The sequence below is a fragment of the Rhizobium phaseoli genome (assembly GCF_003985125.1).
Classification (GTDB): domain Bacteria; phylum Pseudomonadota; class Alphaproteobacteria; order Rhizobiales; family Rhizobiaceae; genus Rhizobium; species Rhizobium phaseoli.
Window position 1 is genome coordinate 1 of record NZ_ML133573.1, and the last position, 56863, is coordinate 56863.

At 61.4% G+C, this 56863-nt stretch carries 51 protein-coding genes, 1 tRNA gene and 1 pseudogene (1 of these 53 cut by a window edge); 28 read left to right on the forward strand and 25 right to left on the reverse strand.

All coding sequences use genetic code 11. From position 1 onward, the window contains the following. On the forward strand, positions 1-214 hold a 214-nt coding region (locus EFD56_RS16515; protein ID WP_164736838.1), incomplete at its 5' end, for a transposase domain-containing protein. 66 nt (positions 215-280) lie between these two features. Beyond that, positions 281-795: pseudogene (locus tag EFD56_RS16520) on the forward strand (Crp/Fnr family transcriptional regulator). A gap of 179 nt (positions 796-974) precedes the next feature. On the opposite strand, the gene EFD56_RS16525 reads toward EFD56_RS16520, so the two are convergent. Then, positions 975-2045, reverse strand: coding sequence for a cyclic nucleotide-binding domain-containing protein (locus tag EFD56_RS16525; protein WP_126905828.1), 1071 nt, complete (start codon positions 2043-2045; stop codon positions 975-977). Positions 2046-2557: 512 nt separating this feature from the next. Between EFD56_RS16525 and EFD56_RS33710 the strand changes: the two genes are divergently transcribed. From EFD56_RS33710 to EFD56_RS32655, 3 genes are all read left to right on the forward strand, one after another. Continuing rightward, positions 2558-2785 (forward strand): HNH endonuclease, encoded by a 228-nt coding sequence (locus EFD56_RS33710; RefSeq protein WP_126905829.1) that lies wholly within the window; start codon positions 2558-2560, stop codon positions 2783-2785. A gap of 118 nt (positions 2786-2903) precedes the next feature. Next, the gene (locus tag EFD56_RS16535; RefSeq protein ID WP_126905830.1) at positions 2904-3905 is read left to right on the forward strand and encodes a competence protein CoiA family protein; all 1002 of its coding nucleotides are present in this window, start codon (positions 2904-2906) and stop codon (positions 3903-3905) included. 142 nt (positions 3906-4047) lie between these two features. After that, entirely contained in the window at positions 4048-4209 is a 162-nt protein-coding gene (locus tag EFD56_RS32655; protein ID WP_164736839.1) for a hypothetical protein, read from the forward strand. A gap of 6 nt (positions 4210-4215) precedes the next feature. Here EFD56_RS32655 and EFD56_RS16540 read toward each other — a convergent pair whose 3' ends face one another. From EFD56_RS16540 to xylF, 6 genes are all read right to left on the reverse strand, one after another. Then, positions 4216-6069: an IlvD/Edd family dehydratase gene (locus EFD56_RS16540; RefSeq protein ID WP_126905831.1), complete on the reverse strand. Its 1854-nt coding sequence runs from the start codon at positions 6067-6069 to the stop codon at positions 4216-4218. After that, positions 6069-6890, reverse strand: a complete 822-nt coding sequence (locus tag EFD56_RS16545; RefSeq protein ID WP_126905832.1) for a hypothetical protein — start codon at positions 6888-6890, stop codon at positions 6069-6071. The genes EFD56_RS16540 and EFD56_RS16545 overlap by 1 nt, the downstream gene beginning before the upstream one ends. 350 nt (positions 6891-7240) lie before the next feature. Then, a tRNA-Arg gene (locus EFD56_RS16550) sits at positions 7241-7317 on the reverse strand. Between the two features lie 210 nt (positions 7318-7527). After that, the gene (locus EFD56_RS16555; RefSeq protein WP_126905833.1) at positions 7528-8310 is read right to left on the reverse strand and encodes an ATP-binding cassette domain-containing protein; all 783 of its coding nucleotides are present in this window, start codon (positions 8308-8310) and stop codon (positions 7528-7530) included. Positions 8311-8323: 13 nt separating this feature from the next. After that, entirely contained in the window at positions 8324-9637 is a 1314-nt protein-coding gene (locus EFD56_RS16560) for a sugar ABC transporter permease (protein WP_126905834.1), read from the reverse strand. 259 nt (positions 9638-9896) lie between these two features. Further along, positions 9897-10937 (reverse strand): D-xylose ABC transporter substrate-binding protein, encoded by a 1041-nt coding sequence (xylF, locus tag EFD56_RS16565; RefSeq protein ID WP_126905835.1) that lies wholly within the window; start codon positions 10935-10937, stop codon positions 9897-9899. A 228-nt stretch (positions 10938-11165) separates the two neighbouring features. Here xylF and EFD56_RS16570 point away from each other — a divergent pair, with 228 nt between their 5' ends. Beyond that, complete coding sequence (locus tag EFD56_RS16570) at positions 11166-12389, forward strand: ROK family transcriptional regulator (RefSeq protein ID WP_126905836.1); 1224 nt, start codon at positions 11166-11168, stop codon at positions 12387-12389. Positions 12390-13037: 648 nt separating this feature from the next. Here EFD56_RS16570 and iolG read toward each other — a convergent pair. Next, complete coding sequence (iolG, locus tag EFD56_RS16575; RefSeq protein ID WP_126905837.1) at positions 13038-14030, reverse strand: inositol 2-dehydrogenase; 993 nt, start codon at positions 14028-14030, stop codon at positions 13038-13040. Between the two features lie 198 nt (positions 14031-14228). Between iolG and EFD56_RS16580 the strand changes: the two genes are divergently transcribed. Continuing rightward, positions 14229-14513 (forward strand): hypothetical protein, encoded by a 285-nt coding sequence (locus EFD56_RS16580; RefSeq protein WP_037113050.1) that lies wholly within the window; start codon positions 14229-14231, stop codon positions 14511-14513. Here the strand turns inward: EFD56_RS16580 and EFD56_RS16585 are convergent, their stop codons facing one another. Together EFD56_RS16585 and EFD56_RS16590 are read right to left on the reverse strand one after the other, a co-directional pair. After that, positions 14514-14975: a hypothetical protein gene (locus EFD56_RS16585; protein ID WP_004668883.1), complete on the reverse strand. Its 462-nt coding sequence runs from the start codon at positions 14973-14975 to the stop codon at positions 14514-14516. Positions 14976-15124: 149 nt separating this feature from the next. Further along, complete coding sequence (locus EFD56_RS16590; protein ID WP_126905838.1) at positions 15125-16129, reverse strand: LysR family transcriptional regulator; 1005 nt, start codon at positions 16127-16129, stop codon at positions 15125-15127. A 271-nt stretch (positions 16130-16400) separates the two neighbouring features. Here EFD56_RS16590 and chvE point away from each other — a divergent pair, with 271 nt between their 5' ends. The 8 genes from chvE to EFD56_RS16630 all read left to right on the forward strand — a co-directional run bounded on the left by chvE (position 16401) and on the right by EFD56_RS16630 (position 25487). Beyond that, positions 16401-17465: a multiple monosaccharide ABC transporter substrate-binding protein gene (gene chvE, locus EFD56_RS16595; protein ID WP_004668889.1), complete on the forward strand. Its 1065-nt coding sequence runs from the start codon at positions 16401-16403 to the stop codon at positions 17463-17465. A gap of 100 nt (positions 17466-17565) precedes the next feature. Next, positions 17566-19104, forward strand: coding sequence for a multiple monosaccharide ABC transporter ATP-binding protein (gene mmsA / locus EFD56_RS16600; RefSeq protein WP_126905839.1), 1539 nt, complete (start codon positions 17566-17568; stop codon positions 19102-19104). Next, positions 19101-20312, forward strand: coding sequence for a multiple monosaccharide ABC transporter permease (gene mmsB, locus EFD56_RS16605; protein WP_085743028.1), 1212 nt, complete (start codon positions 19101-19103; stop codon positions 20310-20312). Before mmsA ends, mmsB begins: the two co-directional genes overlap by 4 nt. A gap of 116 nt (positions 20313-20428) precedes the next feature. Beyond that, positions 20429-21424, forward strand: coding sequence for an AraD1 family protein (gene araD1 / locus EFD56_RS16610; protein ID WP_126905840.1), 996 nt, complete (start codon positions 20429-20431; stop codon positions 21422-21424). Positions 21425-21492: 68 nt separating this feature from the next. Then, on the forward strand, positions 21493-22926 hold the full coding sequence (locus EFD56_RS16615) for an aldehyde dehydrogenase family protein (RefSeq protein WP_126905841.1): 1434 nt from the start codon (positions 21493-21495) through the stop codon (positions 22924-22926). Positions 22927-22988: 62 nt separating this feature from the next. Continuing rightward, on the forward strand, positions 22989-24728 hold the full coding sequence (gene araD / locus EFD56_RS16620; RefSeq protein ID WP_012484826.1) for an L-arabinonate dehydratase: 1740 nt from the start codon (positions 22989-22991) through the stop codon (positions 24726-24728). Positions 24729-24837: 109 nt separating this feature from the next. Further along, positions 24838-25080 (forward strand): type II toxin-antitoxin system Phd/YefM family antitoxin, encoded by a 243-nt coding sequence (locus EFD56_RS16625; RefSeq protein ID WP_183820006.1) that lies wholly within the window; start codon positions 24838-24840, stop codon positions 25078-25080. Then, a complete protein-coding gene (locus tag EFD56_RS16630) occupies positions 25077-25487 on the forward strand; it encodes a type II toxin-antitoxin system VapC family toxin (RefSeq protein WP_004668900.1) in 411 nt (136 codons plus the stop codon). The genes EFD56_RS16625 and EFD56_RS16630 overlap by 4 nt, the downstream gene beginning before the upstream one ends. 106 nt (positions 25488-25593) lie before the next feature. Here the strand turns inward: EFD56_RS16630 and EFD56_RS16635 are convergent, their stop codons facing one another. Genes EFD56_RS16635 through EFD56_RS16645 form a run of 3 tightly spaced genes read right to left on the reverse strand, consistent with a single transcriptional unit; the run spans position 25594 to position 28781 of the window. Then, a complete protein-coding gene (locus tag EFD56_RS16635; protein WP_126905843.1) occupies positions 25594-26418 on the reverse strand; it encodes a transglutaminase family protein in 825 nt (274 codons plus the stop codon). 12 nt (positions 26419-26430) lie between these two features. Continuing rightward, a complete protein-coding gene (locus EFD56_RS16640) occupies positions 26431-27372 on the reverse strand; it encodes an alpha-E domain-containing protein (RefSeq protein ID WP_012484822.1) in 942 nt (313 codons plus the stop codon). After that, positions 27372-28781, reverse strand: a complete 1410-nt coding sequence (locus EFD56_RS16645) for a circularly permuted type 2 ATP-grasp protein (RefSeq protein WP_049736073.1) — start codon at positions 28779-28781, stop codon at positions 27372-27374. The genes EFD56_RS16640 and EFD56_RS16645 overlap by 1 nt, the downstream gene beginning before the upstream one ends. 472 nt (positions 28782-29253) lie before the next feature. Between EFD56_RS16645 and EFD56_RS16650 the strand changes: the two genes are divergently transcribed. Further along, entirely contained in the window at positions 29254-30156 is a 903-nt protein-coding gene (locus EFD56_RS16650; protein WP_126905844.1) for a DMT family transporter, read from the forward strand. A 55-nt stretch (positions 30157-30211) separates the two neighbouring features. Here the strand turns inward: EFD56_RS16650 and EFD56_RS16655 are convergent, their stop codons facing one another. The 3 genes from EFD56_RS16655 to EFD56_RS16665 form a co-directional block, all read right to left on the reverse strand. Continuing rightward, positions 30212-31888, reverse strand: coding sequence for a DEAD/DEAH box helicase (locus EFD56_RS16655; protein WP_126905894.1), 1677 nt, complete (start codon positions 31886-31888; stop codon positions 30212-30214). 245 nt (positions 31889-32133) lie between these two features. Beyond that, a complete protein-coding gene (locus EFD56_RS16660; protein WP_126905845.1) occupies positions 32134-33249 on the reverse strand; it encodes a DNA alkylation repair protein in 1116 nt (371 codons plus the stop codon). A gap of 72 nt (positions 33250-33321) precedes the next feature. Continuing rightward, positions 33322-33630, reverse strand: a complete 309-nt coding sequence (locus EFD56_RS16665) for a hypothetical protein (protein ID WP_126905846.1) — start codon at positions 33628-33630, stop codon at positions 33322-33324. Between the two features lie 341 nt (positions 33631-33971). Between EFD56_RS16665 and EFD56_RS16670 the strand changes: the two genes are divergently transcribed. Further along, positions 33972-37370: a response regulator gene (locus EFD56_RS16670; RefSeq protein ID WP_126905847.1), complete on the forward strand. Its 3399-nt coding sequence runs from the start codon at positions 33972-33974 to the stop codon at positions 37368-37370. A gap of 31 nt (positions 37371-37401) precedes the next feature. On the opposite strand, the gene argS is transcribed toward EFD56_RS16670, so the two are convergent. Further along, complete coding sequence (argS, locus tag EFD56_RS16675; protein ID WP_126905848.1) at positions 37402-39105, reverse strand: arginine--tRNA ligase; 1704 nt, start codon at positions 39103-39105, stop codon at positions 37402-37404. Positions 39106-39313: 208 nt separating this feature from the next. After that, the gene (mnmC2, locus tag EFD56_RS16680) at positions 39314-40042 is read right to left on the reverse strand and encodes a tRNA (5-methylaminomethyl-2-thiouridine)(34)-methyltransferase MnmC2 (protein WP_126905849.1); all 729 of its coding nucleotides are present in this window, start codon (positions 40040-40042) and stop codon (positions 39314-39316) included. On the opposite strand from mnmC2, the gene EFD56_RS16685 reads away from it, so the two are divergent. The 8 genes from EFD56_RS16685 to EFD56_RS16720 all read left to right on the forward strand — a co-directional run bounded on the left by EFD56_RS16685 (position 40041) and on the right by EFD56_RS16720 (position 45538). Beyond that, entirely contained in the window at positions 40041-41219 is a 1179-nt protein-coding gene (locus EFD56_RS16685) for an NAD(P)/FAD-dependent oxidoreductase (RefSeq protein WP_126905895.1), read from the forward strand. The two genes, mnmC2 and EFD56_RS16685, sit on opposite strands and share 2 nt — an antisense overlap. Before the next feature lie 115 nt (positions 41220-41334). Then, positions 41335-42042, forward strand: a complete 708-nt coding sequence (locus EFD56_RS16690) for a DUF1045 domain-containing protein (protein WP_126905850.1) — start codon at positions 41335-41337, stop codon at positions 42040-42042. A gap of 113 nt (positions 42043-42155) precedes the next feature. Continuing rightward, positions 42156-43079 (forward strand): allantoinase PuuE, encoded by a 924-nt coding sequence (gene puuE / locus EFD56_RS16695; protein ID WP_126905851.1) that lies wholly within the window; start codon positions 42156-42158, stop codon positions 43077-43079. Further along, on the forward strand, positions 43079-43579 hold the full coding sequence (uraD, locus tag EFD56_RS16700; RefSeq protein WP_126905852.1) for a 2-oxo-4-hydroxy-4-carboxy-5-ureidoimidazoline decarboxylase: 501 nt from the start codon (positions 43079-43081) through the stop codon (positions 43577-43579). Before puuE ends, uraD begins: the two co-directional genes overlap by 1 nt. After that, complete coding sequence (locus tag EFD56_RS16705) at positions 43576-43938, forward strand: HepT-like ribonuclease domain-containing protein (RefSeq protein WP_004668664.1); 363 nt, start codon at positions 43576-43578, stop codon at positions 43936-43938. Before uraD ends, EFD56_RS16705 begins: the two co-directional genes overlap by 4 nt. A 5-nt stretch (positions 43939-43943) precedes the next feature. Further along, complete coding sequence (locus EFD56_RS16710; protein ID WP_037141803.1) at positions 43944-44444, forward strand: ureidoglycolate lyase; 501 nt, start codon at positions 43944-43946, stop codon at positions 44442-44444. Further along, on the forward strand, positions 44441-44797 hold the full coding sequence (gene uraH / locus EFD56_RS16715; protein ID WP_037140751.1) for a hydroxyisourate hydrolase: 357 nt from the start codon (positions 44441-44443) through the stop codon (positions 44795-44797). Before EFD56_RS16710 ends, uraH begins: the two co-directional genes overlap by 4 nt. Continuing rightward, on the forward strand, positions 44798-45538 hold the full coding sequence (locus EFD56_RS16720) for a metallophosphoesterase family protein (RefSeq protein WP_037140747.1): 741 nt from the start codon (positions 44798-44800) through the stop codon (positions 45536-45538). A 127-nt stretch (positions 45539-45665) separates the two neighbouring features. Here EFD56_RS16720 and EFD56_RS16725 read toward each other — a convergent pair whose 3' ends face one another. The 4 genes from EFD56_RS16725 to EFD56_RS16740 form a co-directional block, all read right to left on the reverse strand. Then, positions 45666-47387, reverse strand: coding sequence for a flotillin family protein (locus EFD56_RS16725; protein ID WP_037140742.1), 1722 nt, complete (start codon positions 47385-47387; stop codon positions 45666-45668). Next, complete coding sequence (locus tag EFD56_RS16730) at positions 47384-48031, reverse strand: OB-fold-containig protein (protein ID WP_037140739.1); 648 nt, start codon at positions 48029-48031, stop codon at positions 47384-47386. The genes EFD56_RS16725 and EFD56_RS16730 overlap by 4 nt, the downstream gene beginning before the upstream one ends. 5 nt (positions 48032-48036) lie before the next feature. Next, the gene (locus EFD56_RS16735) at positions 48037-49176 is read right to left on the reverse strand and encodes a PspA/IM30 family protein (protein ID WP_126905853.1); all 1140 of its coding nucleotides are present in this window, start codon (positions 49174-49176) and stop codon (positions 48037-48039) included. 193 nt (positions 49177-49369) lie between these two features. Continuing rightward, positions 49370-49981 (reverse strand): CDP-alcohol phosphatidyltransferase family protein, encoded by a 612-nt coding sequence (locus EFD56_RS16740; protein ID WP_126905854.1) that lies wholly within the window; start codon positions 49979-49981, stop codon positions 49370-49372. 200 nt (positions 49982-50181) lie between these two features. Between EFD56_RS16740 and EFD56_RS16745 the strand changes: the two genes are divergently transcribed. The 3 genes from EFD56_RS16745 to EFD56_RS16755 are packed head-to-tail and all read left to right on the forward strand — an operon-like array spanning position 50182 to position 53742. After that, positions 50182-51966 (forward strand): bifunctional alpha/beta hydrolase/class I SAM-dependent methyltransferase, encoded by a 1785-nt coding sequence (locus tag EFD56_RS16745; RefSeq protein WP_126905855.1) that lies wholly within the window; start codon positions 50182-50184, stop codon positions 51964-51966. 10 nt (positions 51967-51976) lie between these two features. Then, on the forward strand, positions 51977-53305 hold the full coding sequence (locus EFD56_RS16750) for a phosphatase PAP2/dual specificity phosphatase family protein (RefSeq protein WP_126905856.1): 1329 nt from the start codon (positions 51977-51979) through the stop codon (positions 53303-53305). Further along, entirely contained in the window at positions 53302-53742 is a 441-nt protein-coding gene (locus tag EFD56_RS16755; protein ID WP_126905857.1) for a hypothetical protein, read from the forward strand. Before EFD56_RS16750 ends, EFD56_RS16755 begins: the two co-directional genes overlap by 4 nt. Before the next feature lie 71 nt (positions 53743-53813). Here the strand turns inward: EFD56_RS16755 and EFD56_RS16760 are convergent, their stop codons facing one another. The 3 genes from EFD56_RS16760 to puuD all read right to left on the reverse strand — a co-directional run. Beyond that, positions 53814-54956 (reverse strand): alpha-hydroxy acid oxidase, encoded by a 1143-nt coding sequence (locus EFD56_RS16760; protein ID WP_126905858.1) that lies wholly within the window; start codon positions 54954-54956, stop codon positions 53814-53816. Between the two features lie 148 nt (positions 54957-55104). Continuing rightward, positions 55105-56415 (reverse strand): guanine deaminase, encoded by a 1311-nt coding sequence (gene guaD, locus EFD56_RS16765; RefSeq protein ID WP_126905859.1) that lies wholly within the window; start codon positions 56413-56415, stop codon positions 55105-55107. After that, positions 56412-56863: the 3' portion of a urate hydroxylase PuuD gene (gene puuD / locus EFD56_RS16770; protein WP_126905860.1), read on the reverse strand. Its footprint extends 787 nt past the window's final position; the window shows 452 of its 1239 coding nt (coding positions 788-1239); the start codon falls outside the window, past its right edge; its stop codon occupies positions 56412-56414. The genes guaD and puuD overlap by 4 nt, the downstream gene beginning before the upstream one ends.

Sequence of the window (56863 nt, forward strand, 5' to 3'; positions counted from 1 at the left end):
CAGAAAATCCTGGCTCTTCGCCGGATCAGACCGCGGTGCAGATCGTGCGGCCTTCATGGCCACATTGATTATGACGGCAAAACTCAACGACATCGATCCGCAGGTGTGGCTGGCCGACGTTCTTGCCCGCATCGCTGATACGTCGATTACCAGGCTGGAGCAGTTGCTTCCGTGGAATTGGACGCCGCCGACCGTCAACGCTCAAGCGGCCTGACCTGCGGCCTTCACCGGAGGCTTACGCCTTCCTGATGAGGCATTCACGCTTATTGCCCCTTATTTGATGCGCGTCGATTTACCGGTGGGCACTCCGCTCGTCGAAGCCAACAAACCTATTGAGCATGTTTATTTTATTGAGAGCGGCTTGGCCTCGATGGTGGCCACAAGCGCGGATGGGAAGCCCACCTCATTTTTCTGCGCTACATCCACACTCGGGAGCTGCAACTTGCTCACTCCGCGTTGGCGGCTGCACGATACTACATGCACCAGCGATTAGCCCGCTGGCTGCTGATGTGTCATGATCGCCTTAACGTGGACGACATGCCGCTTACCCACGACTTCCTTGCGTTGATGCTGGGAGTTAGGCGTGCGGGCGTCACGCTTCAATTGCACATCCTCGAAGGTATGCACGCGATCAAGTCAACGAGAGGCAACGTCCGTATTGTGAACCGCGGGATCCTCCTTGAAGTTGCCGGCTCCTCCTACGGCGTCCCGGAGGCAGAATACGAACGGCTGATTGGATCGGAGCTGAGTCAGGAGAGACCACTAAAATTGAGGGAAGCCGGCTGCTCACGCTAATTGCCAACGCACGCCCGCGGGCGGCTATTTGTTGCTGGTGCGCGAGGGGACAGGGGACGGCGTTGGTCTCATCTACACCAATCATTCGCGGCTCTCTGCGAAATCGATCGTTGTCGTCATAGGCAACACAGGGGGAATTGCTGTTCCTTATTTCACTGCCATGCCGGAGAGCCGGAGTGTTATGGCAACCCGGGCGCCCCGCCCCGCCGCTCCAGCGCCGTCTTGCGGATGGTCTCCGCGATCTCCGGACTACTGCTCGACAACATCTGGAAATCCACGGCATAGAGCGACAGCAGCGATACCTCGGTTGCTGCGCTGACCGTCGCTGAGCGGGGATCGCCACTGATCAGCGCCATCTCGCCAAAGAAGTTTCCGGCACCGAGTTCCACTGGATGGTCGGGTGTCGCCACGGTGACCCGCCCCTCGACAATGAAGAACATCTGATCGCCAACCTCGCCTTTGCGGCAGATCACGGAACCTGCGGGGACAATGCGCGGTCGCAACGCCCGAACGATCTCGATCAGTGCCGCGGAACCAAGCTTCTGGAACAGGGGTACGGCAGCGACCAATTGCCAGTTGCGAACGAAGTCTTGGCGGCGAACCTCTTCGTAGAAGCCGGTGGCGAGGATGCCGGCCCAAAGAGCAAAAATACCGATCCCGCTCATCATCACCAATCCGGCCAGAACTCGACCTGCAAGGCTCTGCGGGATCTCGTCACCGTAACCGGTCGTCGACAGCGTCACGACCGCCCACCACATCGCCTGCGGAATGCTGCCGAACTTGTCGGGCTGGACGTCTCGCTCGATGATATAACCGGCCAACGCAGCGCCAAAAAGAACGATGCCGAACACCGATGTCACGCCAAGCAGATTGCGCGATTCATTCGCGACCACCTTTGCCAGCAGCCTGAAGAAGGTCGAGTCGCGCAACGGCTTGAGAAGCCAAATGGCGCAATAGAGGTCTCGATCACGGGACCCAACGAACAAGAATGCACCAGCCGGAACCAGAACCGCGAGCAAATCGATCACGAGGGCCGTCATCCCCCCCGACAAGTGGCTGCGTCGTGAAAGCAATGTGCCGCTCAGTTGGAGAACATAGGCCAGCCAAATTGCCGCAAGTAGCAGCTCTAAGACAAGCCTCTCCTGTCCAGTAAGGCCCTGCGTCGTCAATGCGGCAACGACCAGGAGACCGATTGTAGCGAACAGCGCGTTGAGCGGCGTCGAAATCTTCGAGAAAGGCACTGCCGACATTACATACTCCCCACGCCCGGCATTCGTGGACAATAGATACCTTCGGGCCACACACAAGGGAACGGGGACTGATGCAATGTGTCTTCGCACCAAAGAATTTGGCAGCCGGAATCGCGTTACAATATTTCAAAGGGAATGTGGATCATCCGACAGTGAAAGGCAGCTCGTGACCTTGCTGACTGTGCGACGCCCGCGAAGCCATCTTCAGGATGCATCTCCACGGCGGACTTTCCGAGGACGACCGTCGAAGTGCTCCCTGCCACGGGTCCGCTGCATGCCTAAGGCTTCCCATCAAGCCTCGTTTCCTAGCCAGGCTTACCCCTGCGAAAGTCGCCCGCCGGGAGTATCCACTTAAGGAGAATTGACAGCGGCCCTGATTGCGACTTTGCTAAATCAACCAGGCATTGCAGTGGGGCAATCATCGTTTGAGCAAAATCACGAAGTATAGACACGGTCGCAAGCGGAAAGCATTCGAGATACAGGGTGGGCGATGCGGTATTTGCGAGGCCGGGATGGTTTTTCCTGGATTTCATAACAAGGAGCGCAAACGCAACAGGCTCGCGTCGGTCCCAAACCTGGCCACATGGGATCACATCAAGCCGGCGAGCCAGGGCGGAAATAGTTGCCTCGAAAATCTCCATCTTGTTTGTTTTGCCTGCAATCAGAAGCGTCGGACCAAGAAGGCTAAGTCCACGTGGCTCTCTATCAAAGCTAGGTTGATGCGAGCTTTGGCGACATAGTGGCAAGACTTGCGCATGTATGTTGCAGACGTTGCGGCCGTTGCGGCCGCCGAGCTGATCCACAGTAAAAAACCCGTCATCCTCGATGAAGTTGGAGTGAACAACGTCAAGCGGGCCAATGAAACATCGGTATGCGCGGAAAGAGAATGGCGAGAAAGTCGATATCCTGAATATGACCAGGGGTGGCTCCCATTCGCGTGAGCACTTCATTTGCTTCGGCTGCGGCCGTGATTTGATCGCGGTTCTTGGCACTCGACGCGAGAAACACTTTCGCCACGTGCAAGACAAGGAGGTGGTGTGCTCCCGCGAAACATACCTCCATGCTCTTGCTAAAAGGCAGATAGCCGAAGGATTCTTGGCGGCAGTTCAAACTCGACAACCATACACGCTAAGTCTTCCTGCTGAACGCCATTGCACGCGTTGGAAGGATGAGTTGGGCTATATCTGCCAACAGTCAACGGGATGGCGAGACTTCGATCTCACCGGCTATTTCGACGGCGTCCGGGAAGAAGCCGCAGTAGGCGGATTCGTGGCCGATGTCCTCCTCACGTCAACGAAGAATGACGAGACGCTGCTCGTAGAAGTCGCCGTCACCCACCGTTGCGATGGGACCAAGATCAGTAGCGGACTACGGATCGTGGAGATTTCGATCAGCGACGAGGATCAGCTCGCATTGTTAGCCGCCGGAATCGATGCTCGAGCAAACAATGTCGCAACTTACAACATGAAGCGACAGTTGCCATTGAACGTTGCCTGCTTGCGCAACTGCGGTGCCGAATTGACAGCTTTCTTCGTCTACAAGAGCGGTAAGTCGCGCATCCTGACCGATGCACCCCACCGCATAGTTGCAGCACGGCGGGGCTCGGCAGTAGTTTATAGCCGCGTTGTTCACGAGGTCGCCCATGGGATTGTCCTGCCGTTCCTCGCTACAGACGGCTATCGAAAAGAGGTGCAGCGTGCGCTCGGCGAAGGCATCTCTGTGAAATGTTGCTTCTTGTGCAGGTACGCCGGCCTCGACACATTAGACAAGCCGGTTTTCTGCAAAATTCGGCGAACTGAAGTCGGGGTGAACGAGGCTGTGGATTGTTCCGCTTACCGTCCAGAAATTGAAAGTAGATGACCTGGGCTGCAGCCGCGCGGCCTAGCTGGCTCGCTTTTCGATAGAGTGCTTTGCGATTTGTTGCACGCCCTCTCTTGCTGCCACGGATGGCCATAGTCGTAACAGTGAACAAGGTGGAATTGCCGAATGATCGGAGGCCAGAATGGCGGATGATATTGCTGCGTTCCGCCCACTCGGCTTCCGAGCGATCTTTTCGATGAATTCCTCGGCTAAATCGCCAGCCATAGAACGGCATCGTCATCAGTTATGCCGGCGGTTTTTTGATCTGCCTGCCGCCGAAACCGCGTGGACCAGTTGCGGGTGATGACCGCTACCTTTGGTTGTGGCCTGCGCGCAGAAATGCCATCTGCGCCAGAGGAAAGCTCGATTCGTGGAGAAAGCGCGGGAGGTAGGTGGCAAGAGTCTCTTCCAAACGATACAATTGAGCAGCAGCTTCATCGAAGTCGACCCCATCCAGCTTAAGTTCGCTCCGGATCGCCCTCGACACCAACGTAAAAGTGTCGTCCGACATCCGGGGTAAAATCGAATAGAGTCCCTCACCGTCGACAAGCGCGCTGCGACCCTTAAGTACGGCCTCCATTCGCTTCTTATTGCCTACGCTACGTTCGGCGACGCGCAGCCTTAGCAACACGGACGTGACACGCGCTATCGCGGCTTCACCAAGCGCCCCGACATCGTCGAGTAGATCCGCATGCCGCATGTACGCCTTCGCAAGAAATTCGAGAGACTGGATGCCGCTTTTCACCTCCAATAGGCTTTGAAGGACCTCAACGGATTGGCGGGAATTCTCCAGCCCCGACGATGAGCGGCCTAGAGTTCGCGCGACCGCCGCCAGTTCCCCATAGAGACGAGCCAATACGAACTGGCCTTCATAGGTGATGGAGTCCGACCAGCGAGCGAGTTGATGCGTCGCCTCTGCCAGAACACGTTCAGCATCTTCGTATCGTTTGATTTGTTGCAACTGTGTTGCCAAGCGACGGCTGACGTTCGCGAACATCAGCCGATAGGACGGCGCGTCCTGCAATCTAATAGCATTTTGAAGTTCACGTGTCGCATCCTCGAATGCTCGAATGGCGCTTTCGGCATTGCCCTCGGCGCTGTAGAGGTTGCCTACGGCGTAGGCGGCGCCACCAATTTCGCTTGCTCGGGACGACGACGTCAGGAATTCCGAGAGCCTTAGCGTAGTGATCTGGGTTTCGAAGCCCAGCAATGCCACGCCGTAATTTCGGGTGCCGGAGGCGAATTGTGAGCATTGACGCAGACCGTCGTTTATACCCTCAATCGTTGAAATCGCGGAAGATATTGTGTCGGAGAACTGATGCTCATTTATTTCTCGCCACATCGCCTCGATCTCCATCGACACGTTCCGAAAGAGACGAAGATGAAGTTCGGCCTGTCTTGTTGGCCGGCCAGAAGTCTTCTGAAGCTTGGCGTAAATTTCCTTCAAATAACGTGGTTGCCGACTGATGAATTTCGAAATGCGCTCGGGGGTTTCACCTGCGAAGATGTTTTCGTTAGAGATTGATGGTCGATGGCGTACGCTCACTTTCGTGAGCCTTCGGCTTTCTAAGTCAGAGTCAATCACGTCCACAACCAGTAGGGAAGCGTCGGCGTCGAGGGTGATTTTATCGCCATCGCGCACGCGCCCGATCATTCCGCCGACATCGGCGCTCAGCGAAAAGTTTGAGACTACCGGTACGCCAGCGTCGAACTTCTCGATCGTCGCGTCGATCAACGCCCAGACATGGAAGCCTCTGTCCTGAAGTATTTCCAACGTCGCAGTTATGTTTCGCAGTGATGGGCGCCACCCCGCCCCGTCGTCGGACAGCCTTAGAATTGCAACAAAATCGAATGCTAGCTCTCCATCTAAAAAGGCCTCCTGCAGGGCGATCTCGTCGGCGAAGACGACTGCTGTGCTGGTCATACGTTCAACTCGTCCGGTGGGCATAAACGCCACGGCAGGGCCGAGATTGCCATCAACTGACCTTAGTGTTTCCGAACCTGGAACGACGCCTCTCTCGAGAACTCTTGCTTCGATCTGATCCTGCGGCAACGTACCGATGTAGAACGTGGCGGGATCGTAACCGAGCATTTTGGCAAGTTCGGCTAGGTCGTGAGCGTCGGATGTGAAGACCTGCGTAATAGGGTCGAGCCAATGGGCCATCACCCTTCCTCGCTGGCCGTAATCTCGGCGAGGCTAATGATGGCATAATCCTCCGACATCCGAGGGGCGGGGAGACCCTCGTGCTCAAGCCGATTTCGAATGAACGCTTCGGCGGCCAGCATTCTGTCATTGAAGCCGAGGCGTGCCTTCGCGGCGCTGAAGATTCCTTCGTCCTTCAGCACGATGTCGTAAATTTTCATGTCTTCACGCAAACAGGACAATTCCAGCCGAACCGTGGAAGGCAGCTTGCGGCTATCCGGATGCCGAAGGTCTTTGAGCTTCATCAGAGGCATGTCTTTCGCAGACCAAGGTTTTCCCGCTAGAACATCGGCCGTTCCGGGCTTGAAGATCCACCGGTTGTTTCCATCGGCGTCCATGGAGTGGGACGCAATTATTGCTCCGACCTTCTGGGTGGCGGTCATCTCGCTAACTATCTCGGTGTCCCTAGACGCCTTCCCGCTCAGTCCGAGCCGCCCCGATGCTCCGTTCGCTCCACCCGCGATCGACATCTCCGCAGAGACCGCGGCCTTCGATCTAGTCGACGATCGTTGCTTGCGCGTGGCGACCACCGATGGATCGATACGTTCTACAGATGCTCGATCAATCGTCAGCGGTTCCGTCTCCGGGACCATCACCTTGAGCTCCGCACGCCTCAGCTCGATTTTGAAACGAACAGGAGAATTCTCTTCGGCGCCTAGCCGCGCTGTCGAGAAACTCACGTCGGCGTGGAGGGCTACGGCGGCGCGCTTTTCAGTGAATGGAAGGTGCCAGGCGTCTAGGCTTACCAACTCGGAGAAGATCCGGATCCGATTACTGAGCATTCTGCTCCCCGCTGTCATTCGGACCGAAATCCGCAAGTAGTTTCGAGAGCGAAAGCGTTTGCGTCGCAACCCGTTCAGACTTTTCCATCGCCGGGCGCAAAAATCAATATCATAATCGCTTCAGGGTTGAGCCCGTGATCTAGAAGAAGTTCTCAGCCATGGCATCACATACCTTTCTTGCGACGCCAGCCACCATCTCGTCTTTCACGATTATTCAGAATAGCCGCCCGGGTATCCTGAACAGTAAGGCTCATTTCAACCCCGCAGAACCTGCAAGACTTACGCCCTCAGGCGCAAACCTGGGCGGTCTTACTTACAGTTCCCAGCTTTTTTCTGGAGTCGTCGAAAAATGGCGCACCCGACAGGATTCGAACCTGTGACCTTTGGAATCGGAATCCAACACTCTATCCAGCTGAGCTACGGGTGCATGCCTGAGGCGGTTTGAATCGCCTGTCCGATGGGTGGTTCTTAGCCTAGCTTGCGGCCGGCTTCAATCGCGAAATTCTCGGAAATACCGATGCTTGCGGTTTGGCGGGCGTTTTTATTCGTCAGCCTTGGGAATGCCACATAAAAAAACTCCGCCGGCCTTGCGGGCGGCGGAGCTTGGTTGTCAGGGGCAGGGCGCTTTCGGTGCCGGTCAGATCTGCATGGCGCCGGGGCCGGGGATGGCCTTGGGCGGCACCTTGCCGAGGATAATCATGCCGAGCACCTCGTCCTTGGTCACGTCCTCGGTGCGCGCGTGGCCCACCACCTGGCCGTTCTTCATCACCGAGACGCGGTCGGCAAGGTCGAAGACGTCGTGGATGTCGTGGCTGATGAGGAAGATGCCGATGCCTTCCTTCTTCAGCTGCTTGATCAGCTCGCCCACCTGCGCCGTCTCCTGCGGGCCGAGGGCTGCCGTCGGCTCGTCCATGATCAGGATACGGGCATTGAAGAGGATGGCGCGGGCGATCGCCACCGATTGCCGCTGGCCGCCCGAAAGCGCCTTCACCGGCTCCTTGAAGCGCTTGAAGTTGGGGTTGAGCCGCCCCATCACCTGGCGCGCCGAGGCTTCCATCGCCACGTCGTCGAGCGTGCCCCAGCGGGTCTTTAGCTCGCGGCCGAGATAGAGGTTGGCGGCGGCGTCGACATTGTCGGCGACGGCGAGCGTCTGGTAGATCGTCTCGATCCCGTATTTCTTGGCATCGCGCGGATTGCGGATGTCGGCCGGCTCGCCATTGATCAGGATATCGCCCGAGTCGCGCTTGTAGGCGCCGGAGAGGATCTTGATCAGCGTCGACTTGCCGGCGCCGTTGTGGCCGAGAAGGGCGACGACTTCGCCGGGGTAGAGATCCACCGAGGCGTTGTCCACGGCGTGGATGCCGCCGAAGGAGATCGAGATGTTTTTCAGTTCCACGAGGGGAGTGCGGTGATCAGTCATATTTGAGCTCCTCTCACTTGGCACGGGCGCGATAGACGGTGTCGAGCCAGACCGCCACGACGAGGACGGTGCCGACGACGACGCTCTGTAGCGGCGTGTCGACATGGGCGAGAACCATGCCGGATTGCAGCGATTGCATGACCAGCGCACCGAGCATGGCGCCGGCGATCGTGCCGGTGCCGCCCGCCAGCGACGTCCCGCCGATGACGGCAGCGGCGATGGTGTAAAGCTCGTCGAGCGTGCCCTGCGAGTTCGTTGCGGCGTTGAGGCGGGCGGTTGATATCGCGGCTGCGATAGCGGCCAGAATGCCCATCAGCGCGAAGATGCGCACCGTCACCCAGCGGGTCTTGATGCCGGCGAGTTCGGCAGCCTCGGGGTTGCCGCCGATGGCGAAGACATAGCGGCCGAAGCGCAGGCGGGTGGCAATGAAGGTCATGATGATGCCGACGACGATGGCGATCAGCACCGGCACGGCGATGCCGTAGGGAATATCCAGGCCGGTTTCCGGCCAGGGGATATTGTTGGTCTCGGCATATTTCTTGGCGATATTGATCGGCCAGTAATAGCTGTTGGCGATCGAGACGGCGCCGAGGATCAGGAAGCAGCTGAGGATCGCGAGAAAATACTCCGCCCAGATCGGCCGGCGCGGAAAGCCGAAGCGGCGGCGCTGATGGCGCGAGCCGATGATGCTGGCGATGACGAAGAGGCAGGCGGCGATGCCGACGATCCAGCTCCAGGTGGCGCCGATCGAGCCCTCCGCGCCGCCGCCCATGATGCGGAAGGTCTGGTCCATGGGGGCAACCGTCTGGCCGCTGGTGACGAGCCAGGTCGCGCCGCGCCAGACGAGCAGGCCGCCGAGGGTGACGATGAAGGAGGGCACGTTGAGGAAGGCGATGATCATGCCCTGGAAGGTGCCGATCAGCCCGCCGGCGATGATGCCGATCAGCAGCGTGATTACCCAGGTGAAGGGGCTGTCGAAGCCGATATATTCCGGCAGGATCTTCGCCTGCGTGACGCCCATGATCATGCCGCAGAGGCCGAGCACGGAACCGACCGAAAGGTCGATGTTGCGGGTGACGATGATCAGCACCATGCCCGTCGTCATGATCGCGATATCGGTCGTCTGGACCGAAAGGTTCCAGAGATTGCGCGGGGTCAGGAACAGGCCGCCGGTTATGATGTGGAAACCGATCCAGATGATGATGAGCGCGCCGATCATGCCGAGCAGGCGCGTGTCGATCTCGGTCGCACGGAAGAAGCGGGTCACCGGATTGGCTTCCGCCGTTCGCGGCCCGCTTGATGTGGTGGATTTTACCATTTCGGCCATGGGTTTGCCGTTCCCCCATTGTGTTTGGACGGCTGCGCCGGCTTGCCCAAGTTGTGGGCGGCGTCATCGTCCGTTCTTCAACTGACCATTGCGATGCTTCCGGAAAGCGCGGGCGTGGCGTCGCGACACCCTTCCGGCAGGGAATGCAAATCCGCGATGGTGCGGCGAAGCGGAGGAACTGCATCTTTGGAGTTCGCATCCGCATCCGGCGCCGCAACGGTGGTGCGTTGCGGCGCCGGCAGTTCAGTTTCGAGCTTGCTTACTTGCAGGCGGCCACCGTGCCGGCCTTGACGCCCTGGCAGGCTTCAGCCTTGGAAATCCAGCCGGCGTCGATGACGACGTTCAGATTGTCCTTGGTGATTGCCAGCGGCTTCAGGAAGACGGACTGCATTTCCACGCCCTTCGGGCCGCCCTTGAAGGCCTGTGCACCGTCGATCTTGCTCATGTCCTTGCCGCCGGCGAGGTCGAGAGCGATTTCGGCTGCGCGCTTGCCGAGTTCGCGGCTGTCCTTCCAGACGGAAACCGTCTGCGTGCCGAGAGCGATGCGGTTCAAGGCCGCCTTGTCGCCATCCTGGCCGGAAACCGGAACGGAGCCGGCGAGGCCCTGGGCGTCGAGCGCTGCGATCGCGCCGCCGGCCGTGCCGTCGTTGGAGGCGACGACGGCGTCAACCTTGTTGTTGTTGGCGGTCAGGAACTGCTCCATGTTGCGCTGGGCGTTCTCCGGCAGCCAGCCGTCCGTATAGGCTTCGCCGACATTCTTGATCTTGCCGGCGTCGATCGCGGCCTTCAGCACTTCCTGCTGGCCCGAGAACAGGAAATCGGCGTTCGGGTCGGAGGACGAGCCCTTGATAAAGACGTAATTGCCTTCCGGCTTCGCCTTGAAGACGCCCTGAGCCTGCAGGCGGCCGACTTCCTTGTTGTCGAAGGTGATGTAGAAGGCGGCCGGATTTTCGATCAGGCGGTCGTAACCGACGACCGGGATGCCTTCAGCGGCGGCCTTTTCGATGGCCGGACCGATCGCGTCGGAGTCCTGGGCGAGGATGATCAGCGCGTTGGCGCCCTGCGAGATCAACGATTCGACGTCGGTCAGCTGCTTGGCGGCAGAAGACTGCGCGTCAGCGGAAATGTACTTGGCGCCCTTGGCTTCGAGAGCCTTCTTGATGGCGGCTTCGTCCGTCTTCCAGCGCTCTTCCTGGAAATTCGACCAGGAAACGCCGACGACGAGGTCTTTAGCCATGGCAACGGTATGCGCGGAAACGAGGATGGCGGCGCCTGCCATCAATTTCAAAATAGACTTCATAATGTCCTCCCGAGTGAGTTGCGACCGGCCCAGCCCATGCTTCCTCCGGCCACCGCGATAAGCCTGTCGAGGAAAGTTCGGATTATTTTCTCGACAGTCGAGAAATTTGATGTCAGAGATTTTTTCAGCTGTCAACACTGGACTACCGGCTTCCGCCCCTTGCGCAGCGACCGCCGGAGATGCAGTGGAAATCAGGGATAGGGCAAGCAGGAGGAGAGGGCGGCATTCATGCTGACCAAGTCGAGCACGGAGCTGGTCCGGCAGAGAAACAGCGTGCTCGTGCTGTCCGTGCTGCGCCGTCACGGCGCGCTCGCCCATACCGAAATATCCGATTTCACCGGCCTTTCCTCGGCCACCATTTCGGCGATCACGGCGGATCTGGAACGCGCCCAGATCATCGAAAAATCCGAGCAGCAGGCGGCGAGCGGCCGCGGCCGGCCGCGCGTGCTTTTGCGCCAGCGGCGCGATTGCGGCTATCTCATCGTCGTCATCATCTCCTCGGATGCCGTGCAATATTCGCTGGTCGATTATGCCGGCAAGCTGATCGACCGCTTTAGCGAGGAGCGCTCGCATGATCCCTCGGGGGCGGGCCGCTTCATGGAAGGCGTGCGCGCCGGGCTGTCGCGCATTCTCGACCGCTCCCGCATTTCCCAGGAAAAAGTGCTGTTGATCTCGATCAGCAGCAAGGGCCTGGTCGATTCCACCGAGCCGGTGCTCCTCTGGTCGCCGATCTTCGGCAGCGACCGGATCGATTTCGAATCGGCGCTGCGGCCGGACTGGCAGGCCAAGGTCATTCTCGATAACGAGACGCTGCTGGTCGCTGCCGCTCTCGGGGCGCGCGAGGAGGTCGTCAAGGGCGCCGATTTCCGCTCGCTCGCCGCACTTTCGCTCGGCCACAGCATCGGCCTCGGCATCATCCGGCGGGGAGGGCAGACGGGGCAGGAGGTCTCGGCGCCGAATTTCGGCCATATGCTGCACATGGCGGGTGGCGGCCTCTGTCGCTGCGGCACCCGCGGCTGCATCGAGGCCTATGCCGGTTTCTACGCCATCCTGCGCAGCGCCTTCGAAGTGCCGCTCGATACGATCCCCGCCAAATTCGTCCCCGTCGCCGAACTCGACAAGATCGCCGCCAAGGCTCGCCAGGGCCACCGCACCTCCGCCTTCGCTTTCCGCCAGGCGGGCCTGGCGCTCGGCAACGGCCTGTCGCGCATGCTCAGCCTCACCGAACGCATGCCCATCGCCATCACCGGCCCGGGCACCCGCTATTACGACCTGCTGCGCCAGGGCATTGAAGAGGGCCTCGGCCAGTCGCATATCGTGCGCATGGAAGGCATGCCAGAAATCCGCATCGTCCCCGAAGAACCCATCCTCGTCTTCGAAGGCCACCTTAACCGGGCGCTGTCTGTCATCGACCAGGACATAGTGGTCTCGGGCGTTCAGGGCGGGGAGTAGCGCCGAGAACTGCAGCGACGGCTAGGTTTCTGGCGCAACGCAACCCTCACCCTCCGTCATTCCAGGCCTTGAGCCTGGAATCCACGGCCCCCACCCTCCATCCCGCTCAACCTTGAGCCGAGCATCTACACCGCATTCTCAACAACGGGCAAATCGCGTCTCCTCTTGCTCCCTCATGTCTGTGCTCTTTACAGGAATCCCTCGCGTCCTTGGGCGCGGGAGACTGCTTATAAGGCGCATGGGTTCATTCACCGCGCCGACGTGCGGTGGCGGATGTGTTGCCGCCAAACGAGCTGTCGAGGTTTCGGACGGTGGGCGGTGCTTCGGTGCATGTTATCGCGGCCTTTGACTCGGCGCCGGGCGCCTCATCCGCTGCGCCGACGGTAAGTTTGGCGCAAACGCCCCCTCACTCTCCGTCATTCCAGGCCTTGAGCCTGGAATCCACGGCCTCGTCCTCCGCCTTGCAAGGCCTTGAGCCGAGCCAGCGACAATGGGCAGGTCGCATCTCTTCTTGCGGGTCGAGACCCGTGGCTCGATCCCGGTCGTGCCGGCAGGCGGATGAGGGCGGGTCTCGGCACAATCCAAACGCAAAACGGCCGGGCGTCTGCCCGGCCATCTCATGCATGGCTGCCGGTCGGGAGAGGACCGTCAGCCAATCTTGATCAACTTGCCTTCCTTGACCGACTGGACCGCGGCGTCGGCAAGGGCCAGCGCTGCAAGACCATCGGCGCCCGACGGCGAGATCTTCGAGCCCTTCTCGATCGCGGCGATGAAGGCGGCGATCTCGTTGGCGTAGGCTTCGGTGTAGCGGGTCATGAAGAAATCATGCAGCGGCGGGCGGGTGTAGCCATCGCCGTTGGCGACTTCGATCGAGACCGGGCGCTGGTTTTCGGCCGCCGCCATGCCCTTGGCGCCGTGCACTTCAATGCGCTGGTCGTAGCCATAGGTGGCGCGGCGCGAGTTGGAGATGACGGCCTGCTTGCCGGAGGCGGTCTGCAGGATCACGGAGACGCTGTCATAGTCGCCGGCTTCGCCGATCGCCTTGTCGACGAGGACGGCGGCGGTCGCCAGCACCGAGACCGGCTCTTCGCCGAGCAGGAAGCGAGCCATGTCGAAATCGTGGATCGTCATGTCGCGGAAGATGCCGCCCGAGCGCTTGATATAATCGACCGGCGGGGCGCCGGGATCGCGCGAGGTGATCGTCACCATTTCGACATCGCCGATCTTGCCGTCGTCGATCACCTTGCGGACCGCCATGAAATGCGGGTCGAAGCGACGGTTGAAGCCGACCATCAGCTTGGCGCCGGTCTCTTCCACCACCTTGATGCAGGCCTTGACGCGGGCGACGTCGAGATCGATCGGCTTTTCGCAGAAGATCGCCTTGCCGGCGCGGGCGAAACGCTCGATCAGGTCGGCATGGGTGTCCGTCGGCGTGCAGATGACGACGGCGTCGATATCCTTGGCGGCCTCGATCGCCTCGATGGTGCGGACCTCGCAGCCATAGGCCGAAGCGATCGCTTCCGCCGCCTGCGGAAAGGCGTCCGCGACCGCAACCAGACTCGCATTGGCGTCGCCGCTGACGGCCTTGGCGTGAACCTTGCCGATACGGCCGGCGCCGAGAAGACCGAATCTCACTGTCATTTCAACCTCCCTTGAATTCGGAACAAATAAACCGAATTACCAAAAAACTGGAATTTTCATTCCATCTTCTCTGCGTCGCGTCAAGCCCGCGGCTCTTTCACATTTGCAAGATTCGAACTAAAGACAAACGCGACACAGGCCATGGGCCGTGCGACGCATGCCGGGGGCATGCGTGACATATCCGACCGCGGAGCAGGAATGCAACTCATCGATCCGAAACATCCGGCATACCAGCGCCTCTGGGTGCGAATTGCCATCGTTGCCGTCTGCTTCGGCTGGGCCGCGGTCGAGATTGTCGGCGGCGATCCTTTCTGGGCGGTGCTTTCGGCCGCGGCAGGCGCCTATGCCTTCTATATGCTGTTCTGGACCTTCAATCCCCAGCCGGAGGCCGCAGCGCCGGCGGCAGCACCCGACGCCGACGACGAGGAAGAGCCTGCAGCGCCGGCCGCAGAAACGCCTTCGAAGGACGGGCAGGCGAAGTAATCAGCGCAATCGGCGCAGCGCTTCGTCGATCAGGAGATTGGCGAGCATCATCCGCTTCGTCGCGTTGTCGCGGAAGGGCAGGGCGACGCCGTCGGGGTGGTTCAGGCGGGCAAAGGCGCGGCGCTTGTCGCTCAGCGTCATCGGCGTATCGGCCGCCGAGATCGCCAGTTCGGCGGCAACGTCCTCCGGCGTCGTGCGGCTGAGATGATCCGGCATCACCGGGGCGGGCGCAGCGCCCGGCTTTTCCGTAAGGTGCGCGTCGGCATCGAGATCGAGATGGTCGAAATAGGCCTCGCCGACGCGCTGTGCGGCGACCGATACACCCTGCATCACGTCGAAGGCGAGCCCGGTGCCGAGGCCGGAGACGCGGTGGACGGCCGGCGCTCCGGCGTCTTCCCCCGTCTCGTCCTCTGCCTTCAGCCGCTCGAGGACTGATTGAAACACCGACTGTCCGAACAGCATCCCGTTTCCTCAAAAGCCTTCGGCCGTTTTCGAATGACGGAAGTGCTCTATTTTTTTACGCAATTTCCGGACGCAGAAACGCGGCGCATTCTGCGGGAATTGCTCCGGCGCGTATTAAGGCCGACCAATATGGCGCCGGCCTTGCGTGGCTATCGCGCCTGCTTCAGGCTTTCCTCCAGGATGATATCGTAGAGCAGCCTCGCGCTCGGCGGCAGTGCCCGCTCCCTCGCCGCGATCAGGCTGTAGGGCTTGACGTTGATGTCGAAATCGATCGGCAGCACGCGGACGTCGGAGGCCTTGGCGCCCTGGCTGGCCAGTAAATGGGCGACGTCGACGGCGACGGGGGCGATCGCATCGGTCTCGCAGATGATAGCGCAGGTGAGCAGCAGCGAGGAGGTGTTGACGATATTTTCCGGAAGCGGCACGCCTTGCGACAGAAAATAGTCCTCGATCGTCCGGCGCAGGAGCGTGCCCGGCGGCTGGAACACCCAGTCGTAATCCCTGACGTCTGCAAGGCTGCTCACCTTCTGCTTTAACAGCGGATGGCTCTTGCGCACGATCAGGCATGCCCGCTCGATGCCGATCTCCGTCACCTCGAACAGGCGCGGGTTGAGGTCATCGGGGATGCGGCCGATAATGAAGTCGTGGCGGGCGGCGAGCAGTTCACGGGCGAGCACGTTGCTGGTCTCCACCTGGATGTTGATCTCGATGCCGGGATAGGCCTTGCGCACCTTGTTGATCGCCGGCACGACGAGGCTCATGGCCGGCGCCGTTACCGCGCCGATAAAGACCGAGCCGCCCTTGCCGCTCTTCAATTCACCGATCTCGCGGCTCGCCTCGCGCAGCTCCAGAAGGATCTTGCGGGCGCGTCTCGCAAGGGCCGCGCCGAAGGTCGTCAGCACCACGCCGCGAGCCACCCGCTCGTAGAGCTGAGTCTTGGTAATTGATTCCATTTCGGACAGCATGCGCGAGGCGGCGGGCTGCGAGATGTTGAGGACTTCGGCAGCTGCGGAAATCTGTCCGCTATCTTCGATTGCGACGATCATGCGCAGGTGATTCAGCTTAAGTCCTGCCCGTAAAAGGCTGTCGTCGCCGAAATTGTCGCTGTGGATATCGACGTGATCCATGGAAATGGGCTCTGAAACGATCGTCATGGTTGCAGCCTCCCCGCTGCGCTCCATCAAAAGTAATACTTTTTAACGATATACCAAAATTGTTATGCACTTTACCACTTATTCTATTTGACAGTTATAGGAATCCATACCAGTTTGCCGCCGTGTGCTGGTTGGCACTCAACACGTGTGAGATCGTGGAGGAGACCTACTTCGTTTCTCACCATCTGAAGTAACTATCCAATACGGAACCTGCCACAGTTTCGGGGCGGGCGGTTTTCCGTCCGCTGCTCTATTAACAAGGGAGAGAGAAATGAAATCCATTATCTCATTGATGGCTGCGGCTGCCTTCGGCGTCGCTTCGTTCGTTGCACCGGCTATGGCCGCCGACAAGGGCACTGTCGGTATTGCCATGCCGACCAAGGCTTCGGCCCGCTGGATCGACGACGGCAACAACATCGTCAAGCAGCTCCAGGCTGCCGGTTACGGCACGGACCTGCAGTATGGCGACGACGACATTCCGAACCAGCTTTCGCAGATCGAAAACATGGTCACGAAGGGCGTCAAGGTTCTCGTCATCGCCTCGATCGACGGCACCACGCTTTCCGACGTTCTCCAGAAGGCTCACGATGCCGGCATCAAGGTCATCGCTTATGACCGTCTGATCCGCGATTCGGGCAACGTCGACTACTACGCCACCTTCGACAACTTCCAGGTCGGTGTTCTCCAGGCCAACTCCATCGTTGACGGCCTCGGCCTCAAGGACGGCAAGGGCCCGTTCAACATCGAACTCTTCGGCGGTTCGCCGGACGACAACAACGCCTTCTTCTTCTATGATGGCGCAATGTCCGTTCTGCAGCCCTACATCGACTCCGGCAAGCTCGTCGTGAAGTCCGGCCAGACCGGCATGGACAAGGTCGGCACGCTGCGTTGGGATCCGGCAACGGCCCAGGCCCGCATGGACAACCTGCTCTCGGCAAACTACACCGACGCCAAGGTCGACGCCGTCCTGTCTCCCTATGACGGCCTCTCGATCGGCATCATCTCCTCGCTGAAGGGCGTTGGTTACGGTACGGCTGCCCAGCCGCTCCCGATCGTCACCGGTCAGGACGCTGAAATCCCGTCGGTCAAGTCGATCATCGCTGGCGAACAGCACTCCACGATCTTCAAGGACACCCGCGAACTCGCCAAGGTCACGGTTGCCATGGTCGATGCCGTCATGTCCGGCAAGGAGCCTGAGGTCAACGACACCAAGACCTACGACAACGGCGTCAAGGTCGTTCCGTCCTATCTGCTGAAGCCGGTTGCCGTCGACAAGACCAACTACAAGCAGATCCTGGTCGACAGCGGTTACTACACCGAAGACAAGCTGAAGTAAGAAGTTAAGCAGGAGGCCGGAGCCCGCGCTTGCGGGTTCCGGTCTTCGATTTTATGATCGCCAGGCCGCTCGGCGGCTGAAGGCGCTGGAACTTTTGACTATGGACAATACCATCCTCGAAATGCGGAGCATCACCAAGACGTTCCCGGGCGTCAAGGCGCTGGAGAACGTGAACCTCAAGGTTCGCAAGGGTGAAATTCACGCATTGGTCGGCGAAAACGGGGCCGGCAAATCGACCCTGATGAAAGTCCTATCGGGCGTCTATCCCACCGGAAGTTATGAAGGCGACATCGTCTATGAAGGCGAGACGCGCAACTTCAGGGTCCTGAAGGACTCCGAAGAGATCGGCATCGTCATCATTCACCAGGAACTGGCGCTGGTGCCGCTGCTGTCGATTGGCGAAAACATCTTCCTCGGCAACGAAAATGCCAAGAGCGGCGTCATCAGCTGGGACGAGACGTTCAACCGCACCAAGCAGCTGCTCAAGAAAGTGGGCCTGTCGGAATCTCCGAACACGCTGGTCACCGACATCGGCGTCGGCAAGCAGCAGCTCGTCGAGATCGCCAAGGCGCTGTCGAAGAGCGTCAAGCTGCTCATCCTCGACGAACCCACCGCTTCGCTCAACGAAAGCGATTCCGACGCGCTGCTCAATCTGCTGATGGAATTCCGCAACCAGGGCATCACGTCGATCATCATCTCGCACAAGCTGAACGAGATCCGCAAGGTCGCCGACCAGATCACCGTGCTGCGTGACGGCATGACGGTCAAGACACTCGACTGTCATGCGGACGAGATCAGCGAAGACATCATCATCCGCAACATGGTCGGCCGCGATCTCGAGGATCGCTACCCCCCGCGTTCGGTGCCGATCGGCGAAACCATTCTCGAAGTGAAGAACTGGAACGCCTATCATCAGCAGCACCGCGACCGTCAGGTCCTGCACAATATCAACGTCACCGTCCGCAAGGGCGAAGTCGTCGGCATCGCCGGCCTGATGGGGGCAGGGCGCACCGAATTCGCCATGAGCCTGTTCGGCAAGTCCTATGGCCACAAGGTGTCGGGCGAAGTGCTGATGCACGGCAAGCATGTCGATGTCAGCACCGTGCGCAGGGCGATCGACGCGGGTCTTGCCTATGTCACCGAAGACCGCAAGCAGCTCGGCCTGGTGCTCAACGATACGATCCTGCACAATACGACGCTCGTCAATCTGAAGGCGGTGTCGAGTGCGTCGGTCATCGACAGCGTCAAGGAATCGCGGGTAGCGACCGATTATCGCTCGAAGCTGCGCATCCGCTCCTCCAGCATCTTCCAGGAAACAGTCAACCTGTCCGGCGGCAACCAGCAGAAGGTGGTGCTGTCGAAGTGGCTGTTCTCCAATCCCGATGTTTTGATCCTTGACGAGCCGACACGCGGCATCGACGTTGGCGCAAAATACGAAATCTATACTATCATCAACCAGCTCGCGGCAGACGGCAAAGCCGTTCTGATGATCTCGTCGGAAATGCCGGAACTGCTCGGCACGTGCGACCGCATCTACGTCATGAATGAAGGACGGATCGTTGCGGAACTGCCGAAGGGAGAAGCGAGCCAGGAAACCATCATGCGCGCCATCATGCGCTCAGGAGAGAAGAAACAATGACGCCGATCAATCAACCCATCACTGAGCAGGGGCGTGTCGTCTCCATCGGCGACTATGTTCGCGGCAACATCCGGGAATACGGCATGTTCATCGCGTTGATCGCGATCATGGTGTTCTTCCAGATTTCGACCGGTGGCGTTCTCTTCCGGCCGCTCAACCTGACCAACATCATTCTGCAGAACTCGTTCATCGTCATCATGGCGCTCGGCATGCTGCTGGTCATCGTCGCCGGCCATATCGATCTTTCGGTCGGCTCGGTCGTCGGCTTCATCGGCGCCATCGCCGGCGTGATGACGGTGCAGTGGCACATGAATTACGTGCTGGCGGGTGTCGTCTGTCTGGCTCTCGGCGCGCTGGTCGGCGGCCTGCAGGGCTATTTCGTCGCCTATCACAAGATCCCGTCCTTCATCGTCACGCTCGCCGGCATGCTCGTCTTCCGCGGCCTGACGCTGTTCGTCATGACGGCATCGGGAACCGGCACCAGCATCGGTCCCTTTCCGCCGGAATTCCAGCTGATCAGCATCGGCTTCCTGCCGAACCTCATCGATACGGGAGCCATCAACTCGACCTCGATGATTCTGACCGTGATCGGCGCCGTTGCCCTCTTCTACATGGCATGGCGCAAGCGGCTCTCCAATGAGAAGCATGGCAATGATGTCGAGCCGATGGGCTTCTTCCTTGCCCAGAACATTATTGTCGCGCTCGCCATTTTCGGGCTCGGTTGGCAGCTGTCGAACTATCGCGGCTTCCCGAACGTGCTTGTCGTCATGCTCATCCTGGTTGCTGCCTATGCGTTTATTACGCGCCGCACGACGATCGGCCGGCGCATCTATGCCATGGGCGGCAATGAGAAGGCGACCAAGCTTTCCGGTATCAACACCGAGCGGCTGACCTTCCTGACCTTCGCCAATATGGGCCTGCTCGCCGGTCTCGCCGGGCTGATCGTGGCGCTGCGCCTCAACTCGGCGACGGCCAAGGGCGGCTTCGGCCTCGAGCTCGACGTCATCGCCGCCTGCTTCATCGGCGGCGCGTCGGCCCAGGGCGGCGTCGGCAAGGTGACGGGTGCGGTCATCGGCGCGTTGATCATGGGCATCATGAACAACGGCATGTCGATCCACGGTCTCGGCACCGACTCGCAGCAGATGGTCAAGGGTGCGGTGCTTCTGGCTGCCGTGTTCTTCGACGTCTACAACAAGAACAAGGGCTGAGCGCTCAAGCGCAGCCCCGGCATTCGCAGTCATATGAATGATGGATTCCGGCTCCTGATGGAGCCGGACGGGCGGAGCTTTTTCTGAAGCTCGCCGGAACGAGAAGGATCGAAGTCGTGCTTATTTCCCAGATCAAGGGTGCCAACGGAGAGATTGTCGTCGCCGTGCGCGAGCCGGGCGGCGCAGCCAGGTCGGTCAACAACGCCGGCAGCGTCTATGCGCTGGCGATGGAAGCCGCCGACGGCGGCAAGTCGCTTGCCGCCGTCATCGAGGCGCATGGCTACGGCGAAACCGTCGATCTCGAAAAGGCTTATGCGGACGGCCGCTTCCTGCCGCCGATCACCCATCCGGACGCTGCCCACCTGCATCTGACCGGCACCGGCCTGACGCATCTCGGCTCCGCCGCCACTCGCGATTCGATGCACAAGAAAACCAGCGAGGCGGCCGAGGAAACGCTGACCGACTCGATGAAGATGTTCAAGATGGGCCTCGAGAACGGCAAGCCGAAAGCCGGCGAAAAGGGCGTGCAGCCGGAATGGTTCTACAAGGGCAACGGCTATGGTGCGGCAGCGCCGGGCGCGCCGCTCGTCTCGCCCTCCTTCGCGCTCGACGGTGGCGAAGAGCCTGAAATGGCCGGCATCTACGTCATCGCCAAAGACGGAACGCCGTTCCGCATCGGCTTTGCCCTGTCGAACGAGTTTTCGGACCACGTGACCGAACGGATGAACTACCTCTATCTGGCCCACTCGAAACTGCGCCCTGCCGCCTATGGCCCGGAAATCCGCATCGGCGCCGCCCCCGACGATATCCGCGGCACATCGCGCATCAAGCGCGGCGACAAGGTGATCTTCGAAAAGCCGTTCCTGTCGGGGGAGGCGAACATGTCGCACACCTTCGCCAATCTGGAATACCACCATTTCAAATACGGACTCTTCCGTGTTCCGGGCGATGTGCATGTCCATATGTTCGGCACGGCGACCCTTTCCTTCGCCGACGGCGTCAAGACCGAAGAGGGGGACGTCTTCGAGATCGAAGTCGCCGAATTCGGCCTGCCGCTGCGCAACCCGCTGAAGGTGGCCGCCGAGGAAGAGATTTCCGTCAAGCAGCTCTGATTTTCGAGGCCTGGCTGCGTCCGCGACCGGGCCGTGTTTGTAAACGGTAAAGGAGGCTTGTTCAGCCCATGACCATTTATCAAAACCTGATCGCCGGCGAATGGGTCGGCACGAACGCGACGAAGAACATCAATCCGTCCGATACGAACGAAGTCGTCGGCCTCTATGCCGACGGCAGCGCCGAAGACACCAAAAACGCCATCGCCGCCGCCAAGGCTGCCTTCCCGGCCTGGTCGCGCTCGGGCATCTGGGAACGCCACGTCATCCTGAAGAAGACCGGCGACGAGATCATGGCGCGCAAGGACGAGCTCGGCGCGCTGCTCGCCCGCGAGGAGGGCAAGACCCTGCCGGAAGCCACCGGCGAAGTCATCCGCGCTTCGCAGATCTTCGAATTCTTCGCAGGCGAAGCCCTGCGGCTTGCCGGCGAGGTCATCCCGTCGGTTCGCCCGAACATCGGCGTCGAGATCACCCGTGAGGCGCTCGGCGTCATCGGCATCATCACGCCCTGGAACTTCCCGATCGCCATTCCCGCCTGGAAGATCGCGCCGGCGCTCTGCTACGGCAACACCATCGTCTTCAAGCCGGCCGAACTGGTGCCGGCCTGCTCCTGGGCGATCGTCGACATCCTCAACAGGGCAGGGCTGCCGAAGGGCGTTCTGAACCTCGTCATGGGCAAGGGCTCGGTCGTCGGTCAGGCGATGCTGGAAAGCTCCGATGTTGCCGGCATCACCTTCACCGGCTCCACCGGCACCGGCCGGCGCGTCGCCGCCGCCTCCATCGAGCATAACCGCAAGTTCCAGCTGGAGATGGGCGGCAAGAACCCGATGGTCGTGCTCGACGATGCCGATCTTTCCGTCGCTGTCGAAGCCGCCGCCAATTCCGGCTTCTTCTCGACCGGCCAGCGCTGCACGGCTTCGTCGCGGCTGATTGTCACCGAAGGCATTCACGACAAGTTCGTCGCCGCATTGACCGAGAAGCTGAAGACGCTGGTGGTCGATAACGCGCTGAAGGCCGGCACCCATATCGGCCCGGTTGTCGACGAGCGGCAGCTGAAGACCGATACCGACTATATCGAGATCGGCAAAAACGAGGGCGCCAAGCTCGCCTTCGGCGGCGAGGTGATCTCCCGCGAGACGCCCGGCTTCTACCTGCAGCCGACGCTGTTTACCGAAGCGACCAACCAGATGCGGATTTCCCGCGAAGAGATCTTCGGACCCGTCGTCTCGGTGATCCGGGTCAAGGATTACGACGAGGCGCTGGCCACCGCCAACGACACGCCGTTCGGCCTTTCGGCCGGTATTGCCACGACCAGCCTGAAGCATGCGACGCATTTCAAGCGCAATGCCGAGGCCGGCATGGTCATGGTCAACCTGCCGACGGCAGGCGTCGACTTCCATGTGCCGTTCGGCGGCCGCAAGGGTTCGTCCTACGGTCCGCGCGAGCAGGGCAAGTATGCCAGCGAATTCTTTACCGTGGTCAAGACGGCCTACACGCTGGCTTGAGATATAGCCGATGACCCGGGCCGTACGAGGCGGCCCGGCAATTCACCTTAAGGACAGAGAAAATGAAAAAGAAAGCGGAATGGCCGCGCAGGCTGAGGTCGCAGGAATGGTATGGCGGCACGAGCCGCGACGTGATCTATCACCGCGGCTGGCTTAAGAACCAGGGATACCCGCACGACCTGTTCGACGGACGGCCGGTGATCGGCATCCTCAACACCTGGTCGGACATGACCCCGTGCAACGGTCATCTCAGGGAACTCGCCGAGAAGGTAAAGGCGGGTGTCTGGGAGGCCGGCGGCTTCCCGCTCGAGGTGCCGGTATTCTCGGCCTCCGAAAACACCTTCCGCCCGACCGCGATGATGTACCGCAACCTCGCCGCACTCGCGGTGGAAGAGGCGATCCGCGGCCAGCCGATGGACGGCTGCGTGCTGCTCGTCGGCTGCGACAAGACCACGCCGTCGCTGCTCATGGGTGCCGCCTCCTGCGATCTGCCGTCGATCGTCGTTACCGGCGGGCCGATGCTGAACGGTTATTTCCGCGGTGAGCGCGTCGGTTCCGGCACGCATCTGTGGAAGTTCTCCGAAATGGTGAAGGCCGGCGAAATGACGCAAGCCGAGTTCCTCGAAGCGGAAGCCTCGATGAGCCGCTCGTCGGGCACCTGCAACACGATGGGCACCGCCTCGACGATGGCGTCGATGGCCGAAGCACTCGGCATGGCGCTGTCGGGCAATGCCGCGATCCCCGGCGTCGATTCCCGCCGCAAGGTCATGGCGCAGCTCACCGGCCGCCGCATCGTGCAGATGGTTAAGGACGATCTGAAGCCTTCCGAGATCATGACGAAGCAGGCTTTCGAGAACGCCATCCGCACCAATGCGGCGATCGGCGGATCGACCAATGCCGTCATCCACCTTCTCGCCATCGCCGGCCGCGTCGGCATCGATCTTTCGCTCGACGATTGGGACCGGTGTGGTCGCGACGTCCCGACGATCGTCAACCTGATGCCGTCGGGCAAGTACCTGATGGAAGAGTTCTTCTATGCCGGTGGTCTGCCTGTGGTGCTGAAGCGCCTCGGCGAGGCCGGCCTCCTGCACAAGGACGCGTTGACGGTCTCCGGCGAAACCGTCTGGGACGAAGTCAAGGACGTCGTCAACTGGAACGAAGACGTCATCCTGCCCGCCGAAAAGGCGCTGACCTCGTCGGGCGGCATCGTCGTGCTGCGCGGCAATCTCGCGCCGAAGGGCGCGGTGCTGAAGCCTTCGGCCGCCTCGCCGCATCTCCTGGTGCACAAGGGCAGGGCAGTCGTGTTCGAGGATATCGACGACTACAAGGCCAAGATCAACGACGACAATCTCGACATCGACGAAAACTGCGTCATGGTCATGAAGAACTGTGGGCCGAAGGGCTATCCCGGCATGGCCGAAGTCGGCAACATGGGACTGCCGCCGAAGGTGCTGAAGAAGGGCATCCTCGACATGGTGCGCATTTCCGACGCCCGCATGTCCGGTACGGCCTATGGTACCGTCGTGCTGCACACCTCGCCGGAAGCGGCGGTCGGCGGCCCGCTCGCGGTCGTGAAGACCGGCGACATGATCGAGCTCGACGTGCCGAACCGTCGCCTGCATCTCGACATTTCCGACGAGGAACTGGCGCGGCGGCTTGCCGAATGGCAGCCGAACCACGATCTGCCGACGTCGGGCTACGCCTACCTGCACCAGCAGCACGTCGAAGGCGCCGACACCGGCGCCGACCTCGACTTCCTCAAGGGATGTCGCGGAAACGCAGTCGGCAAGGACAGCCACTGACAAGGCGAACTTTGAAATTGAAGGCGGGGCATTGCCCCGCCTTCTTCTTTTGAGCTTGAACGATGGGGAATGGCTATATATTTTGTATATGTGTACAGGAGATATGGCCATGAATAAGACGGTCGGCGCAGCCGAGTTCAAGGCGAAATGCCTGAACCTTATCGACCAAATGCAGAACGACGACGAAGCCATCGTGATCACTAAGCGTGGCAGGCCGGTTGCCGTTCTTTCACCGGCACGCGATCCGAACCAGCCGAGGAGTATTATCGGTGCGATGAAGGGCAGCGTCCTGCGTTATGACGATCCGCTGTCCCCGGCCGCCGAGCCGGAGGATTGGGACGCCATCCGTTGATCGTCATCGATACCCATATCCTGGTCTGGGCGATGCAGGACGATCCACGCCTGGGGGCGCAGGCCCGGCGCGTCATTGATGAGATGACGGAGAAAAGCCGGATCCTGATTTCGGCGATTACGCCTTGGGAAATCGCGATGCTTGTGCAGAAAGGACGTCTGGCGCTCGGCGATGATGTCGGGCGATGGATCGATAGTGCGCTGGCTCTGCCGGGGCTTGACCTCGCACCGATTGAGCCTTCCATCGCCGTAGATAGCGTTAGATTGCCAGGTGCGTTTCATGCCGACCCCGCCGACCGCCTCATCGTCGCCACGGCTCGGCATCATCGCGTGCCGTTAATGACGGCCGATCAGGCGATCCTCGGCTATGGTGCGCGCGGCCATCTCCAGGTTCTCTCAGCAGATTGATTGCTGCCTGGATGTGGAGTTTAACGTGCCGGAGCATGTCGAAAAGCCGGATGCGCCGATCGCCGGCTCCCCAGCCGATCACGGATTCACAGTAGGCCGATGTCACTCAGTTCTGGCTCTGGCTTTGCATCTGTCCGCCGTTCTCGACCTTGACGGTCACCGAGAGTGTCTCACCCGGCGTGCCGATGCGCATGCCGGAGATCGGCGCGGCGTCGCGGTAGCAGAGGCCGGAGGCGACCCTGACGTAACGGGCATCCGGGCAGATCTCATTGGCCGGATCGAAGCCGACCCAGCCGAGGCCGGCAATATGGGCCTCGGCCCAGGCGTGGGTCGCCGCCTGTTCGATCTTTTCCTCCATCATCAGATAGCCGGAGACGTAACGGGCCGGGACCTGCAGGGCGCGGGCGGCGGATACGAAGATGTGCGCGTGATCCTGGCAGACGCCGCTCTTCTTCTCCAGCGCCTGTTCGGCCGTCGTCGCGGCATTGCTGGTGCCGGGCTTATAGTCGACCGTCTCATGGATTGCCGCCATCAGCGCATGCATGCGGGCAAGCGCGTTGTCGCCGCCGACGCTCTTGACGAGTTCCTTGATGAGCTTGCCGCCCTTGGTCAGCGGCGTCTCGCGCAGGAAGAGCCAAAGCGGGCAGAAGCCGGTGTGCGGGCCGGTGACGCCGTTATTGTCCACCGTCTCGACCTCGCCCTCTGCCAGGATGCGCGTCATGTGCTGCGCGCCCTCCAGCGAGACCAGATTGACGTGGTTGCCGTACTGGTCGTCATACTCCACCTCGGGCGTCGCGCCCTCGACGTTCAACGACCATCCAAGCACCTTCTGGGCAGCGGTTGTCGGCGGCGTCAGCCTGAGGCGCTGCAGCGAGAACTGCGCCGGTTCGTCGTAGCGGTATTCGGTAAGGTGGCTGATCTTCAGTCTCATGGTCTGATCCGCTTATACGTAGAACCGGTAGCCGTCGGAAATCTCCGCGCCGAGCTGGTTGTTGCGCGAGACGAAGTCTTCCAGGAATTCGTGCAGACCCTGATCCATGATGTCGCGGATCGCCCGCGTCTGCAGCGTAGTGCGGATGGCATCGGCCGTGTCGTGGGCAGGCAGCCGCGCCTCGTAATCCTGGGCGAGATAGCCAAGATTGCTGACGATCTTTTCATAGCAATAGGCAAGCGAACGCGGCATCTGGACGTTCAGCGTCAGGAAGTCGGCGATATTCATCGCCCGGTATTCGCCGTCATAGGCCCAGCTATAGGCGCGGTGGGCGGAGACCGAGCGCAGGATCGATTCCCACTGCACGTTGTCGAGCGAGGAGCCGACGGCCGAGACGGAAGGCAGCAGCACGTAATATTTCACGTCGAGGATGCGACTGGTATTATCAGCCCGCTCGATGAAGGTGCCGATGCGCGCAAAATTATAAAGCTCGTTGCGCAGCGTCGAGCCATGGAAGGCGCCGCGGATGAGGCCGGCGCGACGCTTGATGACGTCGATCACCTCCGGCAGGTCGGCCGCTTTCACGCGTTTTTCGAGCAGGGCTTTCAGTTCGATCCAACATTCGTTGGTCGCTTCCCAGGTCTCCCGCGTCAGCGCGGTGCGCACCATGCGGGCGTTGTTGCGGCCGGACTCGATGCAGGACATGACGCTTGACGGGTTGGCGCGATCGCGCAGCAGATAGTCGATCGCTTCGGCGTTCGTCAGTTTCGTGCGGCTTTCGTCATAAGCCTCGCGCACGCCGGCACTTTGCAGCACGCCGTCCCAGTTGTCGTCGCCAGCGCTGCTGCGGGTGAGCGACATGCGCAGCCCGGCGTCGACCAGGCGGGCGATATTTTCGGCGCGCTCGATGTAACGGAACATCCAGTAGAGGCCGTTTGCGGTTCTTCCGAGCATCAGTCCTCCAATACCCAGGTGTCTTTGGTGCCGCCGCCCTGGCTGGAATTGACCACGAGCGAGCCCTGTTTCAGCGCCACGCGGGTGAGCCCACCCGGAATGATCTGAACCTTGTCGGACACGAGCACATAGGGGCGCAGGTCGACATGGCGCGGCGCAATGCCCTTGTTGACGAGGATCGGCACGGTGGAGAGCGACAGCGTCGGCTGGGCGATGTAATTGTTCGGCTTGGCTTTCAGTTTCTCGGCGAAATCGGCGCGTTCTTTCTTCGACGCCGTCGGGCCGACCAGCATGCCGTAGCCGCCGGAGCCGTGCACTTCCTTGACGACCAGCTCCTCCAGATGCTCCAGCACGTATTTCAGGCTTGATGCCTCCGAGCAGCGCCAGGTCGGCACGTTTTCGAGCAGCGCCTTGCTACCGGTGTAGAATTCGACGATCTCCGGCATGTAGGAATAAATCGCCTTGTCATCGCAAATGCCGGTGCCCGGCGCATTGGCGATGGTGATGTTACCGGAGCGGTAGACATCCATGATTCCAGGAATGCCTAGCGCCGAATCGGCGCGGAAGGTGAGGGGATCGAGGAAATCATCGTCGACGCGGCGGTAGAGCACGTCGATCGCCTCGTAGCCGCGGGTCGTGCGCATTTTCACCTTGCCATCGATGACGCGCAGATCGGAACCTTCGACCAGTTCGACGCCCATCATATCGGCGAGGAAGGAATGCTCGTAATAGGCGGAATTGTAGATGCCGGGCGTCAGCACCGCGACGCGCGGCTTGCCGGTGCAGCCGGGAGGCGCGAGCGAGGCGAGGCTCTGGCGCAGCAGATAGGGATAATCCTCGACGCGCTGCACCTTGTTCTCATGGAAGAGTTCCGGGAACATCTGCATCATCGTTTCCCGGTTTTCCAGCATGTAGCTGACGCCGGACGGCGTGCGGGCATTGTCCTCCAGCACATAGAACTGGTCCTCACCGGTGCGCACGATGTCGGTGCCGACGATATGGGTGTAGACGCCGCCGGGCGGGCGGAAGCCGATCATTTCGGACAGGAAGGCGACATTGTTTTCGATCAGCTCGCGCGGAACGCGGCCGGCACGGATGATCTCCTGCTTATGGTAGATATCGTCGAGGAAGGCGTTGAGCGCGATTACCCGCTGTTCGATGCCCTGGGCGAGCTTGCGCCATTCGCGGGCGGAGATGATGCGGGGAATGATATCGAAGGGGATGAGTTTTTCGGAACTATCGGCGTGGCCGTAGACTGCGAAGGTGATGCCGGTCTTTCGGAAGATGTTTTCCGCATCGCGGGACTTGGCAATCAGATGCGACCGGTCTTGGCTGTTGTACCACTCGAAATATTTTTCATAAGGCGGGCGAGGACTTTCGTCCCCGGTAATCATTTCATCAAATGCCAAAGGTGCGGCTCCCCTTTTTTGTTCATTTGAATACAACGCAAATTGCAATGCAAGAACCATGCGCAGTTCGGGGAAAAGATTTTGCGTTGCGGGAAAAGGGGGATTTTCGGGCGTTTGCGGGGACGGGGCAAATGGTGTTTCGCAAAGGTTGCACAAAATGTGAGCATCTGGTGGTTTTTCGTCCGGCGGATGTGTGGGGCAGGATCCAACACACTCAAGGATTTGGGCGCACCGGATTCCTGTGACGAGCACAGGAGTGAGGAGTGTGTGGAGGAGCGCCGGCGATCCTCACTGCGGTAGCATGCTGGCGAGATCCCGACAGCCTTGTTCGTGATGTTGAAGTTTTCATCTTCCTGCTTGTCGATTGTCCCAAGCATCAGCCAAATTTCAAATAAGCATCAACGCTTCGCCTTTGACTGCGACCGTCGGCTGCAGGTATCAGCACGGCGAACTCTTTCCGCCGAGCAGCCCCATGTCCCTCGACCGCTTCGCCCCCGCCGTCTTCGTTTTCCTCTGGTCCACGGGCTGGGTGGTGGCGAAATATGCGGCGCTGCATTCCGAGCCTTTCACCTTCCTTTCGATACGTTACGTGCTGTCGGCCTTGGCGTTCCTGGCCTTCTGCCTGGCGAGCGGGGCGCAATGGCCGAAAAGCCGGACGACGTGGCTTCGCGCCGTCTATTCCGGTTTCTTCCTGCATGGTTTCTATCTCGCCGGCCTCTGGTGGGCGATTGCCAATGGCGTGCCGGCCGGCATATCGGGCATCATCGCGGCGCTGCAGCCGTTGTTGACGGCAATGGCGGCTCCCTTTCTCGTCGGCGAACGGTTGCAGCAGACGCAGAAACTCGGGCTTGTTTTCGGCTTCATCGGCATTGCCATCGCCATTTCGCCGAAACTCCTCGATCCGGCGACATCAGATCTCACACATGCGGCGCTGCCGCTGGCGATCAACCTCATCGCCATGGGGTCGGTCACCTACGGCACGCTCTATCAAAAGAAACACCTGCAATCCGGCGATCTCAGGTCGATCGCAACGCTGCAATATGTCGGGGCGTTGTTTCTCACCCTGCCGCTTTCGCTGATCTTCGAACATCAGCAATTCGACGGCACCGCGCAGGCCTTTGCCGCGCTGATCTGGTCGGTCTTCGGACTGTCGATGGGCGGCGTCGGGCTGCTGCTTTATCTGATCCGCCGGGGGCAGGTTTCCCGCGCCGCCTCGCTGATCTATCTGATGCCGCCAGCTGTTGCTTTCGAAGCCTTCATCGCCTTCGGGGAGCCGCTGACCGTGCCGTTGATTCTGGGCACGGTGATCGTGGTCGTCGGCGTCTATCTGACTAACCGCAAGGCTGTCGAACGCCGCAGGCCGGTGGAAGCCTAAATAGCAAAAGGCCGGAGAAAACCCCGGCCTTTTCCATGTTTCAGTCGATCGCTGATCAGGCGCGTTCGCGGCGCTGGCCGCCATTGCGGGAGCCGGAGCCGCCGCGGCGGTTGCCGCCATTGCCCTCGCGGCGCGGTTCGCCGCCCTGGGCCTGGTGCGGACCGCGGTCTTCGCCGTGCTTGCGGGCCGGGCGACCGTGGGCGTGACGGTTATTGCCGCGGTGATGTCCACTCGGCTCGCCATTGGCGTGGGCGCCGTGATGGGCGGGACGCTGCGGCTTTGCCGAGGGGCGGAAGTCGGAGGTCGAAACCAGGTCATTGTCGGGGCCGAGGTCCGGGGCCGCTTCGCCGCGGCGCTGGCCGCGGAAATCCTCGTTGCGGCTTGTGCGTTCGGGACGCGGGCGGCGTTCCTGGCGGCTGCCGCGATGCTCCGAGCGGTTCGCTTCGCCACGGCCTTCGCCGCGACCTTGGCCTTCGCGACCCTGGCCGCCACCGCGGTTGCGGTTGTTGCCATTGCCGTTGCCGCGGCGGGGGCCGCTATTGCTGATATTGGCCGGCGGTTCGCCACTTGCGACGGCGATGTCGATGCCCATCAGGCGCTCGATGTCACGCAGCAGCTTGGCTTCGTCGGGGGCGCAGAAGGCGATCGCGATGCCGTCGCGGCCGGCGCGCGCGGTGCGGCCGATGCGATGGACATAGGCGTCGGGCACCTCAGGCAGATCGTAGTTGTAGACGTGGCTGACGGCCGGGATGTCGATGCCGCGGGCGGCAACGTCGGTGGCAATCAGCGTCTTGATGCTGCCATCACGGAAGGCTTTGAGCGCCCGCTCGCGCTGGCCCTGGCTCTTGTTGCCGTGGATCGAGGCGACGGAATAGCCGATATTGTCGAGGTGCTTCATCAACTTCTCGGCGCCGTGCTTGGTGCGCAGGAAGACGATGGCGCGGCCGTCCGGGTTTTCGGTCAGCGACTTGCGCAGCAGTTCGGTCTTGTCGTTCTTGCCGGCGACGAAATGGACATACTGCTCGACCTTGTCGGCAGCCTTGCCCGGAGGCGTGACTTCGACCTTGACGGGATCGACGAGATATTCGCCGGCGAGATCGGCGATCGCGTTCGGCATGGTGGCCGAAAACAGCATGGTCTGGCGCTTCTTCGGCACCAGCTTGGCGATCTTGCGCAGATCGTGCACGAAGCCGAGGTCGAGCATCTGGTCGGCTTCATCAAGGACGAGATAGCGCACCGTGGTCAGGGTGATGGCGCGACGATTGACGAGGTCAAGCAGGCGGCCGGGCGTGGCGACCAGCACATCGGTGCCTTTTTCCAGCTGCAGCTGCTGCTTGTTGATCGAGACGCCGCCGACGACGACGTTGATGCGCAGCGGCGACTTGCGGATGAATTTCTTCAGGTTGTCGGCGATCTGGTTCACCAGTTCGCGGGTCGGCGCCAGGATCAGCGTCCGCGTCGTGCGGTTGTCGGGGCGGCGCTCGTCTGCAAGCAGCTTTTCGATGAGCGGCAGGCCGAAGGCGGCGGTCTTGCCGGTGCCGGTCTGGGCAAGACCGATCAGGTCTCGGCCCTGGAGGAGAAGGGGGATGGCCTGTTCCTGGATCGGCGTCGGCGTTTCGATGCCGAGCTGGAACAAGGTGGCGACGATCGGCTTGGAGACACCAAGCGATTCAAAATTAGTCAAGGCATAACCTTTCGGGGCGCCACAACGACTATCGCCGGAACGCACCATGCGATCCGGTTTCATTCTGGCGTCAAGAACCCCGCGTGAAGTGGGAACTTGCAAGTTGGAAAAAGCTTTCCAGCGCTTCTGGCCGCAGATGGGAGTGCGGCCTCTATCGAAATGCGCTTTTGTCCCTTCTTCCTGCGTTTCGTATTTTTTAGCAGGGGCACGCTCACGCGGCGGCCGGAAGGGTGAAAGCTGAGCCGCATTTGGACTAATTCGCGTGGAAAGTCAAGTGCAGCGCACAAAAAGCCTCAACCCGGGTCGGGCGAGGGCATTTTCAGGATGAAGCTTTCCGACGCGCTTTCTGCGCCGTTGACGAGGATGGCGAGGCGGTGCTGGCCGGGGTAATAGCGCCTTGTCGTGATCGGCCGCATGGCGTGGCGGCGTTCGATCGCCTGGCTCTGCCCGGGCGCGAGTGTGATCGTCTTGCACTTGAAGACCTTCGGCGACAGCGAGCCGTCAGCCTTCACATGGTGGATGGCGTAGTCGATCATTACCGATTGCGCGGCTTCGCCGCCATTTGTCACCCGGATCGCGAAATCCAGCCCTTCGCCGAACATCACCTCGCCGTTGATGAGGCGAAGTTCGCATTGGAGCGATGCGGCCGCGCCGAAGCCGAAATTGGCGAGCGCCTGCGCATGGCCCTTCTTCAGGAGTGTGCGCGAGGCATGTTTCAGCAGGCGGCGGCGCTCAGGCTTAGCATCCTCGATATGGCCGGCGATGAAGGCGGCGACCATATCCGGATGATCCTTGGCGATATCGTTCAGGCTGTTGGCGACGGAGCGGCGCACATATTCCGCCGGATCGTCCATCAACGCGGTCAGGATGGGCAGGATCGGCGTTGGATCCTTGACCAGTTGCGGCAGGCGCATGGCCCATGGCAGGCGCGGCCGCGTTCCCTCGCTCGCCAGCCTGCGCACATGTTGGTCGGCATCACCGACCCAGCCGGAGATGATGGCAAGTGCGCGCTGCTGGTCGCGATGGATGAAGGGACGGATACCGAATTCGGCGGTGAAATGCGGCGTCAGCGCCTTGAGGAGATCGAGGCCGAGTTCGAAATGATCTGGGCCGCGCGCCGCGATGAACTGGTTGATCGGCAGCAGCATCCAGCCGGTCAGACCAGGCCTCGCCGATGCCGGCAGGCTTGCCTTCAGGATGGCGGCTGCTTCGGGAAAACCCTCGGGAAGCGTGGCAAATAGCGCGTCGCGGATCAGCGCCGAGCGCTCCATCAACTCCAGCGCCTCCAGGCCGTCGGTCGCCAGCGCCGCGAAATGGTCTCGGTCGAAGGAAGGAGGGTTGGCGGCGATGCGATCGGCCATGTCGCCGACCAGCGCCTCGTGCAACAGGTTCTTGAGCGGTTCCGGCATGCTGATCCTCCCTCGATCTGAGGAATGGCCCGGCGCCGCCGGGAGGTCAAGCGGCGCCGGATCCGGGTTTCTCTATTCCGGGCAGACTTTGACGCGGTAGGGGTTGCCCCAATCGTCGTGCCGCCATTCGAGGTGGCAATAGGATGGCCGGTAATAGGTCCGGTAGACCGGATAGGGGCGATAATAGGGGTAGGCAGGGTAGGCGGGATAGGCCGGGCGGGCGGACTCGGACAGCAGCGCGCCGCCGACGACGCCGGCGGCCAGGCCGCCCCAGAAGGCGTCGCGTGGATGGGCATCGGCAGTGGCGGCAGTGGTGAGCGAGGCGCCGGCAAAGGTCAGCGCGATCAGGCCCGTCGCCATGGTCTTATGAAAAACGGACATGGTGTTTTCCTTGATTTGGACTGGCTTTTATAAGCCACCTCCAGACTCCGCCCCGATCGCGGCGGAGCGATGGCCGCGCAAGCGCCTGCCGCATTAAATTTTCGTCATGATTTCAACGGCTGACGAGTGAAGGAGGCGCTGATCAGGGGGTGTCGGGGCGTCGCCTGTGGCAGCGTTATTTCCAGTCTCCGGCGAGCCGGGACTGCCGACGAAGGTATTTCTGATCGCCCAGCCGGCGTGCAAAATTTCAACGCACAAATTTATGGTTAAAACCTTGTTAAAAGCCTTGGCGTTATAGTTTTTGTCGTTGATATTTCTTTCATTGCGGGAGCGACAATTTTTTGAAATCAGCCGGGGACATACTGGAGTTGGCCTGCCGCCGGATCGCTGATCTGGACACCCCGGCCTATGTCAAGAACAGCGAGTTGCGCTATGTCGCCGTCAACGAGGCCTATGCGGACTTCCTGGGCCGAGAGATTTCCGATTTCATCGGCAGGCGCAGCCGCGAACTCTTCGGCCGCCCAGAGGAGGATCGTGAGGACAAGGAGCGCCGCGCACTGGTGTTCGGCACCGAGGAGAACGCCATCTGCTTCGACGCGGCGAACCTCCGGCATGAGCGCGTTCAGATCGAAAGCTTCTCGCCGTCACCGGAGCGCATCTATGTGCTCGGCATCTTCGAAGCCCGCGAGCGTCGTGCCGTCGGCAACAGCGAGATTAGCGGTAGCTCTCAGGCTGTAAACGATTTCGGACCTGCCGCCGATCTTGCCCACGTACGTGAGGCACTGGAAAGGCTCGATCACCCGATCGGCATCTTCGCCGTGGATGGCCGCCCGCTGGTCGTCAACGCCGCCCATCGCAAGGGCGCACGTCCTTCGCCCGCCGGCGATTCGGCCTGGGGTGACAGCGTCAGCGAACTCGAAGCGCTGCGCACCGTGCTGGAAGATCTGCCGGTTGCCGTCTTCGTACGCGATGATCAGCATCGCCTGATCTATGCCAACAAATATTACGAGACCTTCAGCGGCCGCGCCCGCTCCGAGTATCTCGGAATGACCGAACACGAAATGTTCGGCCAGGAAGGCGCTGAGCCCATCTACCAGGAAAACCTGCTGGCGCTCAGGGACGGCATTTCGGTGGAACTCGAGAGCGAGATGCCGAGCAAAGGCGGTCACGTCTATCCCGTCATCTCGCGCGTCAACCGCGTCATCACGGCGGACGGGCGGACCTATGTCGTCGGCTCCTTTTCCGACATCTCGCCGCTGAAGGAGCGCGAGAAGGCGCTGATCGCCTCGCGCAAGCAGGAAGAAGTGCTGCATCGGGATATCGAGAGCATCCTGCGTTCGCTGCCGATCGGCGTGCTGATCCTCGATAACGACCACCGGATCCTCTACGTCAACGACGAATTCTACAGCATCTGGGAACTGCCGCGCGAGGATCGTTTCGACGGGCGCCCCTTCATCGATGTCATCCGCCGCAACCATGAGCTTGGCCGCTATGACGGGACGCGAACGCCGGAAGAGCTCTATGCCTTTCGCAAGCACCTGTTCGAAGCTGCAGAGCCGCAGCCGATCGAGGTCGGCTGGGCAGGCGGCAAATCCGTCATCTTCGACAGCCGGCGCATCTCCAACGACCGGATCCTGCTGACCTACGCCGATATTTCGGCGGTGCGCGAGCGGGAAAAGGAAATTCACGAGACGCGCGCCGCGCTGGAGCGGGTCGGCGAAATGATGCGCGATGCCACGCACGCCATGTCGCAGGGACTTGCCATCGTTCAGGACGGCATCATCAAGATGTCCAATGAGGCAATGGCCGATATTCTGCAGATCCCGCCGCATTATATCGAGGCCGGGCAGGGCTGGCTCGGCATGTTCGAATTCTGCGCGGCGCGCGGAGATTTTCATGATGCGGCGGCCGACATCCTGGAGGGCTGGCGCGCCAATATCGCGGCAAGGCAGCCGATCTCCACCGTCTTCCATGTCGGCGGCGAGCGCTGGGTGAATATGGACGCGACGGTCAGCACGGGACAGCATTGGGTGGCGCTGTTTACCGATGTCACCGAGCTCAAGAGCCGCGAGGAGGAATTGCGCGAGCTGCTGTCGCGCGCCGAAGCAGCCGACCGCGCCAAGTCCGAATTCCTCGCCAATATGAGCCATGAGATCCGCACGCCGATGAACGGCGTGCTCGGCATGGCGGAGTTGCTGGCCAAGACCAATCTCGACACGCGCCAGAAAACCTTCATCGACATCATCGTCAAATCGGGCAATGCGCTGCTGACGATCATCAACGACATTCTCGACTTCTCGAAGATCGATGCCGGGCAGATGAAGCTGCGCAAAGCCGCTTTCGATATCACCGAAGCGGTGGAGGATGTGGCGACCCTTCTCTCCTCGCATGCCGCCGAGAAGAATATCGAGCTTCTGGTGCGGGCCGCCCCCGACCTGCCGGCCGCCGTGATCGGCGATGCGGGCCGTTTCCGCCAGATCGTCACCAATCTCGTCGGCAATGCCGTCAAATTCACCGAGCGTGGCCATGTCTTCGTCGACGTCGGCTTCGAGACCGTCGCCGGCGGCGAAATCATGGCGAGCATCCGTATCGAGGATACGGGCATCGGCATCCCTGAGGAAAAGCTGGAATCGGTATTCGACAAGTTCTCGCAGGTCGATGCTTCCTCGACCCGGCGGCATGAGGGAACAGGCCTCGGACTCGCGATCACGGCCGGGCTCGTCGACCTCTTCGGCGGATATATCAAGGCGGAGAGCCAATGGGGCAAGGGCTCGGTGTTCACCGTCAATCTGCCCTTTGCAGTGGCGGCCGCCCGCCTGGAGCCGAAGCCGCTGCCGATCAACGTGCAGGGCGCGCGCATCCTCGTCGTCGACGACAATGAGGTGAACCGGCGCATCCTCACCGAGCAGCTTTCGCTCTGGGGCTTCGACGGCGTCGCTGCCGAGGGCGGCGGCACCGGCCTTGCGATCCTGGAGGCGGCGGCCGATCTCGGCGTCACGGTCGATGCCGTCATACTCGACTATCACATGCCCGACATGAATGGCGCCGATGTCGCTCGCCGGCTGCGCGCCGATCCCCGCTTCGTCGAGCTGCCGATCATCTTCCTGACCTCGATGGATATCTCAGGCACGGAAAAGGAGTTCGCGGCGCTGAACGGCCAGGCGCATCTGATGAAGCCGGCGCGTGCCAATGTGCTGCGCAACACCGTCGTCGAGGTGGTTCGCGCCCGGCGCGTGAAGCAGGCTTCGCAGGCCGAAATTGCCCGGTTGCAGGTCGAAACGTCCCTGCCGGCCCAGGCCCCAGCTCCTGTGCCGGCGCCGCAGAAGCGAGCAGCTGAATTCGTCGACGTGCTCGTCGCCGAAGACAACGAGGTCAACCAGATCGTCTTCACCCAGATCCTGCAGGGAACGGGGCTTTCCTTCCTTGTTGTCAATAACGGGGAGCAGGCTGTCGCTGCCTGGGAGAGCCATACGCCACGCATCATCATGATGGATGTCTCGATGCCCGTCATGAACGGTCATGAGGCGACCCGGATGATCCGCGAACGGGAAAAGGGGCAGGGCCATCGGGTGCCAATCATCGGCGTCACCGCCCATGCGCTGGAAAGCGACCGGGAGCTCTGCCTCGACGCGGGCATGGACGACTACATGTCGAAGCCGATCAGCCCCGAGCTGCTGGAAGAGAAGATCCGGCAATGGCTCGGCAAGGACGAGCAGCAGCCGGGGCGTACGAGCTACTGATCTCGAGCAATTCGCGAACGGGTGGCATCGGTCACATCCTCCGCACAGTTTCCATTCCGAGAAGTTCAAGACACTTCCCGATCACTTGCGCTACCAACTTGCAGGTGGCGAGACGTGCAGGCGGATCTTCTCCGGTCAGCACCGGGCAGTCCGTGTAGAAGCGGCTGAAGGTGTCGGCCACTTGGTATGCCCGCTCGGCGATCTCGAACGGCTCAAGCTGCCGGGCAGCCTCGGATAAGGAATGGGGATACCAGAGGCATTCGACCAGCACCGCCCGTTCCGACGGATGACTGACCGAGATGGTGACGCCTGGAACGATGCCTGCTGAGGCCGCCTTGTTGAGTATCGAACAGATCCGCGCGTATGCGTACTGCAGGTAAGGCCCGGTCCTCCCCTCGAACGAGGTCATCCTGTCGGTATCGAAGACGTATCCGGTCTTTCTCGGGGTGGAGAGGTCGGCGAATTTCAGCGCCCCGAGGCCGACCGCGGTCGCTGAATCCTTGTCCTTTACTTTCTCGGCGGCTTTCGCAAGCGCCAGTTCGATCATCTCGCCAAGCGCCGCCGCAGAACCGTCCCGGGTTTTGAACGGCTTTCCATTCCATCCCCGGACGGTACCGAAGGTTACATGTCTCAGCTCAATCCCGTTGGCATATCCTGCCGCCCGGGCAGCCGAGAAAACGCTTCCGACGTGAAGCGCTTGACGGTCGTCGGTGCAGTAGATGATCCGTTGCGCGCCGATGTCCCGCACCCGCCGCCGCAGCGTCGCAAGATCCGTCGTGCCATATAGCGCGGCACCATCGCTCTTCCGGAGTAGAAGCGGCGGGACGTTGTCAGGCAGTTCTTCGCCGGAGACCTCGATGAGCAGCGCTCCATCGCTCTCCCGTGCGAGCCCACGTGACACGAGGTCATCAAGCATGGGAGCGATCTCGGAGTGGGCGTCGCTTTCGCCCAGAAGCAGGTCGAAATGCGCGCCGAGCTGTTCGGCCGTGGCTGACACCGCTTCAAGAGAAATCTCCCGCATGCGTTTCCACGCACCCGTGAGGATGGGATGGCCGTCCTGGAGCATGTTCGTAAGCAATCGGGCGACGCCCAGCGCGGTATCGTCCTCGCTAGCCGCATTGCCGGACTTGTAGAGTATCCCGAGCTCCTCGACGGACATTTCGTCGAAGGAGAAGTCTTTGATGAAAGGTACGGGATCTCCGTGCTGCCAGCCGGAGGCGATTGCAGCGCCGTACAGGAGCTTGCCCATCTGGAGACCCCAGTCGCCGAGGTGAATGTCGGAGATCACGTCATGTCCGATCTCAGACAAGATGCGGCGGAGGCTTTCACCTATAACGAATGACCGGAGGTGGCCGACATGCAGCGCCTTTGCGACATTGGGGCCGCCGAAGTCGATGACGGTACGGATCGGGTGCTGTTTCTCGGCGCCAAGCGCGGGATTTCCCAGCATCGCTGCGGCCTCCGCGGCAATGGTCTCGTTCGATAACCGGAAATTTACGAAACCCGGACCTGCGACGGAAACCTCATCGAACACGTCGTTGCGCGCTGCTGCAGCGACGGAGGCGGCTAGCTCGTGCGTGTTCTTACCGGTCGCCTTGGCGAGCCGCATCATCTCATTGCACTGGAGGTCGCCGAATTCAGTCTTTGTTGACCGGATAACGGATGGGACGGCTTCGAGGCCGTTCAGTTCATATGCGGACGTGAGTGCGGCAAGCGCTGCCGATTTTACGGACATGGGTCGTTCCCTTTGACTGCACGGCTAAAGGTTCGCTGAAGCTTGAGAGCTGTTCAGCGTCGTCGCACGGTCTTTAGAACGATATTCTCCATGTCGGACCTTTCGAACTCGATCAGTCGATAGACTGTCTCAACGCCAAATGCAATCTTCGCGATAAGATGAGCATGGGAAATCGCAATTAGAAAACGAGGATTTTAGGCGCTCCGCTTTACGCACAGGCCGCCTTCACACCGCATAGCATTTCACGCTTGCCGGCGAACCCTTTGCGGCGTTCCACGTTAAAGCCGGCGGCGATGAGATTGCGGCGCACGAAGCCGGCCGCGGCATAGGTGGCGAAAGTGCCGCCGGCCGCGCTCTTTTCGTTGACCTCGCGCATCAGCTCCTCCGACCACATGTCGCCGTTGCGCGACGGGGCGAAGCCATCGAGATACCAGGCGTCGAATCCGGGTTTTGCCGCGGTGACGCCATCGAGCGCCGGGCCGCAAACGACGCTGAGCCGCGTCTGGTCGTCGAGGTCGAGCGAGACAGTACCATCGGGCGTCTGTGGCCAGGCCGCCGTCAGCGCTTTGCGCTCGGCATCGATCTCCGGCCAGTGCGAGAGCGCGCGGCCGATTTCTTCGCCGCGCATCGGGTGAAGTTCGAAGGAGATGAAATGCAGATGCTGGCCGGCTGCGCGATGCTGCTTCCATTGCCGCCAGGTCTCGGCGAAGTTCAGGCCGGTGCCGAAGCCGAGTTCGCCGATGACGAATGCGTGCCGCCCGCTCCATCGCTCGGGCAGACCGTTGCCGGCGAGAAAGACGTGGCCACATTCCAGCCGGCCATCGGTCTGGCAATAAAAATGATCGCCAAAGGCGGTGGAATAAGGCATATCGCCGTCGCGCCATTCGAGCGGCTGCGGTGCGCCTGCGCCAATCTGATCAGGGTTCATGTCTGTCATGGGAAAAGCCGATAGTCCTCAGCCGGTCTCAGGTCAATCATCCTGCGAATTGCTGATCGTCGGCGGCGGCATCATGGGCCTTTGGGCGGCCGTCCATGCCGAGCGTCGCGGCATCCGCACGGTCATTGCCGACGCCGGCAGATTGGGCGGAGGTGCGAGCGGGGGCCTGCTCGGCGCGCTGATGCCGCATATGCCGGACCGGTGGTCCGAGAAGAAGCAGTTCCAGTTCGATGCGCTGGTGTCGCTCGAGGCCGAGATCGCTGCGCTGGAAGCCGAGGCCGGGCTCTCGGCAGGCTACCGCCGCTCGGGACGGCTGATTCCGCTGCCGAAGCCGCATCTTAACAAGATAGCGCAGGGCCATTGCGAGGACGCCGAGCACCATTGGCAGGCCGGCGAGCGCCGCTTTCATTGGCATGTGCTCGACAGGCCGCCGGTCAGCGGCTGGATCGAGGATTCTGCCGGCGGGAGCGGCTTCGTGCACGATACGCTCGCCGCCCGCGTCGCACCCCGCCTGCTGATCGCGGCGCTCGTCGCTTTCCTGCAGCGGGCAAAACATGTGCGCATCGTCGAACATGCAACGGTTGCCGCTCTCGATCCCGATCGCGGCACGGCCGTGATCGGCGGCGAAAGCGTCGTTTTCGATCAGTGCATGCTGGCTGCCGGCCACCAGTCTTTCCCGTTGCTCGATGCGCTGACACCAGGGCTGAAACAGCCGCTCGGCCAGCCGGTCAAGGGACAGGCAGCGCTGCTGAAAGCCGATATCGACCCGGCCTTGCCGACGATCTTCCTCGACGGGCTTTACATCGTTGCGCATGAGGGCGGATATGCGGCGATCGGCAGCACCAGCGAGAACCGTTTCGATGACCCCGCCTCGACCGATGCTCAGCTCGACCGGCTGATCGAAATGGCGCGCGGCTTTGCGCCTGATCTTCGCGATGCGTCGGTTGTCGAACGCTGGGCCGGGCTTCGGCCGAAAGCGATCGACCGCGATCCGATGATCGGCCGTCATCCCGGCCACCCGCGGCTCGTCGCATTGACCGGCGGCTTCAAAGTCAGCTTCGGCTTGGCGCACCGGCTGGCGGAAGCGGCGGTTTGTATTGCAGACGATACGGATTGCGAATTTTTGCTGCCGGAAAGCTTTGCGATTTCAAGCCATATCGCTGTGGCTTCACGTTAAACGTGAATTCGATGCCGCCGCGCTTCGTTATTCTGTCATGCAAATCACCTATCTGCTTGCGCATCGACAGCACCTGAGATCAGCGGTGCTCCCTATCCTTGATGGAGGAAATTGCATGCGCTATGCCATTTGCTTCACGCCTCCGGCGAGCGATCCGCTGTCGCTCGTGGCCGCCAATTGGCTTGGTCGAAACGTATTTTCGGGCGATATGCTGGAGCCTCCGGCCGTCCGCGGCCTCGGCATTCACGAGATCGCCTTCCACACCGCCGTGCCGCGGCGCTATGGTTTCCACGGCGTTCTGAAGGGGCCTTTCCATCTGTCTGCCGATATGTCCGAACCGCAACTCCTGCGCGATCTGATGCGTTATGCCGGGACATTCGCTCCCTTCCAGATTTCACGTCTCGAAATTGCCCGGCTCGGCAGTTTCTATAGCCTGATGCCGAGCGCTCCTTGTGAGCAGATCCAGTATCTGGCTTCGGCAATCGTCCAGGAGTTCGATCGCTACCGCGCGCCGCTCAGCGAGGCCGACATCGAGCGCAGCGATCCGGATGGATTGTCGGCCGCCCAATTCGCCAATCTGCATCGTTGGGGCAATCCTTATGTCATGGACGAGTTCCGCTTCCATATGCCGGTGACAGGCTCCATCAACGCGATCGACATGCCCCGCATCGAACCGGCGCTGCGAACGATCTTCGAGCCTGTCCTGAAGGAGCCGGTGATGGTTTCGAACGTGGCATTGATGATCGAAGAGGGCGCCGGTGGTCCCTTCCGCGTCCACTCGCTGCATCCCATGGGCAAGGTCAGCGCGCGCAGGATCGCCTGACCACCCGTCAAGCTAAGTGGTTATACGGAAAGGATAAATTCTGCCGCGCAGTTTCCGTCTCGACATTCCGGCTGCGGATGATACCGTTCCCCGTCTTTTCAGAAGGTGATTTGATGGTATCTGAGAGTTATCCGCGCAATCTCGTCGGCTACGGGCGTCAGACGCCCGATCCGAAATGGCCGGACGAGGCACGCGTTGCCGTGCAGTTCGTCATCAATTACGAGGAGGGTGGTGAGAGCTCGATCCTCGATGGTGATCCGGCGTCCGAAAATCTGCTATCGGAGATCGTCGGCACGGCTGCCTGGCCGGGACAGCGCAATCTCAATATGGAATCGATCTATGAATATGGTTCGCGGGCCGGCTTCTGGCGGCTCTGGCGGATGTTCACCGATCTCAAGGTTCAGGCGACCGTCTACGGCGTGACGCTGGCGATGGCCCGCAACCCGGAAGCCGTCGCGGCGATGAAGGAGGCCGGTTGGGAGATCGCCAGCCATGGCTACCGCTGGCTGGAATACAAGGATTTCCCCGAGGATCTCGAGCGCAAGCATATTCTCGAAGCCGTGCGCCTGCACACCGAACTGACCGGCGAGCGGCCCTATGGCATGTATCAGGGCAAGCCCTCCGACAATACGCTGCGGCTGGTGCAGGAGGAGGGCGGTTTCCTCTATTCCTCCGATTCCTATGCCGACGACCTGCCTTACTGGGTGAAGGGCGTCGACGGGAAACCCTTCCTGATCATTCCCTATACGCTCGAAACCAACGACATGCGTTTTGCCACGCCGCAGGGCTTCAACGCGGGCGATCAGTTCTTCACCTATCTAAAGGATGCTTTCGACACGCTTTATGAGGAAGGCAAGGCGGGCAGCCCGAAGATGATGTCCGTCGGCCTGCATTGCCGTCTCGTCGGGCGTCCCGGCCGGGCGGCGGCGCTGAAGCGCTTCATCGAATATGTGCTGAAGCACGACAAGGTCTGGATCCCGCGTCGCATCGAGATTGCCGAGCACTGGCACCAGCATCACCAACCGGACGCGATCTGATGCTGTCGCGCGAGGATTTCGTCTCCCGCTTCGGCGGCGTCTTCGAACATTCGCCTTTTATCGCCGAGCGTGCCTATGATGCCGGCAGCGTCACGGAGCCGCTGACGCCATCAGGCGTGCATGCGGCGCTAGCCGCCGTCTTCCGCGCGGCAAGCCGGGAAGAGCGTCTCGGCGTGCTCCGAGCCCATCCGGATCTTGCCGGTCGTCTGGCGATCGCAGGCGAACTCACAGAGGACAGCCGGAAGGAGCAGGCTGGCGCCGGTCTCGACCGTCTGAGCCCGGAGGAGCATGCCCGCTTCAGTGAACTCAATTCGGCCTATGTCGGAAAATTCGGCTTTCCGTTCATCATCGCCGTCAAGGGGCTCGGCAAGGACGATATCCTTTCGGCCTTCGAAACCCGGATCGGCAATGGCCTGGATGAAGAATTCGCGACCGCGACGGCGCAGGTCGAACGGATCGCCCTGCTGCGCCTGACATCGATGTTGCCGGAGGGCGAATGAGCGAGCATCGTGCTATCGACTACCTCAATGAAATGCAGAAGGCGGCAGCCGAAGCGCTATATTTTGTCGGCGGAATGGATGAGGCGGCTTTCGCCGAGGACAATCTCACGTTCAAGGCGGTTGCCTTCTGTCATTTCACCATCGGCGCGGCTGCGTCCCGTCTGCTCGTAACCCATCCGGAATTCGCCACCGAGCATCCCACTTTGCCATGGACGAAAATCTGCGGCACCGGCAACCGGATCCTCGAAGACGTCTTCGCCCTCGATCCCTCCGACATCTGGGAGGCCACCTACCGCACGCTGCCGGAACTCCTTGTCGAGATCGATGCCATTCGTCATTGGCATGCCGAAGGCGAGTGAAGCCGTTGCCCGAATTTCTCGACATCCGTCCATTGACCAGATCGGCCTTCGCTCCTTTCGGCGAGGTGATCGAAGCCGATCCGATCTCGATGCGGCTGATCAATGGCGGCACGACCGAGCGTTTTCACGCGCTGGCCGCGGCGGAGGTGGTGGGCGAGGGCGCGCGCGTCATCATCAATCTGTTTCGCGGCCAGCCGCGCAGCTTCCCGTATAATGTCGATATGATGGAACGTCATCCTTTCGGCAGCCAGAGCTTCTCGCCGGTTTCCGGCCGACCCTTCCTCGTCGTGGTCTCCGAGGACGAAAACGGGCGCCCCGGCCAGCCGCAGGTGTTTCTGGCGCGCGGAGATCAGGGGGTGAATTACCACCGTAACGTCTGGCATCATCCGCTGATGGCGCTTGGCCAGACCTCCGATTTCCTGGTCGTCGATCGCGACGGACCAGGCAACAATCTGGAAGAATTCTTCTTCGAAACCCCGTTTGTCATCAAAGAGCCAGCCCCATGACCGGACTGACCACCCATGTTCTCGACACTGCCCTCGGCAAGCCGGCAGCAGGCCTGAGGATCGACCTTTTCCAACTCGACGGCGAGATCCGCAGACATCTGAAGACGGTCGAGACCAATGCCGACGGCCGGGTCGACGGCGGCCCGATTCTATCAGGCGAAAGCTTCCACGTGGGAACCTATGAACTGGTCTTCCACGCCGGCGACTATCTGAGAGCCTGCGGCACGCCGCTGCCGCATCCGGCGTTCCTTGATCTCGTGCCGATCCGTTTCGGCATTGCCGACGTCACGGCGCATTACCATGTGCCGCTGCTGATCTCGCCGTACGGTTATTCCACTTATCGAGGCAGTTAAATGCGCTTTGCCGCCATCGCCGATATCCACGGCAACCACCTGGCGCTCGAGGCGGTGCTCGCCGATATTCGCGCGGAAGGCATTAGGGAGATCGTCAATCTCGGTGATGTCTTCAGCGGACCGCTGGAGGCAGGCCGAACAGCGGATCTGCTGATGCCGCTCGGCCTGACCACGGTGCGCGGCAATCACGACCGGTATCTGATCGAGCAGGATGCAGCTTCCATGCATGCTTCGGATGCGGCGGCCTATCGGCAATTGTCGCCATCGCAGCTCGACTGGCTGCGCAGCCTGCCAGTCGATGCCGTCTATCGCGGCGAGGTCTATCTCTGCCATGCAACGCCGAAAGACGACAATCTCTACTGGCTGGAGTCCGTCTCGCCAGAGGGCATTGTTTTCCCGAAGCCGATCGAAGCGATCGAGGCGCTGGCCGAGGGTATCGACCTGCCGCTGATCCTCTGCGGCCACAGCCATCTCCCGCGCGCTGTTCGTCTCTCCGACGGCCGGCTGATCGTCAATCCCGGCAGCGTCGGCTGCCCAGCCTATGACGACAGTCTGCCCTGTTACCACAAGGTCGAAGCCGGCCATCCGCTGGCCGGCTATGCCATTCTGGAAAAGGCGCCCGCGGGATGGACGTGGCAGTTTCGGAACGTCGCCTATGACAATCTTGTGATGTCGAGACTGGCGGCGGAAAACCGCCGGCCCGACTGGGCGAGTGGGCTGGCGACCGGCTGGCTGCGGTAGCCGGCCGGTTTCGCGCATGATTAAAGCGCGTCGCATCAAATTTGATTCATGCGACGCGCTTTAGCTCTTTGTTTTTATGCATGTCGTTGTCACCGCTGTACACTTCCGAGCGACATGCATCAGAAGATTACTCCTTCGGAGGTGCAGCGGCGATAACCGCCTGCGCCGGTGCGGCGGGCGCGGCCGGTACGACGGGCGAGGCGGCGGGCTTGGCGCTGTCGAGATTGCCAAGCAGGGATGAAATCGCATTATCGCCTTCAAAGCCCGCCTCCTTCAACAGCTTGTCGAGGATCGGCTTGTTGGCCTGGTAGGCGAGCAGCTGACCGGCCAGCCCGTCGCCCATGCCGATACCGCTGTCGCCGTTCGCGCCGCCGCGGCCGAGCATGCCACCGGTGTCGAAGATCCTGATGTCGGAGATCTTTTCGATCGGCTTGACCGCCTCGGCAAGCGCTTCGGGAATGATGCGAATGCGCTCGCGGGTGATTTCGAACTCGATGATGGTCTGGCTGAGCTTGTTGCGGGCCTCGTTGAGCAGGGCCTCGCTTTCAGCTTGAGCCCGGCCGGTTTCGAGAATGCCCTTTGCCTTGATGATCGCCGCATCCGCTTCGGCGGTCGCGAGCGTCTTGATGGCTTCCGCCTGGTCGATTGCAGCCTGCTTCTCGGCCTCGGCGCCGACCGTTACGGCAGTCGCTTCGGTTTCGGCTTTCTTGCGCGCGTCGATCACGGCGATCTGCTTTTCGCGTTCGGCGATCTCGATCGCCTTGGCGGTGCCGACCTTTTCCTCTGCCGCGATCGCGGTAGCGCGGGCCGTTTCGGCAGCCGCCTTCGCCTCGGACTCTTCGCGGCTCTTGTTGGCAACGGCGATGGCGCTTTCCTGGGCGACGATCTGAAGGTCGCGCTTGGCTTCGGTATCACGCTGCTGGACGGCGCGGGCCGCATCGATGTTCGCGCTTTCGCGGGCTTGCTTGGCAGCTGCCTCGCGTTCGGCGATCGCCTGCTCGGAGGCGATGCGGGCTTCCTCTTCGGCACGTTTTGCCGCTTGCTCCTGCTGAGCGGTTTCGGCGCGCGTCGCGGCGGATTTATTGGCGATGTCGCGTTCCTGGCTGAGCTCGGCTTCCCGCTTCGTCCGCTCGATGGCGAGCGACTGCTGGCGGGCCTCGAGATCCTTCTGCGCAATGGCGACTTCGGTGTCGCGGACGATTTCGTTGCGCTCCTTCTTGCGGCTCTCGGTGATGCGGGTCAGTGCCGCCAGACCCTGTGCATCGAAGAAGTTGTTGGCGTTGAAATGCTTGATATCGGTCTGGTCGAGGCGCGTCAGCGACACGGATTCGAGTTCGAGACCGTTCGATTGGAGATCGGCGCCCACCGCTTCCTGCACCGCCTTGACGAAATCCATGCGCTGCTCCTGCAACGCGTCGAGGTTCATCGTCGCTGCGACCGAGCGAAGGCCGTCGACGAATTTCGCCTCGATCAGGATGCGCAGTGCCTCGGCGTCATTGGTGCGGCTGCCGAGCGTCTGGGCGGCAAGCGCGATCGAGGAGGCGTCCGGCTTCACACGCACATAGAATTCGGCGCCGATATCGACCCGCATGCGGTCCTTGGTGATGAGCGCATCGCCTTCGCCGCGGCGGACTTCGAGGCGCAGCGTCTTCAGGTTTACCCTGGCGATCGAGTGGAAGATCGGCAGGACGACAGAGCCGCCGTCGAGCACGACTTTCTGACCGCCGAGACCGGTGCGGACATAGGCCTCGTCACGGCTGGAGCGCGTGTAAAGCGAGGCGAGAACAAAGCCGATGCCGAAGATCAGAACGATGCTAATGCCGGCCGGTAGAAGAATGTCGTACATCATGGCTGCTCCCTGAAAGATTGATTGTTTGCACCGATGGGATCCATCAGTGCTGGAATAGCGATAAACACATCTGCCTTGCGATCGACGAGGAGAACCTGCGTGCCGATCTTCAGCGGCTCCTGGCCCTTGGCCGCCTTGGCTCTCAGAACATGCCAGTTCCCGTGCTGGTCCTTGACCCGGACGCGGCCGGGCAGTCCCTGGTCGAGCGGCCCAAGCGACACTTCTCCGGTCCGGCCGATGAGGGTGTCGAGATCGACGGCATAGGTCTCGTCGTGCGGGACGATCCGCGCCACCGTCCGGCTCGATGCCCTGACCATGGGGAAGGTGACCGTCAAGGCGGGAACGACGGCGACGGCGGCCGGCAGCGGCGCCCAGAACGCGCCGGCGACCGCCTGTACTGCAAAACCGGCAATAGCGAAGAAGCCGAGCGCCATCATCAGGAGAATGAGCAGGGGGACGCCGCCGACATTGAGCCAGGAGAGGTAACCGGCAAAACCGTCATGGCCGTTGAAATCCGGTTTTCCGAGAAGCTCCGTGATCGAAAAACCCATGACGGTCGCGAGCATCTCGATCACGGTGAGGCCGGCAAGCACGGCGGCGGCGATCGCGAAGGGAAGGCATTCAGGAGCGAGAAAAAGTCCCATCGGCGTTACCGGTTATCCGCCTTGAAACGCGCAAGGCGGGCTTCGATCGCCTGCTCGCGGTGCAATCGGTCGAGTTCGTCTAGTTCGGAACTGTGAGCGTTTTCGCCGGATGGAACGCCGGTCAGCCGCGAGACCGCCGCGGCGGCGCGGGCAGCACCGGCGCCCGGCGTCGGCCTGCCGTGGCCGGCCAGAGCCTCTTCGGGATGCCTGGCGATGCTGCGCTTGAAATCGGCAAGGCGGGCGTCGGCCTCGCGGCGGGTGGCGAGCACCGCCTGCAGGGCTTTCTGGCCCTCATCCACCTGCTCGCTCGCATCGGCCAGCGCCTTGTCGAGTGCTGCGATCTGGGATTCGAGATCGATCTGACGAGCAACGCCGGCCTTTGCGAGGTCTTCGCGATGCGAGGTGATGGCCAGGCGGATCTTCTCATCGAGGGCATTCATGTCTTCGACGATTTCGTCCTTGCGGCTCTGGATGCGGTATTCCTCGGCCCGCGCCCTACCGAGATCGGCGCGGGCTTCCTCCGCCGCCGCGTCGATCTCACGGATCGCCTGTTCGATGACGGCGATCTTGTTGGCGCCTTCCGCTTTGTCGATCGCTGCATTGGCGATGCCCGCGATCAGGCGACCCATGCGTGAAAGAATGCCTTCATTCGTCATGTTTTCCTCCATCCGAGCGGAATTCGGCGTGACGCCGATGTTAATCTCGTAGCGATCGTGGTTCGCTACAAGGTATGCGGGAAAAATACTCTCCCATCCCCTGGAATAACCGGCGACATCGAAAGGCACGGCAACGCGCCCGTGCACCGTGGCGATGGTCAGGTCCGAGGGGCCTTTTATGGCGAAGAGCTTGTCGTCGAGCGGCAGCTGCAGAGGCTCGGGGATAACGCCCCGATTGGCGGCGAAATCGCGAAGGCCGAGCGTCACCAGCCGCGCCGGCAGGCCCGTCTGCTCGCGGACGGTCTCATAGGCCAGATCATGCAGGACGACGAGATTGGCGCCGGCCTTGTCGTCGATGAGCTCGCTCAGGATGTCGATCATCTTGCGATAGGCGGCAATGGTGTCGTCCAGCGCCTGCCGGGCCTGATCGTCAGGCGCCAGCTGGTAGCGCAATAGCGATGGATGCGGTGTCTTGCTCGTCGGTGCCATGGATAAAACATAAAGCACCGCTTTTGTGCTTTCAAGAAGGGGGTGCAAATAAATACAACCTTTGTTCAAGGTGCGGTTGGAGGGATGGAGGATCAGAAGATGTGCTTGCCAAGCAGCTCGCAAAAAGCAGCGTTCGACTCAGTTTCCGGATGACGTTGTCAGGGGAAGAAAGGCAGCAGATCGGCTCCGCTTCCTATTGAGCGGCCGTGCGCGCCTCGCGAATGCCGGCGCTGATACGATTGACGATCGTCCATACGAGAAGGAGCGCCATCACTGCCCAAAGCCACGCAGTCCAGGCTGCAAACGTACCGCCAACGGCGACAAAGATGCCGAGCGCACCGAAAACTACTGCACGGTCGCTCTTGCCCAGTGGCCCGTCGTAACGCCGGCTTGCGCCGACCGTTTGACCCAATACGCCGGCAAATTCCGTCAACACCGAGAGGAATATCACAGCCATTGCCGGCATCGGGCCGTTCGGATCGATCAGCGCAAACGGCAGATACAGAGCAATATCCGACACGACATCGCCGATCTCGTTGAGATACGCGCCCAAAATGCTCTTCTGCCCGTGTTCGCGCGCGAGCATGCCGTCAATGGCATTGAGGCCCATGCGCAGGAGAAACCAGATTGGCACCAGCAGGAACCACTGCGGCAGCGGAACAACGCTCAAGAAAACGCCAAGTGCAACCGAGACGGCCGCGGCAACTGATGTCACCTGATTGGCGGTGACGCCTCGAGCCGCCAACGCGCGCACCAGAGGGCGAAGGATGTTCTGAAACCGGGACTTCAATTGATAAACAGACATGCTACCTCGGTGGAGTTTCGTGGCGTCAGAAAATCTATCCCAGTTCCGGCAATGCAGAACGTCATCCTTGTGGGGAAGCCGATACTTCATATCGGTTCTCGTACAGGGCTTACATTTGCGACTAGACTTTTGCAATGAATGCAAATCATTGTTTCCGCCAGTAGTTGCAACCCATCAATCGATCAGAATTGGAGTAGACCGTGCTGGAAGCCGCCGACAGTTGGCAACCGTCCCCGAGCGTGAGGCCGATGCGTGAATCCGAATTCGTGTCGCACGATGGCACGCGACTATTTTATCGGACATGGCCTGCGACCAGTGCGGCACCGAAGGGTGCAATCATTCTTCTCCATCGCGGTCACGAGCACAGCGGCCGCGTCGCCCATCTTGCCACCGAGCTCGGCCTCGATGATTTTGCCTTCTACGCCTGGGACGCACGCGGCCATGGGCGCTCGCCGGGCGAGCGCGGCTACTCGCCATCCTTCGCGGCGTCGGTACGTGACCTCGATTGCTTCGTCCGCCATGTCAGCGAGACGAGCGGCACTGCCATTGAAAACATCGCGGTCATCGCGCAGAGCGTCGGCGCTGTCCTCGCCACCACCTGGGTGCACGATTATGCGCCGCAAATCCGTGGGCTCGTGCTCGCCTCACCGGCCTTCAGCGTCAAGCTCTACGTGCCTTTTGCCAGGGAAGGCATTGCACTCTGGGAAAAGCTCAAAGGGAAATTCTTCGTCAATTCCTATGTCAAGGCGCGGTTTCTGACGCATGATCCCGAGCGCATCGCCTCCTTTGAAGCAGACCCGCTGATCACACGCCCGATTGCCTCCAACATTCTGTTGCAGCTTTATGAAGCGGCAGCCCGGGTCGTCGAAGACGCCCGCGCCATCACCGTTCCGACCCAACTGCTGATCTCCGGCAGTGACTGGGTGGTGCGACACGCGCCGCAGCACCGCTTCTACGAAAATCTCGGCAGCTGCATCAAGGAGCGGCATGTGCTTGCCGGCTTCTATCATGACACACTCGGTGAGAAGGATCGCGCGATTGCGCTCGCCGAGGTCCGCCGTTTTATCGATGCGCGGTTTTCCGAGCCCCGGGCGCCTGCCGATCTTAGCGCTGCCCATGTCCAGGGCTATACCAAGGATGAGGCTGACCGGCTCGCGAGCCCTCTCGACGCCACGTCTCCCCGCGGCATCTACTGGGCGCTCAGCCGTCTCAACATCAGGCTCGGCGCGCTGGTGTCGGAAGGCATAAAGACTGGGGTCAAGACCGGTTTCGATTCCGGCTCGACGCTCGATTACGTCTATGAGAACCAGCCGCGAGGGCTCGGTCCCGGCGGGCGGTTGATCGACAAGGTGTTTCTCGAGGCGATCGGCTGGCGCGGCATCAGGCAGCGCAAGCTGCATTTGCAGGAACTGATCGAGCATGGCCTGCAGCGCCTGAAAGCAGCGAGCCGCAGCACCCACATGCTCGACATAGCGGCCGGGCACGGACGTTACGTCCTTGATGCGATCGAGGCGGCTGGCGTGCGCCCCGATAGTGCGCGGTTGCAGGATTATTCCCCCATCAACGTCGACGCCGGCCGCAACAGCATCGCCACGCGCGACCTCGATGATTTCGTCAGCTTTCGCCAGCAGGATGCCTTTGACGGCGAGGGGCTGGCTGCAATCACGCCGGCTCCGGATCTCGCAATCGTCTCCGGCCTTTACGAGCTTTTCTCCGACAATAGGATGATCGCAACGTCGCTCAACGGGATCGCCCGCGCGATGCAGCCCGGCGGTCTGCTCATCTACACCAACCAGCCATGGCATCCACAGCTGGAGATGATCGCCCGCGCCCTGACCTCCCACCGCGGCGGCCAAGCATGGGTGATGCGGCGGCGGACGCAAGAAGAAATGGACCAACTGGTCGCCGCAGCCGGTTTCCGCAAGCTCGAACAGCGCATCGACCAGTGGGGCATTTTCACCGTCTCGCTGGCGGAAAGAATTTGAGGGCAAGCCGATGGGGCAGGCAGGTTCTCCTCTTTCCCGATCAGCGCCGGTCCTGAAGCGGGCGGCGCTCTGGCTCGCCTTCCTGGCGCCGTTCTTCTATCTGACCTATGGCGGCGCCAACTGGCTGGCTTCGCAACGCGCTCACGTGCCGAACATCGCCTTCGCATGGGAAAGGGCCATTCCGTTCCTGGCGTGGACGATCATTCCATACTGGTCGATCAACCTGTTCTACGGACTCTGCCTGTTGATCAACACGACGCCGCGCGATGTGGATATGCTCGCAAGGCGTTATCTAACGATCCAGATAATCGCGATTGTCTGCTTCATCGCGTTTCCGCTCGAAGCAACCTTCGTACGGCCGGCCACGAGCGGCCTGCCCGGTTTCATGTTCGCCGTCCTCGGTGGTTTCGACAAGCCGTTCAACCAGGCGCCGTCGCTGCATGTCGCGCTGCTGGTGGTGATCTGGGACCATCTGCGCTGCCGGTTGCCGCGCCAAGCGCGGCTTCTCTGGCACGTCTGGTGTTTCCTGATTGGAGCCTCCGTGCTGACGACGTGGCAGCATCACGTCATGGACATACCGACCGGTATTTTGCTTGGTCTGTTCGCCGCCTGGCTTTTTCCGCGCGATGCTGCTTCCCCTCTTGCAAATTTCACTTTGAACGGCGATCCAAAGTCGCGCCGACTTGGCATCTGCTATCTGGCTTGTGCTGTCGTATTTCTCGTCCTTGCGGCGCTCTGCATCTCTCTGACCGCCGCGGCACTTCTGTTGCTCTGGCCGGCCGTTGCGCTGGCGATCGTCGCGGTCGGATATTTCGGCGCCGGCCCGCAGATATTCCAGAAAAGCGCCGATGGCCGGGCCGCGCTTGCCAGCCGCTGGCTACTGGCACCCTACCGGCTCGGCGCGACCATCAACGTTTGGCTCTGGACGCGCAAAATGCCGGCATCCGTGGTGATTGCCGATGGCGTCCATCTCGGTCGTTTTCCCCGTCGCGACGAGGCCGACCGTTTTGCCACGGTGATCGACATGACCGGTGAATTTCAGCGCCCGAGCGGGACGCTTGCGCGCTGGTGCAGCTTTCCCGCCCTCGATCTCACCGGCCTCGACAAGATCCAGGCGCGAGCCGCGGCCGATGTCATCGAGGCTGCGCGCCACCAGGGACCGGTCCTCGTCTGCTGCGCGCTCGGTTTCCAGCGGAGCGCCTGCGTCATCGTCAGTTGGCTGGTCGGCAGCCGACGTTGCGAGAACCCAGTCGAAGCGTTGCAGCTGATCGAACGCGCGGGGCGGCGTGTTTATCTGCCCGCGGAAACGATCCATGCTGCGACGGAGGGCGTGCAATGACGCAGTGGCAAACCGCGGCCTCCGCGGCGGCGCGAAATCTCGGCCGCGATGCAATATTCTGCGGGCTGACGGCGCTGTTGCCACTGATTGCCGGTCCGATCACCGTGGGATATCGAGGTTTCGCCCCAACGCTCGGCTGGCTCTTGATGCTGGTTTTCTGCGGGATCGTGCTTGCGCTGGCGGTCCATCTTCTCTTCGATGCGCTGTTGTTTCGCCTCGCGTCGAGCCACGAGACGGAGGCTGCCGGCCTTGCCGCCGTGGACGACCTGCTGTCCCGGATGCAGCTTCGCAAGCCTGACAGGACGCCGCCTGGCCTCGAGAAGCGGATTGCCGGATCTCGCCGCATCGTCTGGCAGCAGCGATTTGCGCTCGCCCTCTATCTCGTGATTTTCGCGATCCTTCAGCTCAATGCGAGCGCCGGCCAGCCGCCGGGCTGAACCGCACGCCGTTGCGTGTCCCGCGGGGCTTGCCCGCCTCGTCGCGTTCAGCCGGTGCCGATTTCTCGGCTTCAGCCTTGCGGCGATATGATCGACGCGTTCACGTCGTTGATATCGCGTTTGCCGCAGAGCGCCATGGTGATATCCATCTCCTTGCGGATGATGCCGAGCGCCAGCGTGACGCCCTCCTTGCCCATGGCGCCGAGCCCGTAGAGGAAGGGGCGGCCGATATAGGTGCCTTTGGCGCCGAGGGCCACGGCTTTCAGCACGTCCTGGCCGGAGCGGATGCCGCCGTCGAGATGGATTTCCATGCGGTCACCGACGGCATCGACGATGGCGGGCAGCATGCTGATCGAGGAGGGGGCGCCGTCAAGCTGGCGACCGCCGTGATTGGAGACGACGATCGCATCGGCGCCGGTATCGGCGGCTGCTCGGGCGTCCTCCGGGTCGAGCACGCCCTTGATGATCAACGGCCCGCCCCATTGCTCCTTGATCCAGGCGACATCGGCCCAGGAAAGACGCGGGTCGAACTGTTCGTGCGTCCATGCGGCAAGCGAGGTGATGTTGGAGACATTTTTCGCATGGCCGATGATGTTGCCGAAGGTGCGGCGTTTGGTCTGCAGCATATCCAGGCACCAGAACGGCCTGCTCGCCATCTGCCAGAGGTGTTTCGGCGTGAATCTCGGCGGTGCCGACAGGCCGTTGCGCAGGTCCTTATGACGCTGGCCGAGGATCTGCAGGTCGGCCGTCAACACCAGCGCCGAGCATTTGGCGGCCTTGGCACGGCTGATCAGGCCGAGGACGAAATCCTTGTCCCGCATGACGTAGAGCTGGAACCAGAAGGGGCGCGTCGTCACCGATGCGACGTCCTCGATCGAGCAGATGCTCATCGTCGACAGGGTGAAGGGGACGCCAAACTCCTCGGCAGCGCGCGCCGCCAGCATCTCGCCATCGGCATACTGCATGCCGGTCAGGCCGGTCGGCGCCAAGGCCACCGGCATCGACACTTTCTGACCGATCATCGTCGTTTCCAGCGTGCGGTCGCTCATGTCGACCAAAACCCGTTGGCGCAGCTTGATCCGGCTGAAATCGCTCTCATTCGCCTGATATGTGGATTCCGTCCAGGCACCCGAATCCGCATAGTCGAAAAACATCTTCGGCACGCGGCGCTGGGCAAGCTTTTTCAGATCGGCGATCGTGAGCGGAGTGGCCATGAATTGAACCTTCACATCTGAATGCGGCTACGGGAAATTGGCCGTTTCAGGCTACAGTTGGCGAGGGGATCGATTGAATGAGGAGATCCAACAGAATGTCGTCGCGTGGAGTCGCCGGAATGCTCCCATTCTGGGAGCAAGCGAGGTGTCATCGAAGCCCCGCTTTCATAGCCACACCCGCCACATAAGTTTCGGCGACCGCGCGGTCGTCGCCCATCGTCTGCAAGAGGAACAGTTCTTCAGGCAGGGTCTTCACTGCTTCCATCTTCAGCGCCATGGCCGGAGTCGCGGCCGCGTCGAGGACGACGAGATCGGCTTCGGTGCCGGGATCCAGCGTGCCGATCCGGTCGGCCAGCGACAGCGCCTCGGCATTGCCGCGCGTCATCAGGTAATAGCTTTCCAGCGGGTTCAGCCGCTCTCCCAGCAGCTGCTGGATCTTGTAGGCCTCGTCCATAGTTTTCAGCATCGAATAGCTGGAACCGCCGCCGATATCGGTCGCCACACCGATGCGCACCGGCTTTTCGCGCCGCGCCAGCGCCTTCAGCGGGAACAGGCCGGAGCCGAGGAAGAGGTTCGAGGTCGGGCAGTGGACGGCGACCGAACCCGTCTCGCTCATGACATCGGCTTCACGCTCCGAGAGGTGGATGGCATGGCCGAAGAGGCTTTTTGGCCCGAGCAGGCCGTAGCGGGCGTAGATGTCGGTATAGTCGATTGCGTCGGGATAGAGCTCGCAGGTGAATTTGATCTCGTCGTGATTTTCCGACAGATGCGTCTGAATGTGCAGATCGGGAAATTCGCGGGCAAGCGCTGCCGTCGCTGCCATCTGCGCCGGGGTCGAGGTGATGGCGAAGCGCGGGGTGATGGCGACGTGGTTGCGGCCCTTGCCGTGCCAGTCGGCGATTACCTGGCGGGTCTCGTCATAACCCATCTCCGGCGTGTCGAGCAGGCCCTGCGGGGCGTTGCGGTCCATCATCACCTTGCCGCCCACCATGCGCATGTTGCGCTTCATCGCCTCGGCGAAGAAGGCGTCGGCGGAGGTCTTGTGCACGGAGCAATAGGCGACCGCCGTGGTCGTGCCGTGGCGGATCAGCTCGTCGTAGAAATGCGTGGCGATCCTCTCAGCATGCGCGCTTTCGACAAAACGGCATTCCTCGGGAAAGGTGTAGGTGTTCAGCCATTCGAGCAGGTTGGCGGCATAGGAGGCGATCACCTGCATCTGCGGAAAATGCAGATGCATGTCGATGAGCCCGGGCAGGATCAGATGCGGCCGGTGATCGATCTCGGCCGTGCCTTCGGCGGCCTTCGTCTTGACGTCGGCATAGGGGCCGGCTGCGGCGATCAGCCCGTCTTCGATCAGCAGGCCGCCATCCTCCTCGTAGAGATAGCTCTGGCTGTCGGCCAGGCTCAGTGGCGCTCGGTGAAAGGACAGCAGGCGGCCGCGCAGGAGTGTTGTCGTCATTGTTTCTTGCCTTCGACTGCGCTTTCGAACCAGGCGACGAGCAGCTTGCGTTCGTCCGGCGTGATATCGGTGATATTGCCGGGCGGCATGGCATGGCTGCGGCCCGCCTGTATATAGATCTCGCGGGCATGGGCGGCAATTTCCGCATCGTTTTCCAGCATCACCTCTTTCGGCGGCCGCACGATGCCTTCATAGACAGGCTCGGCGGCGTGGCACATGGAACAGCGCGTCGCGAGCAGTTGCTTGACGGCGGGAAAATGCGGATCGCCGGCGAATTGCTGGAAGGCGGGCGCCACCGCCGCCGTATCCTTTTCGCCGGTCAGCAGCTTCGGCACCGTGGAAAGCCACATGATCAGGATGAAAAGAATGACGGTGACGATCCAGGTCCAGGTCGGTCGACCCCTCCTGGCATGGGTGGTGTTGAACCAATGGCGGATGGTGACGCCCA

What these genes read in the sequence shown, in the direction of transcription:
- EFD56_RS16590 (WP_126905838.1), bottom strand. Translation starts at nt 16,129, where the DNA reads ATGACGATCGTTTCAGAGCCCATTTCCATGGATCACGTCGATATCCAC.
- EFD56_RS16525 (WP_126905828.1), bottom strand. Translation starts at nt 2,045, where the DNA reads ATGTCGGCAGTGCCTTTCTCGAAGATTTCGACGCCGCTCAACGCGCTG.
- EFD56_RS16655 (WP_126905894.1), bottom strand. Translation starts at nt 31,888, where the DNA reads ATGGTGCGTTCCGGCGATAGTCGTTGTGGCGCCCCGAAAGGTTATGCC.
- mmsB (WP_085743028.1), top strand. Translation starts at nt 19,101, where the DNA reads ATGACGCCGATCAATCAACCCATCACTGAGCAGGGGCGTGTCGTCTCC.
- chvE (WP_004668889.1), top strand. Translation starts at nt 16,401, where the DNA reads ATGAAATCCATTATCTCATTGATGGCTGCGGCTGCCTTCGGCGTCGCT.
- EFD56_RS16580 (WP_037113050.1), top strand. Translation starts at nt 14,229, where the DNA reads ATGCAACTCATCGATCCGAAACATCCGGCATACCAGCGCCTCTGGGTG.
- EFD56_RS16730 (WP_037140739.1), bottom strand. Translation starts at nt 48,031, where the DNA reads ATGGGACTTTTTCTCGCTCCTGAATGCCTTCCCTTCGCGATCGCCGCC.
- EFD56_RS16760 (WP_126905858.1), bottom strand. Translation starts at nt 54,956, where the DNA reads ATGGCCACTCCGCTCACGATCGCCGATCTGAAAAAGCTTGCCCAGCGC.
- puuE (WP_126905851.1), top strand. Translation starts at nt 42,156, where the DNA reads ATGGTATCTGAGAGTTATCCGCGCAATCTCGTCGGCTACGGGCGTCAG.
- EFD56_RS33710 (WP_126905829.1), top strand. Translation starts at nt 2,558, where the DNA reads ATGGTTTTTCCTGGATTTCATAACAAGGAGCGCAAACGCAACAGGCTC.
- guaD (WP_126905859.1), bottom strand. Translation starts at nt 56,415, where the DNA reads ATGACGACAACACTCCTGCGCGGCCGCCTGCTGTCCTTTCACCGAGCG.
- EFD56_RS16540 (WP_126905831.1), bottom strand. Translation starts at nt 6,069, where the DNA reads ATGGCCCATTGGCTCGACCCTATTACGCAGGTCTTCACATCCGACGCT.
- EFD56_RS16535 (WP_126905830.1), top strand. Translation starts at nt 2,904, where the DNA reads ATGAAACATCGGTATGCGCGGAAAGAGAATGGCGAGAAAGTCGATATC.
- EFD56_RS16545 (WP_126905832.1), bottom strand. Translation starts at nt 6,890, where the DNA reads ATGCTCAGTAATCGGATCCGGATCTTCTCCGAGTTGGTAAGCCTAGAC.
- EFD56_RS16635 (WP_126905843.1), bottom strand. Translation starts at nt 26,418, where the DNA reads ATGAGACTGAAGATCAGCCACCTTACCGAATACCGCTACGACGAACCG.
- EFD56_RS16735 (WP_126905853.1), bottom strand. Translation starts at nt 49,176, where the DNA reads ATGGCACCGACGAGCAAGACACCGCATCCATCGCTATTGCGCTACCAG.
- EFD56_RS16650 (WP_126905844.1), top strand. Translation starts at nt 29,254, where the DNA reads ATGTCCCTCGACCGCTTCGCCCCCGCCGTCTTCGTTTTCCTCTGGTCC.
- mmsA (WP_126905839.1), top strand. Translation starts at nt 17,566, where the DNA reads ATGGACAATACCATCCTCGAAATGCGGAGCATCACCAAGACGTTCCCG.
- EFD56_RS16725 (WP_037140742.1), bottom strand. Translation starts at nt 47,387, where the DNA reads ATGATGTACGACATTCTTCTACCGGCCGGCATTAGCATCGTTCTGATC.
- EFD56_RS16685 (WP_126905895.1), top strand. Translation starts at nt 40,041, where the DNA reads ATGGGAAAAGCCGATAGTCCTCAGCCGGTCTCAGGTCAATCATCCTGC.
- araD (WP_012484826.1), top strand. Translation starts at nt 22,989, where the DNA reads ATGAAAAAGAAAGCGGAATGGCCGCGCAGGCTGAGGTCGCAGGAATGG.
- EFD56_RS32655 (WP_164736839.1), top strand. Translation starts at nt 4,048, where the DNA reads ATGGCGGATGATATTGCTGCGTTCCGCCCACTCGGCTTCCGAGCGATC.
- EFD56_RS16640 (WP_012484822.1), bottom strand. Translation starts at nt 27,372, where the DNA reads ATGCTCGGAAGAACCGCAAACGGCCTCTACTGGATGTTCCGTTACATC.
- mnmC2 (WP_126905849.1), bottom strand. Translation starts at nt 40,042, where the DNA reads ATGACAGACATGAACCCTGATCAGATTGGCGCAGGCGCACCGCAGCCG.
- argS (WP_126905848.1), bottom strand. Translation starts at nt 39,105, where the DNA reads ATGTCCGTAAAATCGGCAGCGCTTGCCGCACTCACGTCCGCATATGAA.
- xylF (WP_126905835.1), bottom strand. Translation starts at nt 10,937, where the DNA reads ATGAAGTCTATTTTGAAATTGATGGCAGGCGCCGCCATCCTCGTTTCC.
- EFD56_RS16555 (WP_126905833.1), bottom strand. Translation starts at nt 8,310, where the DNA reads ATGACTGATCACCGCACTCCCCTCGTGGAACTGAAAAACATCTCGATC.
- EFD56_RS16755 (WP_126905857.1), top strand. Translation starts at nt 53,302, where the DNA reads ATGACGCAGTGGCAAACCGCGGCCTCCGCGGCGGCGCGAAATCTCGGC.
- iolG (WP_126905837.1), bottom strand. Translation starts at nt 14,030, where the DNA reads ATGACAGTGAGATTCGGTCTTCTCGGCGCCGGCCGTATCGGCAAGGTT.
- EFD56_RS16665 (WP_126905846.1), bottom strand. Translation starts at nt 33,630, where the DNA reads ATGTCCGTTTTTCATAAGACCATGGCGACGGGCCTGATCGCGCTGACC.
- EFD56_RS16615 (WP_126905841.1), top strand. Translation starts at nt 21,493, where the DNA reads ATGACCATTTATCAAAACCTGATCGCCGGCGAATGGGTCGGCACGAAC.
- EFD56_RS16660 (WP_126905845.1), bottom strand. Translation starts at nt 33,249, where the DNA reads ATGCCGGAACCGCTCAAGAACCTGTTGCACGAGGCGCTGGTCGGCGAC.
- EFD56_RS16585 (WP_004668883.1), bottom strand. Translation starts at nt 14,975, where the DNA reads ATGCTGTTCGGACAGTCGGTGTTTCAATCAGTCCTCGAGCGGCTGAAG.
- uraD (WP_126905852.1), top strand. Translation starts at nt 43,079, where the DNA reads ATGCTGTCGCGCGAGGATTTCGTCTCCCGCTTCGGCGGCGTCTTCGAA.
- EFD56_RS16740 (WP_126905854.1), bottom strand. Translation starts at nt 49,981, where the DNA reads ATGTCTGTTTATCAATTGAAGTCCCGGTTTCAGAACATCCTTCGCCCT.
- EFD56_RS16625 (WP_183820006.1), top strand. Translation starts at nt 24,838, where the DNA reads ATGAATAAGACGGTCGGCGCAGCCGAGTTCAAGGCGAAATGCCTGAAC.
- EFD56_RS16560 (WP_126905834.1), bottom strand. Translation starts at nt 9,637, where the DNA reads ATGGCCGAAATGGTAAAATCCACCACATCAAGCGGGCCGCGAACGGCG.
- EFD56_RS16705 (WP_004668664.1), top strand. Translation starts at nt 43,576, where the DNA reads ATGAGCGAGCATCGTGCTATCGACTACCTCAATGAAATGCAGAAGGCG.
- EFD56_RS16570 (WP_126905836.1), top strand. Translation starts at nt 11,166, where the DNA reads ATGCTGACCAAGTCGAGCACGGAGCTGGTCCGGCAGAGAAACAGCGTG.
- uraH (WP_037140751.1), top strand. Translation starts at nt 44,441, where the DNA reads ATGACCGGACTGACCACCCATGTTCTCGACACTGCCCTCGGCAAGCCG.
- EFD56_RS16750 (WP_126905856.1), top strand. Translation starts at nt 51,977, where the DNA reads ATGGGGCAGGCAGGTTCTCCTCTTTCCCGATCAGCGCCGGTCCTGAAG.
- EFD56_RS16690 (WP_126905850.1), top strand. Translation starts at nt 41,335, where the DNA reads ATGCGCTATGCCATTTGCTTCACGCCTCCGGCGAGCGATCCGCTGTCG.
- EFD56_RS16720 (WP_037140747.1), top strand. Translation starts at nt 44,798, where the DNA reads ATGCGCTTTGCCGCCATCGCCGATATCCACGGCAACCACCTGGCGCTC.